Here is a 48,747-nt window from a genome sequence, read left to right on the forward strand (position 1 = left end):
CGCAGGACAGCAACGATAAGCAGCAAGTCGAGTCGATGTTGGACGAAATAGCCAAACCGGAAAACGATTCGGGCAAGCCCGATACCTTGCCGGCCGATAACGGTTACTTCAGCCAAAGCAACGTCAATGTCTGCGACGACCGCGACATCACGCCGCTGATCGCTCGGTCGTGAGGCCCACCATCGGTCTTTGGTAGTACGACTCGCGCCCGATGCGCCCGCGCCGCAAAGCGACGATCCGGTCGTACAAATGGCGCATACCTTGAAAACCAAACAGGGTCGTGGCCGCTACGGACAGCGTAAATGCACCGTAGAGCCGGTATCTGGCGTCATCAAACAGATCATGGGCTTTCGACAATTCTTGTTGCGTGGCCTGCAAGCGACTTCCGGCGAATGGAAACTGGTCGTCCTGACCTACAATCTGAAACGAATGCACGTGTTGGCGGCCGGATAGGCCGACATGAGCGTCAAAATATCCCCGGTTTATGTCGCATGGCGATCAGGCCGGACCGCTTTTTGCTGTGTGCAGCCCCGAAATATATTGTCTGAGCCGCGCCGCTAACTTCGTTTGCCTGCCGGCCCCACAAATTCAGCCGGGCATGTTTATTCTCCGACAGGCTCCTAGTGAGATTTGTGCAATCACGTGGTCGGTTTTTTGTTTGAGTTGTAGCTCAAAAACTACAGTGATTTATACTCCTTTACCTGTTGATGCTCGAATTCTCACGGATATCGAACAAAGAAACTAAGTCGGTTATGTTGATCTGCAATGATATTAAGTTAAGCCGAGCAGTTTGAATGACTGAGCGGTTGTTGTGTAAAGGCATTGGTCGCAGGTATTTGGAGCGATCAATGCCCGCAGTTTTGGGTTTAAAGTCCTGGAATGCCGGTCACCCCTTCAATTGACCAGTTTTCGATATTATTGATGCCCGAAATGTCGTCTCCGTTTTCATATTGAATACGACATACATATTGATAAATCGTGCTTGACGAGTCTTTTGAAGCTATATCAACCTCTGCATTAATAATGTATTCATAGTTTCCTATGCTCCATGCATTGGTTGGTTGGTTAGAAAAGGATAGAGTGTTTTCAGAGTCGATTTTGCTGCTGATGAAGCTGTTGCAATGGGAAAACGCAATCGCTGTCATGTCGTTTGAGATCGACATCGGATTGGCTTCGTCTTTGCTATCGACTAAAAATAAATCGGACGCGGCAATTTCATACATCCATGGCATGAAAATTTTAATTTGAAGCGCAAGCAAGCCGGCTAGGCAAACTGCGAACAGAATAATTTTTTTTTTGTTCATAAGCTCATTGTGTGGGGTGTTGTTGTAATCGTTAAAGCTAACTTGGTGAGAATTCTAACAAAAAAAAATCGGGTGCGTTATTTAGATAAATGGGGCTGATTGAGTCTTAAAATATGGTCGCCATGAAAATTCGAAATATTGTCTTGACAAGGGATGTCGAACTGGTAGACTGCCAAGCACTCATCAGGGATGAGAGGGGGTTATATGCCATTATGGCCCGTAGTAACAGGGATTAATAACGAACTCCCGGATTTCCGGGGATTTTGAAAATCTTTTAGGAGGTAGAAATGGCTGCTACAACTGAATCAGTTAAGGCTGATGCTGCGGAAGCACCGCTTTTAAACAAAAGAAACCTGACTTTGGGCATCTTGCTGTATCTGGTTTTCTATTCTTTCATTCGTTGGTATGAAGGTGTCTACGGCTGGTCAGCTGGTCTGGATTCTTTCGCTCCAGAGTTTGAAACATACTGGATGAACATGTTGTACATCGAGATTGTACTCGAAGTGTTACTGTTTGCTGGTATCAACGGTTACCTCTGGAAAACTCGTGATCGTAAAGTCATGTCAATCACTCCACGTGAAGAACTGCGTCGTCACTTCCATCACTGGGTTTGGTTGGTGTGCTACGGCTGGGCTATCTACTGGGGTGCTTCTTACTTCACAGAGCAAGACGGTACTTGGCATCAAACTATCGTTCGTGATACTGACTTTACTCCAAGTCACATCATCGAATTTTACCTGTCATACCCAATTTACATCATCACTGGTACAGCTGCATTTATGTACGCAAAAACCAGACTGCCAACCTATCATGAAGGTTTGCACCTGATGTATTTGGTTGCAGTTATCGGTCCATTCATGATTCTGCCAAACGTTGGTTTGAATGAATGGGGTCACACATTCTGGTTTATGGAAGAGTTGTTCGTTGCTCCATTGCACTACGGTTTCGTATTCTTTGGTTGGGCTGCTCTGGCCATCATGGGTGTTGTGAACACCGAAGTAATGGCAATTACCAAATTGCTGAAAAAAGACTTGGCATAATAGCTTAGGTCGATAAAAGTAAAATACTATCTCCTTTCTTGCCTCGCTTAGGTGGGGCAAGATAAGGGAAAGTGAAAAAAAATAATTTTAATTCTTTAGGAGGTAAGCTAATGAGCGCATCTCAATCAGCTGTACGTTCTCGTGCGGAAGCGGTTCAAGTTTCCCGTGCGTTCGACTGGATGATTCTTTTTACACTGTTTACAGCAGTTCTAGGCGGTTACCATATTCACTACATGTTGACTGGTGGCGACTGGGACTTCTGGACCGACTGGAAAGATAGACGCCTATGGGTAACCGTGGCACCTATTGTTTCTATTACATTCCCCGCGGCTGTTCAAGCCTGCTTGTGGTGGAGATACCGTCTGCCGATCGGTGCAACTATTTCTGTTGTTGCTCTGATGATCGGTGAGTGGATCAACCGTTATATGAACTTCTGGGGTTGGACTTACTTCCCAGTTAACATTTGCTTCCCATCTAACCTGCTTCCAGGTGCGATCGTTCTTGACGTCGTTCTGATGCTGGGTAACAGCATGACTCTGACAGCTGTTGTTGGTGGTTTGGCTTACGGTTTGTTGTTCTACCCAGGCAACTGGCCAATCATTGCTCCTCTGCACGTTCCTGTTGAATACAACGGCATGATGATGACATTGGCTGACTTGCAAGGTTACCACTATGTACGTACCGGTACACCTGAATACATCCGTATGGTTGAGAAAGGTACATTGAGAACTTTCGGTAAAGACGTTGCTCCTGTATCAGCGTTCTTCTCTGGATTCGTTTCTATCATCATTTACTTCTTGTGGCACTTCTTCGGCCGTTGGTTCGCAAAAACCGACTTCATCGCTGACGACGCTTCTTAATTCGAAGTTTTTGGTTGAATAATGACGACTGGCAATAAAAGCAGTAATAACACCTTGCCAGAAGATCTTAATTACAAGTTCTCTAGTAATAGAGGAGGAAACATGAAATTAATTAAAGACAAAGTTGCAAAACTGTCCTTTGTCGCACTGCTGGTTACTATGACAGCAGCGATGTTCTATGCTCCATCAGCATCTGCTCATGGTGAAAAGTCACAGGCTGCGTTCATGCGTATGCGTACTATTCACTGGTTTGACTTGAACTGGTCTAAAGAAGAAGTTCCTGTCAATGGAACTATGACCATTTCAGGCAAATTCCTGGTATTCGCAGGATGGCCGGAAACTGTTGACAAACCAGAAGTGTCTTTCTTGAACGTCGGTATCCCCGGTCCAGTATTTATTCGTGCTGGTTCTTGGATTGGTGGTCAATTGGTTCCTCGTTCGGTATCTTTGGAACTGGGCGAAACCTATGAGTTCAAAGTACTGTTGAAAGCACGTCGTCCTGGTGACTGGCATGTTCATTCTATGATGAACGTTGAAGGCGGTGGTCCTATCATCGGTCCAGGTAAATGGGTAACCATTACTGGTTCTATGAGCGAGTTTGTTAACCCAGTTACTACTTTGACTGGTCAAACAATCGACCTGGAAACCTACGCGTTGGATAACGTTTATTTCTGGCATGCGGTTTGGTTTGCGATTGCTTTCGCTTGGTTGCTGTTCTGGATCAAACGTCCAATTTTCGTTCCACGTCACATCGCTGTTAGCACCGGTAAAGCTGACACTCTGATCTCTGCTGGCGATAAAAAAGTTGCTATGATCTTCGGTGTTGGTACTTTAGTTATCGTTGCTGCTTCTATGGGCGCAACCAACGAAAAATACCCTGTAACCACTCCATTGCAAGCAGGTTTGTTGCGTGGTATGAAAACTTATCAAATGCCTGAACAAACAGTTTCAGTAAAAGTTGATGACGCTACATACCGTGTACCAGGTCGTGCGATGCAAATGACCTTGACCATCACCAACAACGGTGACTCTGCTGTACGTTTGGGCGAGTTCAACACCGCTGGCGTTCGCTTCTTGGATCCTGCTGTTCATGAAGATGATACCGCTTATCCAGATGACTTGTTGGCTGAAGAAGGTTTGACTGTTAGCGACAACAGCCCACTGGCTCCAGGTGAGACCCGTACTGTTGAAGTTACAGCTTCTGACGCTGCTTGGGAAGTATATCGTCTTGCTGACTTGATCTATGACCCAGATAGCCGTTTCGCTGGTCTGTTGTTCTTCTGGGACGAAAATGGCAACCGTCAATTGGTAACTGTTGACGCTCCATTAATCCCAACTTTCATCTAATGAGAGTATTCTAAGAATAACATCTTAGAGCAATAATAAAGCCCCCGTTACCGTAAGGTAACGGGGGTTTTTTACTTTATGTCAAGTGTAAGACTGTAACGTCACATACGGATTCCCTCATTAACGTTATTTGATTTGAATCAAAAGCAAAAGTAGCGAAATAACAATGAAAAAAGTTTTACTGATTTTGATCCCGACGCTATTCGTGGCTGGGTGTACCGAAAAAGCGGAATATGAAAAAGCCGTTCTTGAGCAGATGGAAAAGGATCAAGATATTAAGGATTACAATATTGAGCCAACGATCATGGTTAATTGCGTCGTTGAAACTTCATCAAAAAAAATGCCAGGGCTGGTGGCAATAGATCCAAGTCGTCGTGAAGCCTATAAAAACTACACAACGATGTTGAGGCTGTATGATACAAGTGACCCGAGAAAGACGTTAGACGAGTTGCGGGATTCTTTTGGTTCAGCCAAAGCACTAGCGGACGCGCATGCAAACTATGCTGAAAGCGTAGTAGAGTGTGTGTCGGGCTTGGTAACGAGTGAAGAAGAAACAATGAAATAAAATAATGTCTTTGGCTATATTGTGGCCAAGTTACGCCGGTGCAGAGTCACCCCTTAGCATAAAAGACGGCGTCCATTGACGGTTGCATCGTTCGATACGACGGATTGAGTGATCGTTTGATCTCCGGGTTGGAGAATTGCGAATCGTTTGGGAGTTCTCGCTTGAAAAAAGCAGATGCCGCGGATAAAAAAGTCGGTTGTTTCATGGTCGCCTTGCTCAGTCATGAGGCCCGTTTTGTGGCCCTCTTTGTGGATTGACTGAATCCAGCAAGGAAATATTTTGTTTAAAGTCAAAAAAAACGAGAGCTTAGCTCTCGTTCTTAATCTTGGTGGTGGAGGCGGCGGGAATTGAACCCGCGTCCGCAAGCACTCCGCCACAAGCTCTACATGCTTATCCCGCGCTTTTTATTTAACTGTTGACTACCCGTCGGGCCAAGAAGATCAACAGCGATTCCGATTGGATTTTGCGCTTTTGGCTCCGGACTAAGCCTTGGCGCGATCTTATGTAATATGATCCCTGAACGCCCCCGAAGGAGCTCCGGACGCATAAGCACATCCGGTCAGAGAAGTGGTGCAGGTTTTAAGCTGCTAAAGCCACTGAGTAGTTTTCGTCGTTTGCGAATACTTTTTTTCAGTAGGTTTTACGAGCTGTACTGTGCTCGGCATGCACCTGAGGTTTTGCTACCCACGTCGAAGCCAAGTCGCCCCCAAGTAAGGTCATTCTATCTAATTTCAGAAAAATTGTCAGAATTATTCATCCCGGTTTTGTCTGTTTTAACAACGGCTTGAGCGCGATCGAAAACTTTTGTCGCGCCATATCGCCCACGATTCCCGTATAGCTGGCTTGCAGGTACAAATCGACCCCGCAGACTCTAGCTATCATGGAACATCGCCCCGTCATCGCAAAATTTCGGCCTTGCAAACGATAGGTCAGCGGCACGCAGTCGTTGCGATGGATAGGGCCGGAAACGATGAAGTCTATCCGTTGATCGAACATCTCATAGACCAATGTATCCGCCAACAGTTCCAGTGTTGCTAGTAGAACCTTGTCGTCATCGCCGATGCAACCGTAAATTCGGCATTGGCAGGCCTGTAGGTCCTTCAAAAGCCAATCGGCCAGATCGGCGACTTTCAGTATTCCGGGTCGAGATGGGCGGAATTTTTCCAGGCCGTGGAATCGTTTCATTCAGCACGTTAGTAGATGAAGCGTTAATGCAGCCACTATACCAGAGTGATCCGCTTAGTCTTCCAATGAAAACACCGAGCCGAGGGATTTAGCGATGATATATGGCGTCAAACCGCGAAAACGATTAGAGGCTGGATTTAGGCTTTTTGCTTGAGCCAGTACAGTGTATAAACAGCGATGATCAATAAATTTACCAATAAGGTGGTTCCAATTTCATCCGCGCGAGCGATATTGGCGGCTTGTTCGGCAAAAACGGAAGATTGAATGAGTGACAATCCGGCGAGCGGTAGTATGGCCTTGATAAGCATAATAGTTCTCGGCAAATAAAAATCGAATCGATATAGTAGTGAATCGATTTTTAATTCGTCAAGTTTTTGTTCCTCAAAAAATATAAGATGCTTGGCCAAATCCACATGCCGCGGTGGTTTGAATAGGTGTTGCGTCGGCAAAATTAAGCGCTGTTGTTGGCAATGATGGCTTGGATGATCGCCTCCGCGCCGTCCATTTCGTGATCATAAATGTCCGTATGGTAGGCTTCGTGGTTTAATTCCAGTTTAGCCGCGAAGGTTTCAACGTCATCGTCGCCTATATGCACGCGGGTGAAGGTCGATAAACCCGGCTGCAGCGGATAGAGGCGTAACTCGTCCGCATCTAGCGCTATGCGAACTTGCAGGCGTTCGGCGATATGGATGAAATTGCCGGTGGTATTGTCGGTGGGAAGAAGCGCGAAACTGCTGCCGGTGGCGGGATTAATGCCTTGAACCCAGCCGTGGTAGCAGCGCTCTTCGGCGTATGCGTCGACGCGAATTTCCGCCGATTGGCCGAGCCGGATTTCGGCGACCTGGGTTTCGAGGAAATTGGCTTCCACCCAGACTTGATCCAGCGGCACGATCACCATTAATGGCGTACCCGCTGTCAGATTGTCGCCGATCTGAACCTTACGTTTGCCGACATAGCCGGACACCGGAGCCACAATATTACGGCGCTCATAATCCAGAAAAGCTTTTCGCAGCCGGCTTTTGGCTTTTTCCACCGATGGATGATTTTCGACGCTGGAATTACGTAACAAGGCGATAACGCCGCGTTGTTCGGACCTAGTCGCCCGTATCGAGGCTTCGAGTTCCGCGATTTTATCTTGGGCATTTTGTACCTGTTGCGCCGAAGCCGCGCCATCCATGGCCGCGATCGACAGTCGTTCGAGATCGTGACGTATTTGAGTGACAGCGGCCTGTTTGGCAAGCATGCGTTGTTTCAAGGTTTCGACTTTAGCTTGCAGACTAGCAACATTGCGCACGGACTCCGCCAATTCGGCCTTGGCCTGCTGAAAGGCAATCAAGGCATGTGCGCCGTCCAGCTTGACCAGTACGTCGCCTTTTTGGACATACTGGGTATTTTCCGCCAACACCTCTATCACGGTGCCGCCGGCTTGCGCCTTCAATGGAATCAGATGACCGGCGACAAAAGCGTCGTCGGTGCCGATCCAGTCTCTATGATTCAGCCACCAATGCAGCAAGGCTCCCAAACCGGCCAACACAAAGGCCATCGCCAGTAATTTTAAGCGACGGTTGCGTTGACGGATGATTTCTCGTGGGCGTATCTTGTGCGGCATAGACAATCTTATTGGGTTTGGCTGGCTATCATCGCATCATCGTATCCGCCTCCCAGCGACTTGATGATCGCGACCGAAGCCTTGCGCATTTCAGCGCTTAATGTCGCCAGTAGCAGGCGTTCGCGGTTCTCGTCGATGCGGGTTTGCAAAAGAGCGCTTTGGTCCGCTAGCCCGGTTTTGACTAAGCTGTTGCCAAGTCGGTGTTTGGATTGGGCCGCTGTCAAGATCTCGCGCTGTTCCGCTAGCCGAAGTTCAAATTCGCGCCAGCGGCTTAATGCGTCGGCCACTTCCCGTATCGCATGTACCAAGCTGGCGTTATAGCGTTCGACCGCCGCATCGTACGCCGCTTGGCTGTGACTGAGATTGGCGCGCAAGCGGCCGCCTTGAAATATCGGTAGTTCAATCGACGGGCCGACCGCATAGGCCAGGCTGGAGCCTTGTAAAAGGATGTCGGTTAGGCTGGCGCTATGCAGGCCGGTAAAGGCGATCAAATTAATGTCGGGGTAAAATTCGGCTTCCGCCACATCGATTTCTTCGGCTGCCGCCTCCGCTTGCAAACGCGCGGCGCTCAGGTCGGGGCGTCTGGACAACAGGTGTAAAGGCAGGTCCCCGGGCAAGGGCGGCGGAAACCGTAATTCTTGCGTTCCGACCGGAATGTCTTGTCCCCAATCGGCACCTTTGCCGGCCAATGCCGCCAGCCGATGTTTGAGCAATTCGATCCCGGATTCCAGGCTCACTTTCAATTGTTTCGCGGCATGTAGCGCCGATTCGGCTTGCAGCAGCGGCGCGTCGCCGCTGAGACCGGTCGTGAGCCGGGTGCGGTACAAGGCTTCCAGCGCGACTCGGTCGGCGACGATGCGTTCCGCCAGGGCCAATCTTTCGGTTGCGGCCTGCAAGTCGAAATAGGCGCCGGCTACCTCGGCCGCCAGCAACAATTGGGCATCCGCCAATTCAGCTGCGGCCGCCAGCGATCGGTTTACCGCGCCTTGCAAAGCCGCCTGGTCCCGCCCCCAAAAATCCAGGTGGTAACGCAATATGAATGGATTGATCAGCAGTTGCCGGAAATGCTGGCCGGCGAATTTGGCTTGCACGCTGTTGGCGGAATAGCGCTGCGCGCTGAAGCTGACATTGGCGTCTATCGTCGGATACAAGTCCGCCCCTTCGGCGTCGACCATGGCTTGAGATTGGCGCAACCTGGCTTCGGCCACCTTAATGTCAGGGTTGTCGGCGATGGCAGTGCTTATCAGCGTGTCTAACGCCGGGTCGGCAAATTGCGTCCACCAGTTTTGACTAGGCCATTGGTTGACTGTCGCCTGCGCCGAGGCCAAGGTTTTGTCGATTTTAGGCAAAGCCATCATTTCAGCGCGTTGGCTATCTTCGCCAAACCAAGCGCAAGCACTGGTGGTCAGCAAAATCGATGCGATGGCGAGTCGCTTGAGCGGACGTGTGATATCGCTCATCAAACCGTCTCCGCCATGGTTTCCCGCGCCTCGCGACCCAGTTCCTCTCGCGGTGTAATTTTGACCGGCGCGCGGGTCGGATGAGCGAACCAGACTAGGGCCGCCAGCGCAAGAAATGCGCAAGCGGCCATCCAATAGGCATCGTTCATACTGCGAATGATCTCGGCACGGCTGGTCAATTTGACGAACTTGGCAAGCGCGGCCGGTTGACTGAAGCCGACCTCGACCAGGTTTTGTACGACGGCCATTTCCGGCTCGACAACAGACGAATGGTTTTCGGCGAAACGGATGAAATGCAGCGGCGTGCGCCGATAAAGCACGATCGCTTGCAACGAGATGCCGATGGCGCCGGCGGCGATGCGCATCAGATTGGCCAATTCCAACGCGCGCCATTGCCGTTCCGGCGGCAGCCCATGCAACAGCAAGGCGGTCAGCGGTACGAAAAAACTGCCCAGACAAATGCCTTCGAATAATTTGACCCAGAACAATTGGGCATAGCTGTCCGGATCGTCGAAGCGGCTCAGCCAGAAATAAACCACGGAAAAACCCAGCAGATTGGCGCTGGCCAGCAGGCGGGCATCGCAGCGCTTGACGATTTCATGGAATACGCCGGCCATGGGTTTGGCGAAGATGGCCATAGGCAGAAAGATCAGGCCTGCCAGTAACGAGGAGTATCCCAGCGTGACCTGTACTTGTACGATCAGCATCGACAACAGGCCTTGAAACATAAGGAATCCGAAGAAAAGCGCAATCACGCCTATCGTGAAATTGCGGCCGGCGAAAAGACGAACGTCCAGAAACGGATGGCGCACGCCTAACTCCCAAATGATCCAGCTCAGCAGCGTGATAATGATGAATACGATCAGGCAACTGATATAAGCGGAGTTGGTCCAATCCCAATCGTTGCCTTGGTTGAGCAAGGCCTGAAAGCCAAACAAGCCCAGCCCGGCCAGCGTAAAGCCGACGCCATCGAAGCGATGCCGAATCGATAGACTACCGCGCGAATAAAGCAAGGCGCCGACGCAGCCCGCAACCGCCAGAGCGACCGGAATATTGAACCAGAATAACCAACGCCAGCCCAAGGTGTCGGCTATCCAGCCGCCCAGCGGCGGTCCCAATGTGAATGGGGTCAATGTAAAAATGCTCCAAACCCCGATACCGATCGATTTGCGTTTGTCCGGATATTCCTTGACTAAAAGGGATTGCCCCAAAGGCAGGCTCAAGCCCCCGGCAAACCCCAATAAAATACGGCCGGCCAAATACGGATAGAACGCGGTCGAACAGGCGCACAACAAGGATGCAAATGCGTATATCACAAATGCGGCGACGAAAGGCCGGTATTCGCCGACCCGGCGGGATAGCCAGCTGCCCACCGGAAAAGCCAATGCCAATCCGGTCATGTAGTCGGTTTGGCTCCATGCCGCGAAACTCAGCGGTATCCCTAGGCCGCCGGCGATGCGGGGCAGCATGGCGATATAGGCGCCCGCATTGAAAATCACCAGCGCATGGCTGGCGCCGAGGCAGAAATTGAACAACAAGAAACGCCAGCCGCGCAGACGCTTGGAGTAGATGAGGCTCATCGCCGGCTTAACGGATAAGTCATGGGTTCCAAGCGCCAGCCAAGCCGGTCGAACGCTTGGTTTAACAAGTTTTCGCCCAGGTCGGCGATGCGCTGTCTGAATATTTCGCCGTCCGTTGCCAAGGAGCGCAGCGCCCGGCCGTCGGTTTCGAAAGCGTCTACGCGAGTGCGGGCTATGAGCCGACCGGTGTTCGGGTTGATCAATTTCAACATCACTGCCAGCGATAACTGGCCTTCGAAGATCCGGTACTTGGCGACACCGACTTCCAATACCGCGTCGAAACCACGCAGTCCGGCATAATCCGCCGTAACGCCTTCGAGTGCGTACCAGTCTTGGATGGCAAATTGCCAGTGACTTAACTCGGCGTTGCGCTCGGCCTCGGTCAAGGGCAACGGACGGTAGTTTCGACTTAAGGCGCTATGAATCCAATGCCTCGAAAGAGTCTCATGGGCTATTTCGGCAAGGGCCCTTGTGGGCGTCCAGGCGGCGCCGATTGCGCCCGGTGACGGCGCTTGCAGGCTAGCGTCGAGGGTTCTGAGTTCGTCTCCGTCGACCAGCCCGGCGATCAGGATGCCGGACGGTTTTCGGTACAGACGCTTTTCCAGATCGACCGCTATGGCCATGTTTCGAAAATGTCCGTAGGCCGGAATCCTGCTTTCAACCGGATCGGGTGCGATTTCCAGAGGCGGCGCCTCCACGGCGACCACCAGCACCGATTCCAGTTTGTCCAACTCCGCGTTCGAGGCCTTGATCGCCGGCGCTCCGCAACTGCACAGCATGCCGGTAATCAAAACAATCCATACCGTTTTTTTTATGGCTTGAGTTACGGAAATAGAACAGTGGCGTAGATCGACCGGAGTTGGCGAGTATGCGATCTTGTTCATATCGGTTCTCCTATATTGGGGTGCTCAAAGGTGCGAAAACCTGATAGCGATTCACTATAGACACGACATTTATATAAGACAAACGATATTTATTGGACTTTAATATCGACATTACCGATACTAAAAGCATGGACATCGACCAAATCAAGACATTTCTCAGTGTCGCCGCCAACGGCAGCTTTCTAGAGGCCGCCAATCGTTTATACGTGACCCAATCGACGGTCAGCGTGCGCATACAGCGCTTGGAAGCCTATTTAGGCGTGCAGTTGTTCATCCGCAACCGCGCCGGCGCCAGTTTGACCTTGGCCGGCAAGCGTTTTTTGCGGCACGCGAAATCTTTGCTGCTGACCTTGGAACAAGCCCGGCACGAAATCGGTTTGCCGAGCCGGTTTCGTGCCAGCGTCACCATAGGAGCCAGGATCGCCTTATGGGAATCCTTGCTGCCGCGGTGGATAGGCGAAATTCGCAAAGACATGCCGGATATTTCGATTCGTAGCGATATCGGTTTCGAGGAGGATTTGATGCGCGGTTTGGTCGAAGGCAGCATCGATATCGGCATGATGTATACGCCGCAGCATAATCCCGGCTTACGGGTCGAGCATTTATTCGACGAGATTCTGGTGCTGTTGACCAGCGACCCGAGCCGGCCGTGGCCGAATGACGACTACATCTATGTGGACTGGGGACCTGGGTTCTATGCTCAGCACAGCAATAGCTACCCTAGCTTGGAACGGCCGGCACAACTGGTGAATATCGGCTGGCTGGCGGTGCAACTGGTGTTGTGCAACGGCGGTTCCTGCTATCTGCCGATCCGGCTGGCTGAGCCGTGGCTGGCCTCCGGCAAGTTGTTTTACGTGTCGGACAGCGCCCGCTTCGCGCTGCCTGCCTATATGGTTTCGCAGCGCGAAGGCGATCCCGCGGTATTGGAACCTCTTTTGGAACGCCTGCGGGCCCTGGCCGCGATCGAACGACAAAAAAGTTACGGGCTAGCGGCAGATCAATCCAGCGTGGACGAAGCGACATGAAAGGCATCGCTATAAATGTTCTGAAAGCTGGCGCCCTTTAGAAAAGCGTCGCGTTTGGTTTGTTGCACCATGCCGGGATGGCCGCAGAGATAAACTCGCCAATCCCGTAAATTGGATAATTCCGCCAGCGCGATCTTATTAGCCCGGCCGGGAGCAATCCCGCTCGGCGTTTCGCCGCTGGATACGCACGGAGTGTAATGAAAGTTGCTGTATTGTCGCTCAAGCTTTCGCATTTCGTCTATCCAGTACAAACCGTCCATTTCCCGGCTGCCATGGTAAAGGTGAATCTCGCCGCCGTGACCGTGATGCAAGGCTTCCTCGATTATGCCGGCCAGCGGCGCCAAACCGCTGCCCGTGCCGATCAACAGTATGTTCTGTTCCGGGTTGCTCGGCAGGTAATAGCAACTTCCTTGCGGATCGGAGACCTCGATGCGATCGCCGACTTCCAACTCTTGATGAGCCCACTCGCTAAATTGACCGCCCGCAAGGCGGCGGATGTGAAAGCTCAGCGTATGCGCATGAATCCGGTTATTGGCAATGGAATAACTGCGCGTCAATCCATCGGCGCGCCTCAGGTTGACGAACTGACCCGCGTAATAGTCCATGGGCTCGGCAAGCTCTATCGTAAGCATTAGGATTTCCGGGTTGAGTAATTCTTTACTGACCACGGTCGCGTCGGTAAAGCTGGACGCCGCCGAACCGATGCTGATCGTCATATCTTCGTGCGGCAGGCACAAGCAGGCCAGAAAGTAGTTTTGATGTTGAAGCACATCTTTTAAACCCTTCTGGGCCGCAACCGGAGGTGGCCCCTCTAGGCTACGAACCATACAGCTTTGACAAGCGCCCTCCCGGCAGGCATGGGGGATGTCGACCCGTTCTCGCAGTAAACTGTCCAACAACGATTCTCCCTGCCGGCTTTCGATTTGGCGTTCGCCGATAGTGATGGTTTTTGACGACATCCTCCCGGTCTCCTTCAGCGATTCAACACATCGTCCCGCGCGCCTTCGGCGATCGCGGCGGCTTGAGCGATAAGCTCTTGCGGTACGTTCAATTCCTGTAGGGTGGCGCCTAAATGTTCCATGACCGCGTCGAAATGGGAGTCGTCCAAGCCTAGTTTTTGCACCAAGTGAGCATGAGCCTGGCGCATATCCCGGCCCGTATAGTTATTAGGACCGCCGAATGCCATCGTGAAAAAAGCTTTTTGTTTGGCGAGTTGCTGCTCCATATCTTTGTTATCGAAAAACCGGTTGATTCGGTAATCTTCCAGAACCTTGCGATAAAAGATTTCGACCGCTGCGCTGACGGCCGGTTCTCCGCCCAGTTGTTCGTAAAGTGTGGTGTTGGTTTCGGTCATGATTAAATTCTCCGGTATGGTGTGACGATACGAATAAAAGCCTTAAGGCGAGAATAGAATAGGGGATAAAAATCACTTTTGCAATATAAATATGATAAAATTAATTTATGTTAAGCTTCCATGCTTTGTATGTGCTATACTTTAGCCGTTAGATTCAACGCCAACTCCCTATGATTACTGCGCTTTCGTCCGTCATGAATACTCAAGCCGGTTCACGCCAAGAACAAATATTGACTTTGTTATTGAACGCGCCGGAAGGGCTTAGTATTGATGAAATGGCGTTCAAACTGAATATCTCCAGAAATGCGGTTAAGCAGCATTTGGTGGTATTGGAAAAACAACAACTGGTAAGGGAAGCCGCCTTAAACAGTACCGGCGGCCGGCCGGCGCGCAGTTACAATCTAACCGAAAGTGGAATCAATCGCTTCCCCAAGCAATATGCCTGGTTCTGCAATTTGCTGTTAAACGAGTTGGCCGCGAACATGAGCGAGGATGCATTGGAAAAAATGATGTGGAATATGGGTGTGAAATTAGCTCAGTCTTTAGCACCGCAATTCCAGCATAAAACCCAACAGCAAAAGCTGACCGCGTTGGTCGATTTAATGCAAAAATTGGGTTATCACGCCGAACTCGAACAAGACGGAGACGCTAACGGCATCAAAGCGGTTAATTGTGTCTATCACGATCTGGCGCAAAAACATCCCGAACTTTGCAAGTTTGATCAGGCGCTGATTTCCACTTTGCTGGATAGTCCAATCGAACAAACTTCATGTATGGCAAAACACGACTGCAATTGCCGTTTTCGGACGGGGCGATAAGCTATTCCCCTGCTCCGGGCAAGCTATTGGAATAGCCGGACGTAATCAAATCGGGCGTTTCCGGTTTCAGCAGCAGAGCGGCGAAGGCGGGCAGTTTGTCGATTCGTAGCGAGAATTCCTGCCCATGCCAAGGGATATCTTCGATGGCGTAACGATTTCCAAGCCGGCTCCGGCTGAGTCCGCCGTACTCCGCGTCGTTGCTGTTGAATATTTCCGTGTGAGGTGCCGGGAATGGAACGCCGATACGGTAATTGAAGCGGGATATCGCCGAAAAATTGATGACGGCGATCAAAGCGATGCGTGGGTCCTTGGCTTTGCGCATGAATACGATGATACTTTGCCGGTCGTTGCTTGAATCGATCCAGGAAAAGCCCGCCGGCCGGCAGTCCATTTCGTACAAGACCGCTTCGCTACGATACAGCAGGTTCAAGGTCTTAAAATATGACTGTAGGCGCCGGTTCATGTCGTTTTCCAGCAATGGCCATTGCAGCTCGGAGGATTCGCTCCACTCCCGCTGTTGTCCGAATTCCGCGCCCATGAAATTCAGTTTTTTGCCGGGATGGGTAAACATAAAGAAGAACAACAAGCGCAGATTGGCGAATTTCTCCCATTCATTACCCGGCATCTTGGTATACAGCGATCCTTTCAAGTGCACGACTTCGTCATGCGACAATGACAAAATGAAATTTTCTTCGAAGGCGTAGTGAAAAATGAAACTCAAGCGATGGTGGTGATATTGCCGGAATTCGGGCGGAGTCTGCAGGTAGCAGAGAATGTCGTGCATCCAGCCCATGTTCCATTTAAAACCGAAACCGAGGCCGCCGGCGTCGGTCGGGCGCGATACGCCGGCCCACGCGGTCGATTCTTCCGCGATCATCATCACGCCGGGGAAACGGCCGTGCACGATAAAATTGGTATGTTTCAGGAATTCGATCGCTTCAAGGTTTTCGTTGCCGCCGTATATATTCGGTATCCATTCTCCATCCTTGCGCGAATAATTCAGATACAGCATCGAGGCGACCGCATCGACTCTGAGGCCGTCGAAATGATAATGCTCCAACCAGAACAAGGCGTTGGCGATCAGAAAGTTTTCGGCTTCGTGGCGGCCGTAATTGAAGATCAACGTACCCCAGTCTTTATGTTCGCCTTTCCGCGGATCTTCGTGCTCGTACAAATGACTGCCGTCGAACTTGGCCAGCGCATGCGCGTCCTTGGGAAAGTGTCCGGCGACCCAGTCCAGCAGCACGCCGATACCGTTTTGGTGGCATAGGTCGACCAACGACATCAATTCCTCGGGCTTGCCGAGACGCGAGGTCGGCGCATAAAAATTCGATACCTGATAGCCCCATGACGGTTCGTAAGGATGTTCGGCAATCGGTAGAATTTCGATGTGGGTGAAGCCCATCTGTTTAACGTACGGTATCAATTTTTCGCCGATCCGGACGTAATTCATCAGGCTGCCGTCCGCACCCCGCCGCCAAGAAGCTAAATGCACCTCATAGATCGTGATCGGTGTGCGCCAAACATTAGTACGGCGCCGTTGCCGTAGCCATTCATCGTCGTGCCATTGATAGGTATTGTCGATGGCATAAACCACGCTTTTAGTGGCCGGCGCGGTTTCCGCATAAAAAGCGTAGGGATCCGACTTAAAAAACGCAGCTCCGTGTCGCGGAAAAATCTCGAATTGATAATGCTCGCCTTCTCCGAGCTCCGGTACAAACAGTTCCCAGATGCCCGATCGGGCATGCAATTTCATCGGATGGCCTTCGCCGTTCCAAGCATTGAAGTCGCCGAGCACACTGATTGCCGCGGCGTTGGGCGCCCATACGGCGAAATTGACCCCGGTTATTTCCCGGTACGATCGCGGATGCGCGCCTAATATCCGGTAAATTTCATAGTGGTTGCCTTCTGCGAATAACTTCCTGTCCCGGTCGCTTATATAAGATACATCGATTGCATAAGTATCAATCAAATCGTCATGCCGTCCGTCGTTTTGCAAAAAATGCAGCCGATAGCTTTTATCGGCCATGGCATACGGTACGATGGCTTGCCACAGATTTTCTCCGCCCAGCCGTTCCATTTCATAGAACACGCTTGATTGTTCCGGAAAATAAACGTAGCCGCACGACGCCTTGGGACGTATGGCCCGTATGGACGCTCGCTTTTTTGCCGGATCCCGGTGCAGTCCCAGTATCGCATGGGGATTGCTGATATTGCGGCGTTGAAACAGGCAGTTTAGCGTTTCTTTATTTAAGCTAAGCGGCATTTCAGGCGTATGCACCAACCATAAAATTCCGGGGTTTTCGTTGCTGCAAGCCGTTATCAAGTCTCGATACAGTTCGAAATCGTCGTTTTTTATGCGGAAACCGTCGATATGATAAATTTCCAGCCAGAACAGAATGTAAGAAAGTAAATAATTTTTAACGCTCGATTGATCTGTCGCGAAATAAAAGCCCCGAGCCTCGGTGTCTTTTTCTTGCCGCTCGTACAAAGGGGCGCCATCAAAATAGACCAGGTTTTTCGGTACCTCCGGCAAGAACGGGGGTATGACGTCCAGAATAACGCCGAGTCCGTAGCGATGACAGCGGTCGATCAATGCTTGGAATTGTTGCGGTGATCCGGCACGAAGGCTTGGCGTAAAAAAGAAGGCCATGTCGCTTGCAGGATCAGTGAACATGGGGATCTGCAAGTGGCTATAGCCTTGCTTGCCCAAGTTCTTCAATACCGGTTCGGATAGATTAAACACATCTAGAGCGGTTTGTCGATTCGGGGGAGAAAGCCGAAAAACCGCAATGTCCTGTGAATGCCGAGCTTGTTGCGAGCCGCTATCGTGCCGGCAATGTGTTCGAGCGGGATTGCAAACGATGGCTGCTGCTTCGGGCGTGTTCTCGACGCGAAAAGCAAAAGGATCGGTCTTTAGAAAAACCTCGTCCGCCGCCGTTCTGATCTCGAATTTATAATAATCCCCTGGCTTGGCACCCGGAATAAACAACGCCCACAATCCGATAGGGCTGATTTTTTGCATGGTATGTTGGCGGCCGTCCCAAGCGTTGAAATTGCCCACGACCGAAACCCGCTGTGCATGGGGCGCCCAAACGCCAAAACGCACGCCGCTAACGGAATTTCTGGTTTCCACATGCGCGCCGCAACGTTCGAACAAACGGTGGTGCTTGCCGTTCCGAAAGCTTTTCTCTTCATCGGCATCGAGATCGGCGACCGCAAAATTATAAGGGTCGCAGACCGTCGCTTGACGTTCGTTGGCGTCGGCTATTCTTAAAACATAATCCAGTCCTTCGCAATTTTCGGTACCCGGCACTTGCGCGACGAAAAGGCCTTCCGGGTGAAGCTTATCCATTTTGACGCACTTTTTGACGGGGCGCTTGACGAAAATGCTGATTTCCGCCGCCCGAGGAATGAAGACGCGTATGATAAACGGTTCGCGACGATTGTTCGTACGCTGAGGACCGAGTACGTCAAACGGTCTTTCATGGCGCAATTCAACGATTTTTATCAAGTCATCGTTCATAAATATCGTGCCCGTTGGTGTGTTAAAACCGTCGATCAATGGTCATGGCGCCTTAACCATTGACGGACCGCGAAAGGCTTAACCACGTTCAGCCGATTTTAGTTGGCGTCAATTCTAACCGATTTTGTTCGCCGGTCTGCATGGAAGAAGATAGCCATTATCCAATCAACCGGTAATTAACTATTTACGGAATCGACGATGGCGAAAGAGTCCGCTCTCGAGCGTTTTCGAAAGGAGGTCTAACCCAGTGAAAAGGAGCTTTCACGGTCGATTTGCACATCTAAAGCCGTCCGTGCAAGCGAATTTGAAAATGGCTATAGATAAGTGCAATCCGTTTTTGTAGCCGGCAAAAAAATAACCATTCCGTTCTGATGGACTCGTCGAACGCGTTTCGAGGCGTTAGGGCGTATTGCCGATTCCGAACGCGGGCAATAACCCTGTCCGAATTAAGGTATAATCAGCCGCAGACCGGCAGACTGGAGAGCGGCGGCCAAACCAGGGCTGTATTCAATGTGGGGTATCGGTTGTCAAGGCTTTACCGGAAATGGGCCTCTTAGGATATCGTCCAAAATAACTTCCCGATATGGCAATAGTCACTGAGGAGGTACCGAGCGAGGATGTCGGCGGCAAGGACGCTGCCGTCAAGCCCCCATGGAAGGGTTCCCGACTCCGGTTAGATCACTAACAGCGAGCAGAGCATGAAGATAGACACGATAGATTTTTTCGTTGCGCAAGCGGCTGGTTTCGGCGAAACCTTGAGCAGTCGTAAAGGCCGAAGCGACATGATTGATGGCGTATTGTCGCAAGCGTTTAGCAGTTTCGACGGCAATGTCGAGATGGAGGCCGAGGGCTATCCCCGGATTGCCTGCGGTAAGGGCTGCGCCACTTGCTGCACCTTGCGAGTCACTGCGACCGCGCCCGAAGTGCTGTTAATCGATCGTTTCCTGCGCTGGAGCGAATTTCCGGACCGCAAACTCAATCTGGTCAAACGGCTGAAAAAAGCCAATCAGGTAACGTGCGGATTGAACGAAGAACAGCGGGTTCGGCTGCGGCGGCGCTGCCCTTTTATCGAGCAGGGCGCATGCATGATTTATCCGGTTCGTCCTTTGGCCTGTCGCGGTCACGCGTGTTACGACCGACAAGCCTGCGTCGATGCGGCGCGCGGCCGTATAAACAGTATTCCCATTTCCGAACCTCACCGGATATTTCGCGGCTTAATCCAAAATGCTTTACTATCCGCGCTACGCGATGCCGGTTATGCTTGGGGAATTTACGAATTGAATCAAGCGCTGGCTATTGCGCTGGATGACGAGAGTTGTCTGGCCGGTTGGATGGCCGGTCATGACGTGTTCATACAGGCGAGGATAGCCGACGTCAGCCAGACCGAAATGGCGCATCACTTCGATCAGATTAAGCTTATCGATTCGGCACATTATGACGCCGAACCAAGTAATTTAAATTAGTCGGCAATGGTCGGCCCCGTGACCTGCTTTTGCGCGCCGACTCGGTGCCTGACGCAAAAACTATGACTGCTCCCGGCTTTGGCCGGCCTGGTGGTTGATGTAACTACGGGCAATTTTTCGCAAGCCGTTGGCGGAGATTTCCAAGCCGAACGGTGAACCGATGGATTCGAGCTCGTACATCAAATCGGTGGCTGCGATCAAGGTCAGATAGCGCAAACCTTCCGCACCGGGCAGTTGTTGGGACACGGTGCGCAATAAGGGCGCTAGTTCGTCCCAGGATTGGTTGATAAAGGCTCGGACCGGATCGTCGTTTTCGTCGTATTCCCCGGTCAAACCCTTCTCAAACGCGATGCCGGCTTTTTCGAGTACGCCGTGCAAAGTATTGCGGCTTTGCGCCAATTCGCCGTCAAGCGTTGCTTGGTTAATGGCTTTGTCCAGCGAAGTTTGCCAGCTTTGCCAGATCGTATGCCACCGGTCTAACTCGCTGCTGCTGAAAGGTTCGGCAATTTTGTTATTCGGTTTTTTCAGATCGGCCGTAAAGCCCAAATTTAATAGGATAGCCTGGGCGTCGGCCTTAACCGAATTAAAACGCAGGCTGTCGACCGAATCGTGTAGTTGTTCGGTATTTTCCGCCGGCACATAGGGCAAAAGCGTTTTGACGATGTCGTCGCGCGATTTGTTTAGGTCGATTTTCAATTCGGCTAAACGGGGGGCGACTACCTTTTGCAACAAGTCTTGCAACTGCGCGATATTTAAAGCTTGCCCGTTGCGGTCGAAGGCATTGGTCTGGGTTACCGGAAAACTCAGCACATTGCCGGTCTTATCCAAGGTTGGTTTTTGCAGGGTTTCAAGAATGCCGTTCCATTTAATCAGCGCCATGCACTTGCCGCCCATTTTTGCGCCAAACTTCGCATGCACGGTGTTGTCGATTTTTACTTGCCCGTTCACGCCGCTGATTTTCGGGTCGGATAAGTCAAGATAGCTACAGCGTTTTCCGTCTTGCCATAATTGCGCAGTTTGCCCTTCGCCGGTAAATAGTTCGTTGACCAATACATTTTGAATGAGCCGGTAATCCAACGGCACCGGTACGGCGACTTCTCGCGCTAAGGCGCCGGCGGGCAATAGCGCGCTGATGGCAAAAATGAAGGGACGAAGTAGTTTCATAGTTTATTCCTCAACCAAGTTAGCGGTACCTCGATAAGCCGATGAAATCGGATAACGGCGGTCACGTCCGAAGGCTCTGGGGGTAATGCGGATGCCGGGAGGCGATTGCCGACGTTTGTACTCGTTACGGTCGACCAACGTGATCGCCCGTTTTACTGCTGCGATAGGATAGCCCAGGGCGACTATTTCTTCGGCGGATTTATCTTGTTCGATGTACATGGCCAGTATTGGATCCAGCAGTGCATAAGGTGGCAATGAATCTTCGTCTTTCTGATCGGGCGCAAGTTCCGCTGATGGTGGGCGGGTAATGACGCGCTCCGGAATCACCGGAGAAATAGTATTGCGGTACTCGGCCAGTTTATAGACCATTAGTTTAGCCACGTCCTTCAGCGGGGCAAAACCGCCGGCCATGTCGCCGTATAGGGTAGAGTAGCCTACGCTCATTTCGCTCTTATTGCCGGTGGTCAGCAACAGTTTGCCTTGTTTGTTGGACAGGGCCATCAACAAGATGCCGCGGCAGCGGGCCTGGATGTTTTCTTCGGTGGTGTCTCTCGTAGTGCCGGCAAATATGGGGGACAGCATCTCGGCAAAAGCATTCACTGCCGGTTCGATCGGAATGATGTGGTATTTGACCCCGAGTGCTTCAGCTTCCAATTTGGCGTCTTCGCTACTCATATCCTGGGTATAGCGCGACGGCATCATGACGGCTTCGACGTTGCCGGCACCCAGCGCATCCACCGCCAAGGCCAATACTAATGCCGAGTCGATGCCGCCGGATAAGCCCAGAATGGCGCCGGGGAAGCCGTTTTTGCGCACGTAATCCCTGATGCCGAGCACCAGCGCCTTGTACTCGCTGACCACCGCAGTATACGTGGGCGCGATCGTTCCCGTCTGCGGTTTAATGCCGTTGAACTCGACAATGCTGATTTGTTCCTCGAACTCAGGCGCTCGAAATACGATCTCGCCTTCGCTATCGGCAACGAAAGAAGCACCGTCGAAAACCAATTCGTCCTGACCGCCGATTTGATTGACATATACCAATGGAATTCCGGCTTCCTTGACTTGCTTGCAGATGATATGTTCGCGTTCACGCATCTTGCCGGCATGGAAGGGCGAGGCATTTAGCGCTAAGATGATATCGGCGCCCGCTTTGCGATTTTTTTTAATAATGCCGTCCACCCAGATATCTTCGCAAATGGTTAGGGCCAATTTGCGGCCGTTAATTTCGAATAAGCCGGTTTTGTGACCGATATTGAAATAGCGGTGCTCGTCAAATACACCGTAATTCGGCAAAGCATGTTTATGATATTCGGCGACCATTTCGCCGTCATGTAGGACCACTGCGGCGTTATAGCGCCATTTGCCGTGGACTTGCGGATAACCGATTACGAGTGCGATGCCATGAACTTGCCGCCGGATTTCATCGACGGCGTGTTGAGCTTGTTGAAGAAAATCCGCTCGCAGTAATAAATCTTCCGGCGGATAGGCGGTGACGCATAGTTCCGGAAATACGACGACATCGGCGCGTTGTCGCTTGGCTCCTTCTGCCGCGGCAATGATTTTCGCCGTGTTGGCCTTGATATCGGCCACCGCAAAGTTCAGTTGGGCGAGCGCTACTTTGATCGACATGGGCGGTTAAATTAAAAACAAGCTTTGATAGCAGCGCCGATATCGGATGGAGAGCTCACCATATGGACGCCGGCGGCCTCCAATGCGGCGATTTTGCCCTCTGCGGTGCCGGTGCCGCCGGTCACAATGGCGCCGGCATGACCCATGCGTTTGCCGGGAGGCGCGGTTTGGCCGGCAATGTAACCGACCACGGGTTTGGTGACGTTGGCCTTGATGAACTCTGCCGCTTGCTCTTCATCGCTGCCGCCGATTTCGCCGACCATGACGATGCCTTCGGTTTGCGTATCGTCTTGCAGGCGTTTAAGCACGTCGATGAAATTCATACCGTGGATAGGGTCGCCGCCGATGCCGACACAGGTGCTTTGGCCTAGGCCTTCCCGGGTGGTCTGATGCACGGCTTCGTAAGTTAAGGTGCCGGAGCGGGAGACGATGCCGATCTTACCGGGCATATGAATATGGCCTGGCATGATGCCTATCTTGCACTGGCCCGGCGTGATCACCCCTGGGCAGTTCGGGCCGACTAACAAGGAATTGCTGCCTTGCATGGCCGCTTTGACCCGCATCATCTGTAACACTGGTATACCTTCGGTGATGCAGACGATTAATTGGATGCCGGCGTCCACCGCTTCCAAGATGGCATCCGCAGCAAAAAACGGCGGAACGTAAATCATCGTCGCATTGGCGCCGGTGGCATTGACCGCTTGTTTTACCGTATCGAATACCGGTAAGTTCAAATGCGTTGAGCCGCCTCGTCCGGGCGTGACGCCGCCAACCATTTGCGTGCCGTAGGCCAAGGCTTGCTCGGAGTGGAACGTGCCCTGTTTGCCGGTGAAGCCCTGGCACAGAACTTTGGTGTTTTTATCGATCAAAATGCTCATTAGGCTGCGCCCTCCACCAGTTTCACCGCTTGTTCGGCGGCATCATTTAAATCTTCGGCTGCGAACAAGCCTAAGCCCGACTCATTTAACATTGCTCTACCTTTATCGGCATTGGTACCTTCCAGTCGCACCACCACCGGGACTTGCAAATTCATCTCGGCTACCGCCGCCAGAATACCGGACGCAATCACGTCGCACTGGACGATGCCGCCGAAAATGTTGACCAGTACGGCTTTGACCGTGCCGTCGGACAGTATCAGCTTGAAGGCTTCTTTGACTTTATCTTTGTTGGTACCGCCACCGACATCTAAAAAGTTGGCCGGCGCGCCGCCTTTCAATTTGACCATGTCCATGGTGGCCATCGCCAAGCCTGCGCCGTTGACCATGCAGCCTATGTTGCCGCCCAGGGTGATGTAATTCAGATCGAACTTTTTGGCTTCGGCTTCTTTGGCGTCTTCCTGCGAAGTGTCCCTCAACGCGGCAATATCGGGGTGTATAGCGACAGCGTTGTCGTCGAAATTGATTTTGGCATCCAATGCGATCAGCCGGCCATCTTCGGTTTCGATTAAAGGATTGATCTCGATCTGGCTGCAATCTTTTGCCAAAAACAGCTTGTACATGCCGGTCATGATGTCTTGTAACTGACTTTGCTGTTCTTTATTGAGCATTAAAGCCGCCGCGACTTGGCGGCATTGATAGGCTTGCAAACCCGCCGCCGGATGAACCGACACACGCACGATTCTGTCCGGCGTCTCCGCCGCAACGGTTTCGATATCCATTCCGCCGGCCGCGGATGCGATAAAGACGAGCTTTTCGCTATCTCGATCGATTAACAAGCTCAAATAAAATTCGTTCTTGATCGCGGAGGCTTCTTCGATCCAAACGCTATTAACCGGTAAACCTTTGCTGTCGGTCTGATGCGTTACCAACCAAGTACCGAGCATTGCGGCACTGTAATCGCTTACCTGGTCCGGATTGCCCGCGACTTTGACTCCTCCTGCTTTGCCGCGCGCGCCGGCGTGGATCTGCGCTTTGACGACCCAAGCCGTTCCGGGCAGCGTCTGAGCCGCAAGCTTGGCTTGTTCGGCAGTCTCGGCCATCGCGCCTTGCGGTACCGGAATCGCAAAATCACGAAACAGTTGTTTAGCCTGATATTCATGAATGTTCATTTATTAGCTCCGCTGTAATGGCGTTGTAATCGTTAAAATAGAGTTTGCTATTATCGTAGCTTTTTATTAATCAATTCCAAATCGCAGATAATGCCCAATCGACAAGCCGATACCATTTATCCTTGCCCGTTTTCTAAAGGCTACGGCATCCCAACCCGTCAAGCCTGGCTGCTATTAAAGATATTTTTTATTTACCGTTTCATAAGCGCCAGTTCGTTTGTGATGCTGTTTTATATGCGCTTTGCCCCTTCTTCTTTAGGCACGCACGATGCCCAATTGTATCAGTTCGCCAGCCTGGGGTATCTGATGATTTCTTTGTTAACCGGCTCTTTGATTTTTCGCCGTTTACTGACTTATTCAATATTGGCTCAACTCGTGATCTTTACCGATATCGTATTCATCACCGTGCTGATGCATGCAAGCGGTGGGGTCGGTAGCGGCGTCGGCGGTTTATTGGCCATTTCGATTGCGGCGGCGGGCATATTGATTGGCGGACGTTGTGCTTTGTTATTTGCCGCAATGGCGAGTTTGGCCGTATTGGCGGAAGAACTGTACGCCGTGCAAACGCATGTGTTCGATTCCGCTTCGTGGAATTATTCCGGTTTGTTGGGAATATCGTTCTTTGCGATCGCCCTGATATCGGTGATTTTGGCGGGGCGCGTCGAGCAATCGGCCGTTCTGGCCAGGCAGCACGCCCAGACCATTGTGCGGTTAGAAGAGCTGAACCGCTATATTATTCAGCACTTGCAATCAGGGATCATTATTGCCGATCGCAGGCAGTTTATTGTGCTCAATAACCAATCGGCTTTACGCTTGCTTGAATTGCGTGAATCGCCCTGCCATCTCAAGGATATATCGCCGCTGTTGCAGCATGCGTTTCAATTATGGCTCGACAATACCGAACAGGATTTCGCCATCATCGAGTTAAGCAACCGCGAAGAAGTTCAGGTTCGGTTTTCGTCGCTAACAGTCGATGACGAGCCCTTGTATTTATTGTTGTTTGAAGACGTCGCTCTGTACAATCAACGCTTACAACAAAGTAAACTGGCATCGCTAGGCCGACTCACGGCCAGCATAGCCCATGAAATACGCAATCCATTGAGCGCAATTAGCCATGCCGGGCAATTATTATCGGAAACGCCCGGATTGAAGCCCCAGGATCTGCGATTGACTGAAATCATTCAAAATCATTGCCGGAGAATGAATAATATCATTGAAGATATATTGCAATTATCGAGGCGCGATGCTTCGCGGAAGCAGAAGATCGCATTAAATGAATGGTTGCCGAATTATATTCAGGAACAAAATCTGCAGCATTCCGGACGGAATGTAGTCTTCGTCTTGGAAAGCAACAAACACGGCCTCAATGCATTGATTGATTCCGGACATCTCAAGCAAATTTTGGATAATCTTTGTTCCAACGCATATAAATACGGCAATCCGGAACAAGGCAACATCGTGGTCGAATTAGACCGGATCGGCGATCAGCCTTGCGTCCGTCTGATTGATAATGGCCCCGGAATCGATCAAGCAAATATTGAACGTTTGTTTGAACCGTTCTTTACGACTTCTCATCAAGGTACGGGTTTGGGGCTTTACATATCCAGAGAACTGGCCGAGCTCAACCAGGCCGAATTAAGCTATTCTAAATATCGTAATAAATCCTGTTTTACCTTAGCGATGACAGACGCCGACAAAGTGGTGATTGAAATATGACTAAGCCCGTCGCATTAGTGGTTGACGACGAACCTGATATCCGGGAATTGCTGGAAATTACCTTGGGACGGATGGATATCCAAGTGTGTAGTGCGGAAAGTCTCGGCGGTGCTCGACAGTTATTGCTCCACCAGCGCTTCGATTTGTGCTTAACCGATATGCGGCTTCCGGACGGAGATGGGCTGGAGTTGGTTGACTATATCCAAGAGAGCGGGTTGTTATTACCGGTGGCAGTGATTACCGCGCACGGCAGTATGGATATCGCGATCAAGGCCATGAAAAAAGGCGCTTTTGATTTTCTGACCAAGCCGGTCGATCTAGGCGCATTACGGCAATTGGTCAATAATGCCTTGCAAACATCTCCGAACAGACCAAAATCCAAAGACCGGCGAACTCGGGATATTTTGTTGGGTGAGTCGCAAGTGATGTGCGATATTCGGTCGAAAATTCAAAAGGTTGCCCGTAATCAAGCGCCTATCTATATTAGCGGGGAGTCGGGTTCGGGTAAGGAACTGGTTGCTAAGCTGATCCATCGGCAGAGCCCGCGTAGCGAAAAGCCTTTTATTGCGATTAACTGCGGTGCGATCCCGCCTGAATTGATGGAAAGCGAATTTTTCGGTCACAAAAAAGGCAGTTTTAGCGGTGCGATTGCCGATAAACAGGGCTTTTTCCAGGCGGCTGACGGTGGGACATTGTTTTTGGACGAAGTGGCCGACTTACCGCTGAGTTTGCAAGTCAAATTGCTCCGGGCCATACAGGAAAAGAAAATCCGACCGGTAGGGGAACAGCACGAAATACCCGTCGACGTTCGCTTATTGAGTGCCACGCATAAAGAATTAGCCAAAATGGTACAAGACGGGAGTTTTAGACAGGACTTATATTATCGTATTAATGTCATTGAACTTAATTTGCCGCCGTTAAGAGCTAGAGTCAGCGATATTCCGGAGATAGCTAGGCATTTGCTTGCACGCTTGGCCAAAGCTAACGGAATGCCTGTGCCGGATCTGACTGACGAGGCATTGAACGCACTGAAACAATACGCTTTTCCGGGAAACGTACGTGAACTGGAAAATATCCTAGAGCGGGCTTTAGCCTTGCACGAAGGACACGGCATCGATGTGTCGGATTTGAGTTTGCCGCTTACGAATGGCGGTCAGTCTGACTTAAGCGATCATTCCAAATTAGAAAACCTGTCTTTGGAACGTTATTTGGAAAGTGTGGAAAAAAAGGCAGTCACTTCTGCATTGGAGAAATACGGCTGGAACAAGGCCGCCACCGCCCAACACCTAGGCGTGACGATTCGTTCTTTATGTTACCGATTGAAAAAACTGGGGTTAGAGTAAGACGTACCCCAATTTTATTCGAGTTTCTTGATTCGATACGCCTTTTATTGATATTTTTCCATCGCTATTAATTGTTGCAAAGCATCGTTAATTTTCGCTTTTGCGTCGGTGTCGAGTTCGTTGTTTTTATAAACCTTATCTAATAGTCCTTCTTCTACTAAGGCTTCTTTTATCCAGCGCTTAGCAAACGCATAATTGTTGGGAATCTTTGCGACTTCACCCGTTTTGGGGTTTTTCAAACTGTCTGCTGTAGCGGCAGCGGATGCCGGGGACGATTTTTTAGGAGGCGTTTTTTTCGGTTTTGCTGCGGTGGTTTTAGCGGCAGGCTTTGCTTTAGCTGCTTCGGATTTTGCGACGGGTTTGGCTTTAACTGCTTCGGAAAGCACTTCGGATGGCGGCGCCGTTTTTTCGGCTACAGCTTCGGAGGTGAGGGGCGGTTTTTCGACTGGATCGACTGGCTGTTTGAGTTCGGGTTTGTCCGTTTTTTTGCTTACGACTTCATATAGAACATAGGCAACAAATACGGTCGTTGCGATAAAAAGTAGTTCTGCCATTACCTTTCCCCTTCTTAGTTTTAGTTATTAAGTTAAATAAAACCTATCGATGCTCAGTCACATCGAGTTTGACTATACCAGAGCTCGTTAAACCGGTAAACCGCCGGTCAAACATAAATGCAGTTTGGCGATTAATTCGGAACATAATTAGCGGCATTATTTCGAAATTTCGTTTTTATAAAAATTATCGTTGTCCTCTGGGGTTTTCTTAGAGTTAAGTAAAATCGCTAACGATACTTGATGGCCGTCCAACAAATTACGATCGGGTTTGCCGAATGCGTATCCTTGACCCAGGTTGACGCCGATTTCTTTGAGTTTTAGCGCAATAGACGGTGTTTCAACAAACTCGGCAATTGTCCGTTTGCCCAATTTGCCGGCAATTTCGACCATAGATTTGACCAAAATTTGATCGGTTTCATTTTTATCTAAGTTTCTGACGAATTGCCCATCGATTTTCACATAATCGACCGGAAATGTTTTTAGATAATTGAATGAACAAAAACCGGCACCAAAATCGTCCAAGGCGAATTTACAACCGAGTTGACGGATTTTGTTAATCATATCGCGCGTCCATTCAAAATTGTCGACAGCAGCGGTTTCAGTAATTTCAAACGTTAGACGGCTGGCGTCTACCCAAGTTAATTCCAATTTATCTCGAATGACCTGTAATAAGTCGGGATATTGAAACGCGGCCCCCGATAAATTGATCGCTAAGGAGATGCGGGACAAATAAGATGGTAGTGCGGCCAGAAAATCAATTGCGTTTTCGACAACCCATAAATCGACGGCATGGATTAATCCCATGCGCTCGGCAACCGGAATAAATTGGTCGGGGGAGATAACCTCTCCATTTTCACCCCGCATTCTCAGCAGCACTTCATAGTGAGAAATGTCGCCGTTATTGAGTTGTACGACCGGTTGAAACACTAAAAACAAATCGTTTTCGCGTAAAGCCTTGCGGATAATAGGGACCCAGTAAATATCGCGACGCCGTTCTTTAATTACAATATCTTCTTGGTTGTAAAGTCTGATTTTGTCGCGCCCGTTTACTTTGGCAAAATTACAGGCTTGGCGGCTGTGCAAAATCATTTCGCCGGGATGTTGAAGAGGCGTCGAGTTATCCAGCGTCGTGATGCCGATTGAGACGCTAGCGCTATAAGTGTTTTCGCCGGTGAAAAAACGGAAATTTTCGACCGTAGTCTTGATGGTTTCGGCAATGATTTGGGCTTGTTTCTTGGTTTTGTTTTCCAAAAACAAGCAAAACTCGTCGGCACCGATGCGGGCGAATAGACTGCTCGGCGGTACCAGTTTCCGAATCAGAATGGTTAATTCCACCAGTAGTCGGTCACCGACATCGAAACCTTCTAATTCATTAATCAAGCTGAAACGGTCGACATCGATGAACAGTAAAGCCCCTTCTTTTTTCAATTTGCTGCTCAGATTCATAATTAGCCGCAATTGTTTTTCGAAACTGTTGCGATTAAATAGACCGGTGAGTTCGTCGTGAGCGACCAAGAATTTTAATTTGGCTTCGATGACACTTTTCGATGCTAATTCGTTGATCAGTTGTTCTTCTTGTTGATGACGTAAGAAACGTTCCTGTTTTAACCGCATTAGGAAATTAATCGACAACAACAAGGTTTGAGGGTCGATAGGCGAGCTAATTTGATAAGTTAGCGCATAACCCGGTTCTGTTTGTATCGGTGTGTTATTGTTCGGCTCGCGAATAATCACGAAAGGGATGACCGAACCGTCCGGCGCACAGCACAAACTTTGAATCATTTCGGCCAATTGGCATTGCGGCAAATTTTCATTTAAAACGATTAAACCGATTCTTTCGGGTTGATCGTGAAAAGGTCGAAGAATTTCGTAGATAGTGTCGCCGTTCGCGGCATGACGAATATCCGAAAACCCATTTTCTTGCAACTTAGCGATGATCTGTTCTGCCGAATGTTTATCGTGTTCGGCAACAATGATGATTTTTTCGTTGATGGGTGCGCAAACCGTCATGTACTAATTAACTGTTATGATTTATAACGATAGAAAAACAATCTATAAAAACAAATGTAATCAAAAGCTTACATCGATCTTGTAATTCTGGTAAAACCGGTTAGTCTTAATTCTAGCTGTCACCCCAGACAATAAACGTAAAACCAGTATAGGTGCAAATTTTAAATTTGTAATTTTTAGATGATAACTTCCGTATCCGCATTGTCCGTGACCGATTTATTGCGAGGTGACATTCAGCTCGCGTCACCGCCTACAGTCTATTTGGAGTTGAATAAGGTCGTGGATGATCCGACTAAAACGGTTCATGATGCGGCTTTGGTGATCGAAAGTGACGCAGCCTTGGCGGCGAGATTGCTGAAGATCGTCAATAGCGCATTTTACGGTTTTTCGTCCAAAGTCGATTCGATCGCCAGAGCGGTTACGATGATAGGTCACCGGGAATTGCAAAACTTGGTCTTGGCCACCATCATAATCGAGCGATTTTCTGACTTACCCGGCCAGTCATTTTCGATCCACGATTTTTGGGCGAAGAATCTCCGCTGTGCATTAATCGCCAAAGAATTGGATGTGCAACTCGGAAAAAAATATAGCGATGCGGCCTTTTTGTGCGGCCTGCTGCATAACATCGGTCAGCTGGTATTGTATCGGCGTATTCCGGTCCTGGCCAGGGAGGTGGATTTATTGATGCAATCGCAAATCTCCGAAGGTGTCGGAGAAGCCGATATCGAACAGCAAGTCATCGGTTTTGATCATTTTCAGGTGGGGGCCGAATTGTGTAAGCTTTGGAAGCTTCCGGAAGTCGTGATTGAATCGATATTATTGCATCGTTACCCTGATGATACCGGACCGTTTGCTTATATCGGCAATGTCGTACGCACAGCTAATTATTTCAGCAAAATGGATGTAACCGCCGATGCGATCTTTGCGAGCGAATTTTTACTTCCTCCCGAACAAATCAGTTTGATTCTCGACAAGGCTTATGATGAATTTGAAGTCATATTTAATTTGTTTTATCCGGCCAAGTAAATTAAGGCGACTGAGTTTGGGTGATTGCTTGTATGTCGTCTCTTGCTGACAAAACTGGATATTTATAGCACTGTTTTGCCTAGTAATTAGAATAATTCATAACACGGTCTCGCCATAGCTCTCGAACGTAGCTGTGTCTGTCGCGATTAAGCGACATTTGGTTGCTTAATCGACGCTTGTCATAATGCTGTCATATTGACCCCATACAATCCGCCGCAATTGCGCAGTTGCGGTTCATTTTCCCCAATTTTAAATTAAATTGGTTTATTTCATGTACTTCAACTGTTGCAAATGACTCAATCTACAACCTTTGGAGACTTGACCATGAAATTCACTAAGCTGAGTCTGGCGATGGCATCAGTTATGGGTGCCGGCCTGGCATCAGAAGCGATGGCGCTGGATTTGTATGTCGATACTAAAACCCAGCAAATTTATGCAGAGCCCGGTAGAGGCCGCGTCCTGTTGGGCGAGTTTCAACGCGTGGGCGAACCGGGTGCGGCAGGCGGTGATGCGGCTTTGAAAGCCGAAGTCGAGCAAATCAAGCAAGACATGGCGTTGAAAGACAACGAGCTGAAAGCGCTGGACGAGCATATGAAAGAGGCCGAAAAGGTCAAAATCAAGATGGGTAGTAAAGGCGTTGAATTTGAATCGGAAGATAAAGAATTCAAATTCAGAATCGGCGGCCGTATCCATGCCGACGCGAACTATAGCACAGGCGATAGCAATTTGGTGGAAAGAGGCACTACCGATAAAGTCGAAGCCACCGACGGTACCGAAATCCGCCGGGCCCGGATGGAGATGGTCGGTACCTTCTGGAAAGACTGGGAGTTCAAAAGCCAATTTGATTTCGCCGATAACAAGGTCGGGGTCAAAGACTTGTTTGTTTCCTACCAGGGTATAAAGGATTGGGACATCACCGTCGGTCAACAAAAACAAGCCTTCAGCCGCGAATTGCAGGAAAGTTCGAACGATTTGGTCTGGATGGAGCGTTCATTGATGGATGCCTTGAACGCACCGGTTGTCGATCGTGCCATCGGTGTTAACGTCGGTACCTTCCGTAAAGACTGGACCGGGCAACTCGGCTTTTACGGCGATACGATTGCTGCCAATGGGGAACAAGGGGTTGAAGGCTGGGGTGTCAACTCGCGCTGGACTTTTGCGCCGATCAATGAAAAGACCAAGGTGGTGCATCTGGGTATCGCCGGTAACTACCGGGAACCGGGTGACTCCGGCAAAGTCAATGATAAAAGCGTGAAATTCGAAGCGGAAACCGATCATATGTCGAACTTGTATCTGGTCAATACCGGTACGCTTGCCGACGTGAATAACATCACTTCGCTTGGCTTGGAAGCAAACGGGGTTTACGGTCCGTTCTACGGCGGCGGCGAGTTCACCCAAATGTGGCTGAGCATGCAAAATGGTGAACCTGATCTCGACTTCAATGGCTGGTATGCCGAAGCGGCTTACACCATTACCGGCGAATCCCGTAAATACAAAAAAGGTAAGTTTTACAAGGTGTCGCCGAAGAACAGATTTAGTTTGAAAAACGGCGGTTGGGGGGCTTGGGAAGTAGCCAGCCGTATTTCCGGAGTGGACTTGAACAGCGCCAACGTTCAGGGTGGCGAAGAGACGCTGCTGACTCTCGCGCTAAACTGGTACTTGAACGACAATATTCGGTTCATGGCTGACTATAACTACGCTTTCAGTTTCGAGAACCCTGCGGTTACCACGACCTCCGGCGGCAATCCTGACGTGAGTACCTTCAGCTTCCGTACTCAGTTGGCATTCTAAAATCTCTGATCATTTCGCGGACATTAGCCGTGCCGGGTTATCCCGGCGCGGCTTTTTTCGTATGGGGCGTTTTGCGCTATGATTTGTCGTTTTATTGATTTTCGGAATATGAATTTGAAAAAGATCGCTCCCTTATTCGGAATGTGTTTGTTATCGGCGTGCGCCCATGGCCCGATCGAAGAATCGGTGGGTAGCGCGGATTGGAAGTTGATACCCGACTGCATGTACTTTTCCGGAATGGATAAAGGGACCGAAATTGTCAGCGTGCAGCAATCCTCATTGCGGGCGGTTCTGAGTAATTTCAATGCCGGTTCGGCGGATATTTTGGATCTGAGTCAAGCGGGTAAAATCTCGCGTCTTCAGCGCTTTTCGCTAGGGTTGAACAAAGGCGAAGAATTGACCTCGGTGGCTTTTCATCCAACGCTCGATGTTTTTGCCGCCGTTATCGACGCCGGCGAGGAGCGCGGACGATTGGAAATTCGTTCGGCCGGCAATGGGAATCTGCTGGATCATGTGGAAGTTGGTTACGGTCCTGATTCAGTCGTTTTTTCCAACGATGGCAGCCTTTTATTGGTGGCGAACGAAGGCGAAGAGTTTTCGTTCGACCGGCAAACAGGCGAATTTTTTTCCGCCGAAGGCAGCATCTCGATTGTTCATTTGGATAACAAAGGCCATATCAAAGCCAATGCCAACATCGAAATGGCCGATGTATCGCATCGGGAAGGTTTTATCGTCGCGGCTAAAGGCCATTTTCTGGAGCGGGCAATCGATTGGGACGGCGACGGTAAAATCAGCAAGAAAATCGACTTCGACCGCAACGGTAAGATCGACAACAAGCATGTCAAGCTCGGCCGATTCGAAGGCCACGATGTGTACGGCAATGAATTTAAAGGCGAAGCCAAGATTCTGATTCCGCTGGTCGCCGATGCCAAAACCTTGCTGGAGCCGGAGTATATTGCCTTATCGCCCGATGCCAAGCGCGCCTATGTGACCTTGCAGGAAACCGATGAAGTGGCCGAGGTTGATATCGAAAACGCTAAGGTACTGGGCTATTTCGATTTGGGCATAGCCGAGCATGAAGCCGACCGGCGATCCGACGGCTGGGTGGAATTCGTTCATTCCGTGACGGCCTTGCGCGAACCCGATGGGATTGCGTTGACGCCGGACGGCCGTTATTTTGTGACCGCCGACGAGGGCGATACCGATATCGACGATCAAAGCGGAGAGGAGCCGGTACAAAGCGGCGGTCGATCGGTCAGCGTGTTTGATGCGGCGACCGGCGATTTTGTGGCCGATACCGGTAATCAACTCGACGAAATAACTTTTGTGCACGGTGTTTATCCCGACCGGCGCAGCAATAAAAAAGGTGCGGAACCGGAAGGTATCATATCGTTTGAAATGGAAGGCCAGCCTTGGGCGGTTGTCGGCATGGAACGGGCCGATGCCTTGGTGTTAATTTCTTTGGCGAATCCGAAACAACCCAAAGTCGTAGCCTTAGGCAAAATTCCCGGCGACGAAGCGCGCTCACCGGAAGGCCTTGCTCATTTCGAACGCGACGGCGAGCATTATGTGTTGTCGGCCAACGAAATGAACGGTACGTTGGCTTGTTTTAAGGTGACGCAGGATCAGATCGAGCTGGAACATTGATTTTTTAAATAATGGCGCATATGGCTGTTGGCGAGCAGTTTAAAACTGCAAAAAAGTATCGTAATGGGCACGGCATAAGCGACTGCGACGCCGGTTGCGCCATAATGCCGGCTTAACAGTATGCTTGAAATCAGCATGCAAGCGGTTGTTATTCCGGTTAAGGTGACAACGAGTCGGGCGTGGCCCATGAACTGCAAATAATAAGGTGAATCGGAAAACAGCGTATTGCACGAAGCGCCCAGGGCGCAAATACAAAGGGTGAGATAGCCGTCGCTAAAACCGGGGCCGAATAGATCCAATATGTCAAGGCCGAAAGCGAATATGACGCCGATATAGAGCGTAATAAAGCCGGATATGGTTTGCATCCGTTTAAACAGTAGGCTCTTTGTTCCCTTGGCGTCGCCTCTTTCCACCAATACCATTAACATCGGCAAATAATAGCGATTGGTAGAGGTACTGACCAAAGCAATCACTGCGTTGGTTTGCATGACGATCGCGAACAGGCCCACCTGGAAACCGGAAGGGTGCATGGCGTGCAAGATAATAGGGCCGGCGCTGTTCATGAGGGTCATCATCAGGCTGTTGATCAGTAACGGTAAAGAGCGGCCGATCCATTTAAGTCTGTCTTGAGAGTTCGGAACCGATCGTCTTAGCGCCTTCGGGCTGGCCCGATAGGCGGCGATGCCGAGCAATCCGAGGGTTAGAAACCACGCAAAGCCAAGGCAGACAACGCTTGAGCTGGCGGACAATTCGAAGCTGGTATGTTGCAGGCTTATGACCGAAGCGATATACGACGCGGGTAAAAAAACGCGATACAAGGCCATGGCCAGGATTTGAGAGCCGAATACAGTCACGATTTCGACCAGAAACAGGCTAAGCGCAATGACCGGGAGAAAGGCCGCGTAAATTACGATGGCGATATGAAAATCGGCGTGTTTCCAGGCCAAAATAGATTCCAGCGTAACAGTCATCGTGATCAATAGGGCGAAACTGGTCAAAACGATAGTTTTGAGCGAAAAGCGCAGGAAATTACGTAAGCGTCCCCATTTTTCCCGTTCAATATTCAGCGCGACAAAGCGCAAGGCGTATTTTTCCAATCCCAGGGTGGCTAGACTGGACAATAGCGTGACGACGGAAATGGCAACGCTGTAATCGGCAAAGCCATCGGTGTTGAGGTGGTGGGCTAAGTAAATATTGGCCCAATACATCAGCCCGAAGTTGCATAGACTTAGGCCGAACAGCGTTAATGAACTGAAATTATTTGGATCGACCGAGAAGTTGGGATTCAATGTTCGGTTATATAAACAGTCGTTTGATTTTCGCGGGGGACGCTGGCCCGTCTCCCCGCCCGGACCGGTTATTTTACGCAGTTTGTGATGCGGAATTGTTACAACGATGTCATCTAGCCCGGTTTATCCCAGAAAAATCATTTCATCCACGAAACACACAAAAATCACGAAAAATTTGACATGGTGACGACATCCAACGACAGCACCCAAAAAGTAAACGCATGCACTCAATAAGTGATTGAATTATTTAGTGTATTTCGTGATTTTCGTGAAATGCTGCCGTTTTTGGGTTTATTCAGAACTTACATTTCAAGTGATATTTCTGTACCCGGTAACGCAGGGTTTCGCGGGTTGTGCCCAGCATGCGGGCCGCGGCTGTGACGTTGGAGTCGCAACGGTTTAGCGCCTCTTGAATGATGAACTTTTCCATTTCGTGCAGGCTCAGGCTGCCGTCCAATGGAATAAACACGCCTTCCTGATTGGCGATTGGTGCGTTGGCAAGCTGGTTGATTTGACTGCTTTGCAATTGTAGCCATTCGGTCGGCAGATTTTGGTCCGGAGCCAGTAACACGCAGCGTTCCAGCACATTACGCAGTTCGCGGATGTTCCCCGGCCAATCATAAGCTTTGATGAGTTGCCAGGCCTGTTCCGGGATGACGCTGACCGATTTGGCAGATTTGCGGTTACAGTCGGCGATGAACTGCGGCACCAATTGTTCCAAATCCTGTTTGCGTTCGCGTAAGGCCGGCACGCGGACGTTGATGACGTTTAAGCGATGGTAGAGGTCGCGCCTGAACAAACCCTCGCTGACCTTTTGGACCAAGTCCAGATTGGTTGCCGCGATGATTTGGACGTCTACGTTGATTTCGGTTTCGCTGCCCAGTCGGCGGATGCGTAAATCCTCCACCGCTTTTAACAGTTTGCTTTGCAATTCCAGATCCATTTCGCCGATTTCGTCCAGAAACAAAGTGCCGGTATGCGCTTGTTCGAATAGGCCGCGGTGGCGTTTTTTGGCGCCGGTAAACGAGCCGGCTTCGTAGCCGAACAATTCCGCTTCCAACAATTCGCGCGGCAGCGCAGCGCAGTTGATTTCCACCAGCGGAGCCTGAGAGCGTATGCCGGAATAATGCAAAATGCGGGCGATCATGCCCTTGCCGGTTCCGGTTTCTCCGCTGATGATCAGACTGGAAAACGGTACTTTGACGATCTGTTTCAACATGGCCCGTAACGAAGTCATGGCCGGGCTACCGCCTATCAAGCTTTCGATGGCATATTGATTATGTTGAGAGGCCGCTTGATGTTGCAAGCGCCTCTGTGCGCGGGCGCTCCGGGCCGCGCCTTCCACCAGAAGGTTCAATCTGTCCAGCGAACAGGGTTTTTCGATGAAGTCATAAGCGCCTAGGCGGACAGCGCGCACCGAATCGGCCACGCTGCCGTAGCCGGTCAAAAGCACCCATTCGCTGCTGTCGATTTCGGGTTGAAGTTTTTCGAGTAAATCCAGTGCGTTGCCGTCCGGCAGATTCATATCGGACAACACGACCAACGGATCGAAACTTTGTTCGCGCAAATAAGTTTCGGCTTCTTGTAGAGAATGCGCGATGTTTACTTCCCAGTCGGCTTTTTTAAAAAAACGGGCCAGCTCGGCGCCGAGCATGGCTTCATCTTCAATGATCAGCAAGGTGTTTGTCATCATGGGTGTACCTCTCTTTTCGCTGCTTCGACTCGTTTAAGCGGTAACGCTAACGAAACGCGTGCGTGGCCGGCCGGCGAGTTTTCCAGTTTCAGCGTTCCGTGTTGGTCACGAGTAAAACGCTGTACCATGACCAGCCCTAAACCGCTGCCTTTTTCCTTGAGGCTAACGAAAGGTCTTATGCCTTGTTGCAACAACTGCCGATTAAAGCCGCCTCCACTATCGGAGACGCTGATTAATAGTTGTTTATCGGCTTGGGCGATACTGATTTTAACTTCTCCGGGTTTGTTACCGATTGCCTGTACCGCGTTTTGCAGCAAATTGAGCAGTACTTGCCTGAATTCGGTTTCCGGTAATACCACTTCCAAGTGCGAAGGGCATTTAAGATCGAAATGAATCGTGTCGGCGATCTGGTAGCACAGCAGGGTTACCAGTTCGCGGGCGACGACGCTGACGTCGAAGGGTTGTGCCGCTTCGCTTTGTTGACGCGCCGTGCCTAGCAAGTCGTTTAAGTGAGTGGTTAATCGATTGGCTTCTTTGTGCAGCAGGCCGAGACGTTCGCGCAATTCGGGATCATTGGTTTCGCTTTGCATGTTTTCCAATGCCAGCTGGATGATGGTCAGCGGGTTGCGCAATTCGTGCGCCGTGCTGGCCGCCATTTCGGTCAAGGCCGCCAAGCGTTCGGCCCTGGCCAGTCTTTGACTCTGTTCCAATAGTTTTTGGCTGGTCTTGCGAACCTGACTCTCCAGTCGGCTGGTGTAGGTCTTATGCGCTTCCTCCAGTTCGATAAGATGAGCCACTAAGTCGTTATAGCGTTGGAATAGGTCGTTGATAATCGGATCGGAACTGTCGCGGTCTATCGGCTTTTTGACGCCGTCGGTTAAACCCGACAGCAGGTCGCGCAGTGCGTCCAATGGTTCCAGTACATTATTGCGAAAAAAGTAATGACCGATCCAAAACAACAGCAGAGGTAAAATGACGGCCAGTTGCAATTCCAATCGGCTATCGTCTTCGATGCCTATCAGTAATTTTTCCTCTTCGGCCGTTTGTTGATCCAATACGTCTTGAATCAGGTTCACCGTATCGATAAGGGCTGCGGAATCGCCATTGATCGCCTGGTCGAATTTATCCTGCAAGATGTGTAAATCGACCGGAACGGTAAAGTCACTACGGTTGTGGCCTTGTAGCAGATCCATTAGCTGGGCTTCCAGTTCATCGACTTGCTCGGACGTAACCGACGGATCGTTTTTATGCCGCGCCAATTGAGATTGTATTTGTAACAATTCGAAAATAGTTCCCTGCAAGCGGTGGCCTTTGCCAATGTCGTTTTGGATGGTATGTATGCGCTGTTTGTTGAGCCAGGACAAACGACCTAAAGCCAGTAACTCGCCGACGACCAAGACGCTCATGATCAGCGTGACAAAAATGATCGGTCTAAGCAAAAGTTGACGCATAAATCGCTATCCTGACGTTATGGAAAGAACGGTGGCGGAAACCGAGAAGCGTTTAGCCCGCCACTCTGCGGCGTGCGGCCAAATGATGGTCCGAGAAGCTGCGGTGATTGTCCAAGCCTACAATATCGCAATACCCGCCGGCGTGTGTGTATTCTTCTTTAAAATGGTGAATAAACTCCATGACGGTATGGTCGATCAAATCGGCGTCGCTCAAGTCGAAGAATACTTGTTTTTGTTCAGGGAAGTCTGCCATCAAGCTTTTTAAACCGACGAAGTTGGAAAATACCGCAGCCCCGCTGACGCTGATGTGGTAGGTGTCGGGAGCGGTCTGATTGATGTGGTATGCGATCGAAAATATATTGCCGAATTTCAGGCCGCGTATCAAATGAATGATCAACTCGGCCATGATTCCGATCGCGACGCCGACTAACAGGTCGGTAGCCAGAACGCCGATGATGGTGATTACAAACACCGCGAAATTATCGACGCCGACCTCCAATGTTTTGGCAAACTCTTTCGGCGATGCCAGACGAAAACCGGTGAAAACCAATAGGGCGGCTAAGGAGGTCATCGGAATTTCATGTATCAATTTCGGGAATAAAGCGACGAAGACCAGTAGGCAGATACCATGAAAAAAGTTGGCCCAACCGGTTTTAGCCCCGTTATTGACATTAGCCGAACTACGTACGATTTCCGCGATCATCGGTAAGCCGCCGATCATGCCGGAAATGATGTTGCCGGCGCCGACCGCCGCCAAGTCGCGGTTTAAGTCCGAATCGCGTTTGTAGGGGTCGAGCTTGTCGACTGCGGCGGCACTCAACAAGCTTTCCAAACTTCCGACCAGACAAATGGTCAGCACCGCAAACCAGAATTCGCCGGTTGCGATCTTGCCGAAGTCCGGAAAATAAAAGCCGGCCATAAAGTTTTCCGGTACCGAAACCAAAAATGCGGGGCCGATGCTGAATTCGTGGTGCGGCAAGAACTCGGTTTCCGGTAAAAACAGATATTTGTGTTCGTGGTCCAAATCGAAGAATTGGCCCAGCGCCAAGCCGAGCAATACCACTAGGATAGGTGCGGGGATCATTTTTAGGGTTTTGTTTTTAAGCAAAGTCCACGCGATCAAAAGCCCCAAACCCAGCAAACCGATCGCGGATACTTCCGGGTTCATCGTGATGATCGAGTGCGGGATTTCGCCGATAGCGCCGAACAGCGACTTGGCCTCCGGCTTCACACCCAACAAGGTATGTATTTGCTTGACCATGATAATAATGCCGATCGCCGCAAGCATGCCATGCACTACCGAGCTGGGGAAAAAAGCGCTTAACTTACCCGCCTTAAACACGCCCAATAACACTTGAAACACACTGGCAACCACGATGGCGGCCAAAGTGTAGCGATAGCCGGCCATCGCATCGCCTTGTCCAAGCGATTGCACCGCATCCAAGACGACTACGATCAAGCCGGCCGCCGGGCCGTTAATCGTCACGTTTGATCCGCTGATACGGGATACCAGCAAACCGCCAACGATAGCGCTAATGATGCCCGCCATCGGCGGGAAGCCGGAAGCCATCGCGATTCCAAGGCATAACGGCAGTGCGATCAGAAAAACCAGAAAACCGGACAACAAATCGCTACGCCAGTTTTCCGCTAAACCGGCAATGCCGGTTTTGGGTAGGAGAAGATGAGCTGAATTTGACATGGTTGATCTCAGTAGGAATGAAAACTACCTCACAGCGAGAACCGTGCCAGTCTGAAGATTGGGCGAAATCGACTTAAAACCGCCGGCTTGGCTTGGTGGTTCTTATTGATGGACACGGTCGCGCGGCTATTTAAACCAAAAGATTTGGTTTAAATAAACCATTTTATCTTTTTTTACATGGGTCAGAATTTTCGAGTAGGTCTAATCGAACTTTTCAAAAACCACTTCCGATAATTTTCCGGATCATCGGGCGGCAAGTTCGTCGTTTTGGTCGGCGGTGGCTAAAGCAACCGTTTTTTAAAACCGATGTCGGTGGATTTAAGCCGGTCGAAGATAAAAAATAGGTTTGCAGCCGGTTCCGGACCCCTTGCGGGCGGGCAAAATCGTAATTGGCACAGGCTATGCTCTCCTAGTCGTTAACTGTTTACGCGACCAGCGAGGTTTGACCAGCTTATGTCCCATTTTCGTCCTGATAACGTTTCAATAGCGCATTTTGATTTGAGCGCCGCTATTGATCATATCGGCCATTGGTTACCCAGCCAGGGTCCGCTGAAGGATTTCATTCATCACAACACACTGCATGCGGTGCAGCATATGCCGTTTCACGAGGGCGTAGCGGTCGCCGCCAAGGTCTTCGGCGCCAAGAGTTATTTGCCACTGGCCGATTACCAGCAACGCTATCGGCAAGGCCGGATCAGGCCGGAAGCGATCGAATGGGCTATCGACCAGCTGAGCCTATCGAGTGATGAATGCCAAGCTTTGCGCGACAGCTTGTTTGTCGAAGATCATCACGGACACTTGCCGCCGCTGTCCTTGGCCAACGACGGCATACGCAACGCTTGGACCAATTATTTGGAAGTCGACTTGAATGCATCCGTGCATCCGGTGATGTTCCGTCTGCTGTCCAATTTTTTGGATCAAGGCATCAGCCGTTGGGCGCTGCCAAAAGACGGCGAGACTTTTTGGGACTGTGTGCGGCGTTTAACGCTGAACAGTCTGATTCCGCTGTATCCGTTTCATGAAATCTCGGTACGCGGCTTACTGGATGGCGGTGAGGAACAGGCGATTATGTTTTGCTTGGAAAAAATCGTCGGCGATCAGTCTTTGTATACCCAGTATTTGTTGGAGGTTTTGCTCGGTCATCCCGGTTGGTCCGGCATGGTGAGGGTCATAGAAACCAATCCGCAGGCTTTGCTGGTGCCGCGTGATATCAGTCTGAAACAGATGTTGGCAGTGGAGTTGATTTGCGAGCTGGCTTTTGTTCACAAAAAGAAAGGCGACCGTTTTTTGAAGATCGCCCAATTGCCTGAATTGACCAACGTGCCTTTGTTCAACGAGCGGCATCTGAAGCCGGAAATACCGTTGAAACTAAGGGTTTGGCATGAGGCGATGGAGTGGTCGCTGCATGGCGAATTATTAGTAGCCATGCGCGATCAACCGTTGGAACAAACCCCGGCAACGGCGCCAACGGTACAGGCGGTTTTCTGTATCGACGATAGAGAATGCTCGCTGCGGCGTTACTTGGAGGAGGTGCATCCAAGTATAGAAACGTTTGGCGCGCCGGGGTTTTTCGGTATCGATTTTCTGTATCAAGGCTTGGAGGACGGCTATCCGGTGGCGCAATGTCCGGCGGTGATCAAGCCGAGGCATTTGGTGATGGAGTCGGTCAAAGGGCGCAGGCCGGAACCCAAAGATCCGAGGCAAGATATCAGCAAAATGCACTTTTCGGCGCATTCTTTGGGGCGCGGCTGGATTTATACCCAAACCCTCGGTTTGGCTTACGCCGTGCGTCTGGCTTTGGATGTGTTCAGGCCGGTGACAAAGCTGCCGAGGATCCGGCGCTTAAGCGAACTGGAGGTGCATAGCCACTTGCATTTGATGCGTGAAACCGACGCCCCAAATGAAGACGGTTATTTGCTGGGGTTTTCGCTGGCCGAAATGGCCGATAAAGTGGGTGGTCAATTAGGTAACATCGGTTTGACCACACATTTTGCGCCGTTGGTGGTCGCGGTGGCGCATGGTTCCAGCAGCGTGAATAACCCGCATTTCGCCGCTTATGATTGCGGCGCTTGTGCGGGCAAGCCGGGCGCGCCCAACGCCCGCGCCTTTGCTTGGATGGCCAATCATCCCGAAGTGCGGAGACTACTGCGCCAACGCGGTATAGACATTCCCGATTCGACGCATTTCGTCGCCGCGATGCATAACACCAGCCGGGACGAAGTCAGTTATTTCGATCAGCAAACGCTGGACAAAACCGCTCATAAAGCCTTGCAGGAGTTTCAACACAGCATGAACACAGCCTTGCGGCGCAACGCACGCGAGCGCTGCCGGTGGTTCGAGCTGGGACCGAACGCGCCGGACAACGCAACCAGCCATCGCCACGTAAAGGAGCGGGCTTCGTCGATTTTCGAACCGCGGCCGGAATACAACCACTCCAATAATCTTTATGCCGTGGTGGGCCGTCGCGCGCTGACTCGGCACTTATTCATGGACCGGCGGGCCTTTTTGCAGTCTTACGATCCGACCACGGACAACGACGGTGAAATTCTGGCTAAAATTCTGTCGGCGGTGATCCCGGTTTGCGGCGGTATTAACTTGGAATATTTGTTTTCGCGTATCGACAACTCGGTCTATGGCGCGGGCACCAAGTTGCCGCACAACGTCATCGGTTTGCTGGGTGTCGCCAACGGTGTCGAAGGCGATTTGCGTACCGGCCTGCCTTCGCAGATGATCGAGGTCCACGAGCCGGCACGTCTGTTGTTGGTTGTGGAGCAACGCTGCGACATCATTGATTTAGCCATTGCCAAGTTGGGCGAGCTGAAAGAATGGCTGGAAAATGAATGGGTGATTTTGGTCGCCTGCCAACCGCCTAGCCGAGATATGAAACTTTACCGTAGCGGCATTTGGCAAGGTGTCGATTTCCCGAAGGACGTCAAAGCGCCGGTCGCCGACCGTTCGGAAAAAATCATCGTCGGTCAAACGAAAACGATACCTGTGCATCAGTTTACCGGGAGGGTTGCGTGAATTTCTTGTTACTAGCGAGCGTGTTGTCACCTTTATTGGGTTTTTTATCGATCTTTTTCAGCGACGGTGACGAGCATAAGGTGGCTCGAATTTGCCTGTGGACCACCCGTTTGATGGCGGTCAGCGTGATCGGTCTATTGACGTCTTGGGCGGCGGGCGGGTTTAAAAACTACGAGTATCTGTGGTTCGTGCTGTACCGGCAAGGCGATTATCAATTTCCTGTCCTGTTTTATCTGGACCGGGTCGGCGCGGCGTATTTGTTCTGCGTCTGGGCGATATTTTCCATCATCATCAAATATTGCCGGGTGTATATGCACCGCGATGCCGGTTACAAACGCTTTTTTCAGACGATTTTCGGTTTCGCGTTCGGTTTGAATGTCATCGTATTGTCCGGCAGTATCGATATGCTGTTTGCCGGATGGGAAGTCGTCGGGATTTCCTCGTTCTTATTGATTGCGTTTTATCGGCACCGCTGGCAACCGGTGCGGAATGCCTTACGCGCTTATACGATTTATCGCTTTTGCGATGTCGGTTTGTTGATGGGCGCTTGGCTCAGTCATTTGCTGTTTCACGAGAGTCAGCATTTTAGTCAAATGAGTCGTTTGTTCGATCATCCGGCGGACGATCCGGCCGGTTTTGCGGCGCTGTCGCTGTTGTCATGGCTGATCATTCTGGCCGCATCGGGCAAATCGGCCCAGTTTCCGTTTTGCTTTTGGCTGCCGCGGGCAATGGAAGGGCCGACGCCGTCCAGCGCGATTTTCTACGGCGCGCTATCGATACATCTCGGCGTATTTTTGTTGCTTAGAACCATGCCGATTTGGACCTATCATTATCTGCCGCGCTTGACGGTTTTGGGCATCGGCGTCTTAACGGTGTTTATTGCCACCTTATCCGAGAAAACCCAGTCCAATATCAAAGGGCAGATCGCTTATGCGTCGATAGCCCAAGTGGGGCTGATGTTTGTCGAGCTGGCACTGGGATTGGAAACTTTGGTTTTGTTACATTTCACCGGTAATGCTTTCTTACGCTGCTATCAGTTGTTGGTGTCTCCATCGATCGTTGCGCATTTATTGCGTGTGGAAGGCGCAGTCAATAGCGACTTTTATATTAGCGATACGCAAAAATTGGAATACTTGCCGTTATCGATTCGCGCCGCGTTGCCCGAGGTTCTGCAAAACACGCTTTATGTATTTGCCTTGCAGGAAGGCCAGTTGGAGTTACTGGTGCGTAAGATATTGTGGGAACCGTTGAAGAATCTGGGCGCTGCTATGAATCGGCTTAGTGTTTGGGTCAAGGGTCCGGCTATTTTTGCGTTATTGGGCTGTGTCGTGATTGGTGCCAGTCACGCCGGTAGTGTGGCCGGTATTTATTTGTCGATGCCGGTTTCGCTCTTGATGGTGTTAGTGTCGGCTGGCGCCTTTAGCCAAAAGCACAGTCCGTTCAAGGTCTGGAACCATGTGGCCATGAGCACTTTTCTGGCGGCATTGGCTGTCTGGCTGATGGTGCCGGATGCTTTGTTGGATATCGTTTTGTTTCTGAGCGGCATCGTGCCGGCGTGGTTGTTGGGATTAGCGGTGATGGCGCGTTTACTAAAAGACGACGATTTCGCGCATACCTCGTTTCGTTTTCGGGCCTTTGCCGAAATTCGGCCCGGCTTATCGATGTTGCTGTTCCTGAGCTTTTTAGGCGTGGTCGGCTTCCCTATCACGCCGGCATTTTTGGGCGAGGATTTGTTGTTGTCGCATGCGAGTAGCCAGCATCCTTGGTTTGCGGTGCCGATTACGTTCACCTTTGTCGTGAATGGCATTGCCGCGGCGCGGGTGTTTATGCGCTTGTCTATGGGCCGTCCGGTGGAGGTACGGGAGTATCGCGTGTCGCATTGATATGACCCAAGGCAGGCTGAACTGTTAAACTAAGCCTATTTTCCAATGGTTTTTAGAAATGGCAGTTCAACAATCCTCGTTGGCAATTTACGGCTGGTTATCGATTGCCGCTGCTTTGGCGACCATTGCGCTAAAAAGCTATGCTTATTGGTTGACCGGTTCGGTCGGTCTGTTGTCTGACGCGCTTGAGTCCTTGATCAATCTGGTGGCCGCGGTCATCGTGTTGATTTCGCTTAGCATTGCTTCGCGGCCGCCCGACGCCAACCATGCCTATGGCCACGATAAAATCGAGTATTTTTCCAGCGGCGCCGAAGGCATCATGATTTTGCTGGCTGCGGCCAGTATCGCTTACGCGGCTTGGGAGCGCTTGTGGCACCCGGAACCCTTGCAGCGGCTGGATGTGGGCATCGCCATTTCGGTATTCGCATCGCTGATCAACTTACTCGTTGCCCGTATTTTGATCGGTGTCGGCCGTAGCCGGAAATCGATAACATTGGAAGCCGACGGCAAACATTTGATGACCGATGTCTGGACCACGATAGGCATTCTAATCGGGATCGGAATCATTGCTGTCGCTAATCATTTCGAGGCGACTTTGAATCTAGCTCGGCAATTAGGTATGGATGGTTGGGAAATTCTCGACCCTATTATCGCTATTCTGGTTGCCTTGCATATACTCTGGGCCGGAATGGAACTGATTCAACGCACCGTGGCGGGTTTGATGGACGCAGCCTTGCCGGATGACGAGCTGGCGGAAATCATTGAGGTGTTGGAGGAGTTTGCCGCGGCGGAGCATATCGCCTATCACGCCTTACGCACCCGTTACGCCGGCGCGCGCCGTTTTATGTCGGTGCATTTGCTGGTGCCGGGGCATTGGAGCGTGCAGCGAGGGCACGATTACGTGGAGCTGATCGAGCAAGCCATCACCGCCCGTTTCGATAGCATCGATATCGATACCCATTTAGAGCCGATCGAAGATTTGGCTTCCTGGGAGCATTAAGGATATCGTCCAAAATAACTTCCCGATATGGCAGTAGTCACCGGGGACGCATCGAGGAATCGGCAGTAAGGACGCTGTCGTCAAGCCCTCATGGGAGGGTTCACGGCGTTCCTCATTCGGTATGCCCCCAGGGTTCGCACCGGCAAAACGGGAAGTTGTTTTTGGCCAAATCCTAAGCGTTTTGCGGCTCAGGCCGTTTCGATTAGACGTAACGGCAATTCGCTAACGATTTTTTCTACGATTTTGAAGGCGCGCATTTCCAATATGCCTTTGGTGTTCAACGAAATAATCAAATGCACCGCATCCGGGTAACTGGCTTGTTCAATGTCCGTAGCGGATGGCTCAGCCGGTGCATCAGGATGGGAATGATAGATCGCGAACAGACTTTCATTTTTTTCTCGCATGTCCCTCATCGCGGCTATTTGTTGGCTGGGATTTAATAAGAAGCGCATTTTTGGATTTTCGGCTTGGTTGCCGACCGGATAACAGCTGGCCGGAATGCCGTCGGCACCGGCGCCGATCAAGCCGCAAATTTCGGCTTCCGGCGATATTTGCGCCAAATGCAGCAGCCGGTTGGTTAATTTGCGCGGTAAGCATATTTCATCTGTATTCATGTTGGGTTCCATAATCCTGAGGTGACGCGTGGATTGCCGGCCAAGTCGCTATAAGTCCTGACCTGCTTATAGTCTAACCGTTTGAATATTTCTCGAACTTCGGCTGGCTGATTGTAGCCGTGTTCAAGCAATAAATGACCGCCGGCGTTCAAATGTAGAAGGGCTTGTTCGGCGATCAGGCGTATGTCTCTTAGGCCTTTTTCATCGCTGACTAAGGCGGTTTTGGGTTCAAAGCGCACGTCGCCTTGCAATAAGTGCGGATCGTCGCTGGCGATATAGGGTGGGTTGCTGATGACCAGATCGAATTCTTTTTCGGTAATGCTATCGAACCAATGCGAGGCTAAGAATCGCACATTTTCGACCTTCAATCGCGCGGCGTTTTCACGCGCGAGATTGAGTGCCGTCAGGCTAATGTCGGTTGCGAGAACCTGGGCAAGCGGCCTCTCGGCGGCCAATGTGACGGCCAAAATGCCCGAACCGGTGCCGAGATCGACGATTTTGCACGGCTGATCCGCAGGCAATAAATCCAGCGATAATTCGATCAAGCGTTCGGTGTCCGGTCTGGGAATCAGTACGTCAGCGCCAACCCGGAATTCACGCGACCAGAATTCCCGCACGCCGGTCAAATAGGCCACCGGAACGCCTTGCCGGCGCTTTAATATCAGATCGTTGAAGCAGGCGATTTGCGCCTTGGCGGGGCGGTGTTCGGGCCAGGCCCTGAGAAAGGAGCGGTTTTTATTCAGGCAAAGACACAATAGAACTTCGGCGTCCAATTGAGGAGATTCGGATCCTGTTGCCAGTTGCTTCGCCGCATCGGCAAGTAGCGCTTGAACCGATTGCCGGAGCGGATCGGTTTCCGCACCAAGGTCCGGGCGGATCAACTTGCCGCTGCCAGTATCAGGCATTGCCCAACTGGGTCAGCAGTTCGGCCTGATGTTCATGAATCAGGGGTTGTATGACGTGCTCCAATCCGCCTTCCATGATCTCTTCCAGTTTATATAGGGTTAGATTGATGCGGTGATCGGTCAAGCGGCCTTGTGGATAATTGTAAGTGCGGATACGCTCGGAGCGATCGCCGCTGCCGACTTGCAGCTTACGGCTCGCCGACTGTTCGGCTTGCTGTTTTTCCTGTTCGGCGGCCAAAAGA

General features: G+C 50.7%; 38 protein-coding genes, 1 other RNA gene and 1 pseudogene. 16 read left to right on the forward strand and 24 right to left on the reverse strand.

Annotated features, from left to right (window positions below):
• Positions 1-189 precede the first annotated feature (189 nt).
• Positions 190-453 (forward strand): transposase, encoded by a 264-nt coding sequence (locus ACW73I_RS18145; protein WP_458030847.1) that lies wholly within the window; start codon positions 190-192, stop codon positions 451-453.
• A 413-nt stretch (positions 454-866) separates the two neighbouring features.
• Here ACW73I_RS18145 and ACW73I_RS18150 read toward each other — a convergent pair whose 3' ends face one another.
• Complete coding sequence (locus ACW73I_RS18150; RefSeq protein ID WP_458030848.1) at positions 867-1,304, reverse strand: hypothetical protein; 438 nt, start codon at positions 1,302-1,304, stop codon at positions 867-869.
• A gap of 287 nt (positions 1,305-1,591) precedes the next feature.
• Here ACW73I_RS18150 and amoC point away from each other — a divergent pair, with 287 nt between their 5' ends.
• From amoC to ACW73I_RS18170, 4 genes are all read left to right on the forward strand, one after another.
• Positions 1,592-2,344, forward strand: a complete 753-nt coding sequence (gene amoC, locus ACW73I_RS18155; protein ID WP_458030849.1) for a bacterial ammonia monooxygenase, subunit AmoC — start codon at positions 1,592-1,594, stop codon at positions 2,342-2,344.
• Positions 2,345-2,454: 110 nt separating this feature from the next.
• On the forward strand, positions 2,455-3,204 hold the full coding sequence (amoA, locus tag ACW73I_RS18160) for a bacterial ammonia monooxygenase, subunit AmoA (RefSeq protein ID WP_458030850.1): 750 nt from the start codon (positions 2,455-2,457) through the stop codon (positions 3,202-3,204).
• 102 nt (positions 3,205-3,306) lie between these two features.
• Positions 3,307-4,551, forward strand: a complete 1,245-nt coding sequence (gene amoB / locus ACW73I_RS18165; RefSeq protein ID WP_458030851.1) for a bacterial ammonia monooxygenase, subunit AmoB — start codon at positions 3,307-3,309, stop codon at positions 4,549-4,551.
• 166 nt (positions 4,552-4,717) lie between these two features.
• Positions 4,718-5,116, forward strand: a complete 399-nt coding sequence (locus ACW73I_RS18170) for a hypothetical protein (RefSeq protein WP_458030852.1) — start codon at positions 4,718-4,720, stop codon at positions 5,114-5,116.
• Between the two features lie 329 nt (positions 5,117-5,445).
• Here ACW73I_RS18170 and ssrA read toward each other — a convergent pair.
• From ssrA to ACW73I_RS18205, 7 genes are all read right to left on the reverse strand, one after another.
• Positions 5,446-5,824: a transfer-messenger RNA gene (ssrA, locus tag ACW73I_RS18175) on the reverse strand.
• A gap of 45 nt (positions 5,825-5,869) precedes the next feature.
• Positions 5,870-6,301 carry a hypothetical protein gene (locus ACW73I_RS18180; RefSeq protein ID WP_458030853.1) on the reverse strand — a complete coding sequence of 144 codons (432 nt, stop codon included), beginning with the start codon at positions 6,299-6,301 and terminating at the stop codon, positions 5,870-5,872.
• A 137-nt stretch (positions 6,302-6,438) separates the two neighbouring features.
• Positions 6,439-6,609 carry a hypothetical protein gene (locus tag ACW73I_RS18185; RefSeq protein WP_458030854.1) on the reverse strand — a complete coding sequence of 57 codons (171 nt, stop codon included), beginning with the start codon at positions 6,607-6,609 and terminating at the stop codon, positions 6,439-6,441.
• A 143-nt stretch (positions 6,610-6,752) separates the two neighbouring features.
• Positions 6,753-7,910, reverse strand: a complete 1,158-nt coding sequence (locus ACW73I_RS18190; RefSeq protein ID WP_458030855.1) for an efflux RND transporter periplasmic adaptor subunit — start codon at positions 7,908-7,910, stop codon at positions 6,753-6,755.
• Between the two features lie 8 nt (positions 7,911-7,918).
• On the reverse strand, positions 7,919-9,370 hold the full coding sequence (locus ACW73I_RS18195) for an efflux transporter outer membrane subunit (protein ID WP_458030856.1): 1,452 nt from the start codon (positions 9,368-9,370) through the stop codon (positions 7,919-7,921).
• A complete protein-coding gene (locus ACW73I_RS18200) occupies positions 9,370-10,950 on the reverse strand; it encodes a DHA2 family efflux MFS transporter permease subunit (protein WP_458030857.1) in 1,581 nt (526 codons plus the stop codon). The genes ACW73I_RS18195 and ACW73I_RS18200 overlap by 1 nt, the downstream gene beginning before the upstream one ends.
• Complete coding sequence (locus tag ACW73I_RS18205) at positions 10,947-11,834, reverse strand: hypothetical protein (RefSeq protein WP_458030858.1); 888 nt, start codon at positions 11,832-11,834, stop codon at positions 10,947-10,949. Before ACW73I_RS18205 ends, ACW73I_RS18200 begins: the two co-directional genes overlap by 4 nt.
• 92 nt (positions 11,835-11,926) lie before the next feature.
• Between ACW73I_RS18205 and ACW73I_RS18210 the strand changes: the two genes are divergently transcribed.
• Positions 11,927-12,859, forward strand: a complete 933-nt coding sequence (locus ACW73I_RS18210) for a LysR family transcriptional regulator (protein ID WP_458030859.1) — start codon at positions 11,927-11,929, stop codon at positions 12,857-12,859.
• On the opposite strand, the gene ACW73I_RS18215 is transcribed toward ACW73I_RS18210, so the two are convergent.
• The gene (locus ACW73I_RS18215; protein WP_458030860.1) at positions 12,832-13,818 is read right to left on the reverse strand and encodes a 2Fe-2S iron-sulfur cluster-binding protein; all 987 of its coding nucleotides are present in this window, start codon (positions 13,816-13,818) and stop codon (positions 12,832-12,834) included. The genes ACW73I_RS18210 and ACW73I_RS18215 overlap by 28 nt on opposite strands.
• A gap of 14 nt (positions 13,819-13,832) precedes the next feature.
• Complete coding sequence (locus ACW73I_RS18220; RefSeq protein ID WP_458030861.1) at positions 13,833-14,213, reverse strand: group I truncated hemoglobin; 381 nt, start codon at positions 14,211-14,213, stop codon at positions 13,833-13,835.
• Between the two features lie 170 nt (positions 14,214-14,383).
• Between ACW73I_RS18220 and ACW73I_RS18225 the strand changes: the two genes are divergently transcribed.
• Positions 14,384-15,031 carry a helix-turn-helix transcriptional regulator gene (locus ACW73I_RS18225; protein WP_458030862.1) on the forward strand — a complete coding sequence of 216 codons (648 nt, stop codon included), beginning with the start codon at positions 14,384-14,386 and terminating at the stop codon, positions 15,029-15,031.
• A 1-nt stretch (position 15,032) separates the two neighbouring features.
• Here the strand turns inward: ACW73I_RS18225 and glgB are convergent, their stop codons facing one another.
• Positions 15,033-18,557 carry a 1,4-alpha-glucan branching protein GlgB gene (gene glgB, locus ACW73I_RS18230; protein WP_458030863.1) on the reverse strand — a complete coding sequence of 1,175 codons (3,525 nt, stop codon included), beginning with the start codon at positions 18,555-18,557 and terminating at the stop codon, positions 15,033-15,035.
• 698 nt (positions 18,558-19,255) lie between these two features.
• Here glgB and ACW73I_RS18235 point away from each other — a divergent pair.
• On the forward strand, positions 19,256-20,020 hold the full coding sequence (locus ACW73I_RS18235; protein ID WP_458030864.1) for a YkgJ family cysteine cluster protein: 765 nt from the start codon (positions 19,256-19,258) through the stop codon (positions 20,018-20,020).
• 60 nt (positions 20,021-20,080) lie between these two features.
• On the opposite strand, the gene ACW73I_RS18240 is transcribed toward ACW73I_RS18235, so the two are convergent.
• Genes ACW73I_RS18240 through sucC form a run of 4 tightly spaced genes read right to left on the reverse strand, consistent with a single transcriptional unit; the run spans position 20,081 to position 24,860 of the window.
• Positions 20,081-21,184 (reverse strand): hypothetical protein, encoded by a 1,104-nt coding sequence (locus tag ACW73I_RS18240; protein WP_458030865.1) that lies wholly within the window; start codon positions 21,182-21,184, stop codon positions 20,081-20,083.
• A 3-nt stretch (positions 21,185-21,187) separates the two neighbouring features.
• Positions 21,188-22,813 (reverse strand): NAD+ synthase, encoded by a 1,626-nt coding sequence (locus ACW73I_RS18245; protein WP_458030866.1) that lies wholly within the window; start codon positions 22,811-22,813, stop codon positions 21,188-21,190.
• Between the two features lie 11 nt (positions 22,814-22,824).
• Positions 22,825-23,691 (reverse strand): succinate--CoA ligase subunit alpha, encoded by an 867-nt coding sequence (sucD, locus tag ACW73I_RS18250; protein ID WP_458030867.1) that lies wholly within the window; start codon positions 23,689-23,691, stop codon positions 22,825-22,827.
• Positions 23,691-24,860 (reverse strand): ADP-forming succinate--CoA ligase subunit beta, encoded by a 1,170-nt coding sequence (gene sucC, locus ACW73I_RS18255; protein WP_458030868.1) that lies wholly within the window; start codon positions 24,858-24,860, stop codon positions 23,691-23,693. Before sucC ends, sucD begins: the two co-directional genes overlap by 1 nt.
• Before the next feature lie 90 nt (positions 24,861-24,950).
• On the opposite strand from sucC, the gene ACW73I_RS18260 reads away from it, so the two are divergent.
• Complete coding sequence (locus tag ACW73I_RS18260) at positions 24,951-26,576, forward strand: sensor histidine kinase (RefSeq protein WP_458030869.1); 1,626 nt, start codon at positions 24,951-24,953, stop codon at positions 26,574-26,576.
• Entirely contained in the window at positions 26,573-27,919 is a 1,347-nt protein-coding gene (locus ACW73I_RS18265) for a sigma-54-dependent transcriptional regulator (RefSeq protein ID WP_458030870.1), read from the forward strand. The genes ACW73I_RS18260 and ACW73I_RS18265 overlap by 4 nt, the downstream gene beginning before the upstream one ends.
• A 44-nt stretch (positions 27,920-27,963) precedes the next feature.
• On the opposite strand, the gene ACW73I_RS18270 is transcribed toward ACW73I_RS18265, so the two are convergent.
• Positions 27,964-28,305: a hypothetical protein gene (locus tag ACW73I_RS18270; protein WP_458030871.1), complete on the reverse strand. Its 342-nt coding sequence runs from the start codon at positions 28,303-28,305 to the stop codon at positions 27,964-27,966.
• A 324-nt stretch (positions 28,306-28,629) separates the two neighbouring features.
• Positions 28,630-30,483: an EAL domain-containing protein gene (locus tag ACW73I_RS18275; RefSeq protein WP_458030872.1), complete on the reverse strand. Its 1,854-nt coding sequence runs from the start codon at positions 30,481-30,483 to the stop codon at positions 28,630-28,632.
• A gap of 180 nt (positions 30,484-30,663) precedes the next feature.
• On the opposite strand from ACW73I_RS18275, the gene ACW73I_RS18280 reads away from it, so the two are divergent.
• From ACW73I_RS18280 to ACW73I_RS18290, 3 genes are all read left to right on the forward strand, one after another.
• Positions 30,664-31,509 (forward strand): HDOD domain-containing protein, encoded by an 846-nt coding sequence (locus ACW73I_RS18280; RefSeq protein ID WP_458030873.1) that lies wholly within the window; start codon positions 30,664-30,666, stop codon positions 31,507-31,509.
• Positions 31,510-31,833: 324 nt separating this feature from the next.
• Positions 31,834-33,300 carry an OprO/OprP family phosphate-selective porin gene (locus ACW73I_RS18285; protein ID WP_458030874.1) on the forward strand — a complete coding sequence of 489 codons (1,467 nt, stop codon included), beginning with the start codon at positions 31,834-31,836 and terminating at the stop codon, positions 33,298-33,300.
• Between the two features lie 108 nt (positions 33,301-33,408).
• Positions 33,409-34,947 (forward strand): choice-of-anchor I domain-containing protein, encoded by a 1,539-nt coding sequence (locus ACW73I_RS18290; RefSeq protein ID WP_458030875.1) that lies wholly within the window; start codon positions 33,409-33,411, stop codon positions 34,945-34,947.
• Here ACW73I_RS18290 and ACW73I_RS18295 read toward each other — a convergent pair.
• The 4 genes from ACW73I_RS18295 to ACW73I_RS18310 form a co-directional block, all read right to left on the reverse strand.
• Positions 34,926-36,155 carry a lipopolysaccharide biosynthesis protein gene (locus ACW73I_RS18295; protein ID WP_458030876.1) on the reverse strand — a complete coding sequence of 410 codons (1,230 nt, stop codon included), beginning with the start codon at positions 36,153-36,155 and terminating at the stop codon, positions 34,926-34,928. The two genes, ACW73I_RS18290 and ACW73I_RS18295, sit on opposite strands and share 22 nt — an antisense overlap.
• A 376-nt stretch (positions 36,156-36,531) precedes the next feature.
• Entirely contained in the window at positions 36,532-37,926 is a 1,395-nt protein-coding gene (locus tag ACW73I_RS18300) for a sigma-54-dependent transcriptional regulator (protein ID WP_458030884.1), read from the reverse strand.
• The gene (locus ACW73I_RS18305) at positions 37,926-39,380 is read right to left on the reverse strand and encodes a sensor histidine kinase (RefSeq protein WP_458030877.1); all 1,455 of its coding nucleotides are present in this window, start codon (positions 39,378-39,380) and stop codon (positions 37,926-37,928) included. Before ACW73I_RS18305 ends, ACW73I_RS18300 begins: the two co-directional genes overlap by 1 nt.
• A gap of 52 nt (positions 39,381-39,432) precedes the next feature.
• Positions 39,433-41,079: a SulP family inorganic anion transporter gene (locus tag ACW73I_RS18310; RefSeq protein ID WP_458030878.1), complete on the reverse strand. Its 1,647-nt coding sequence runs from the start codon at positions 41,077-41,079 to the stop codon at positions 39,433-39,435.
• A gap of 498 nt (positions 41,080-41,577) precedes the next feature.
• Between ACW73I_RS18310 and ACW73I_RS18315 the strand changes: the two genes are divergently transcribed.
• Genes ACW73I_RS18315 through ACW73I_RS18325 form a run of 3 tightly spaced genes read left to right on the forward strand, consistent with a single transcriptional unit; the run spans position 41,578 to position 46,986 of the window.
• A complete protein-coding gene (locus ACW73I_RS18315; protein WP_458030879.1) occupies positions 41,578-44,103 on the forward strand; it encodes a YbcC family protein in 2,526 nt (841 codons plus the stop codon).
• Positions 44,100-45,986, forward strand: coding sequence for a proton-conducting transporter transmembrane domain-containing protein (locus tag ACW73I_RS18320; protein WP_458030880.1), 1,887 nt, complete (start codon positions 44,100-44,102; stop codon positions 45,984-45,986). Before ACW73I_RS18315 ends, ACW73I_RS18320 begins: the two co-directional genes overlap by 4 nt.
• 58 nt (positions 45,987-46,044) lie before the next feature.
• Positions 46,045-46,986, forward strand: a complete 942-nt coding sequence (locus ACW73I_RS18325) for a cation diffusion facilitator family transporter (protein WP_458030881.1) — start codon at positions 46,045-46,047, stop codon at positions 46,984-46,986.
• 188 nt (positions 46,987-47,174) lie between these two features.
• Here the strand turns inward: ACW73I_RS18325 and ACW73I_RS18330 are convergent, their stop codons facing one another.
• From ACW73I_RS18330 to prfA, 3 genes and pseudogenes are all read right to left on the reverse strand, one after another.
• Positions 47,175-47,600: a Mov34/MPN/PAD-1 family protein gene (locus ACW73I_RS18330; RefSeq protein WP_458030882.1), complete on the reverse strand. Its 426-nt coding sequence runs from the start codon at positions 47,598-47,600 to the stop codon at positions 47,175-47,177.
• Positions 47,597-48,505 (reverse strand): peptide chain release factor N(5)-glutamine methyltransferase, encoded by a 909-nt coding sequence (prmC, locus tag ACW73I_RS18335; protein ID WP_458030883.1) that lies wholly within the window; start codon positions 48,503-48,505, stop codon positions 47,597-47,599. The genes ACW73I_RS18330 and prmC overlap by 4 nt, the downstream gene beginning before the upstream one ends.
• Positions 48,498-48,747, reverse strand: a pseudogene (gene prfA, locus ACW73I_RS18340) (peptide chain release factor 1); the annotation flags it as partial. The gene prmC and the pseudogene prfA, both read right to left, overlap by 8 nt.

It is taken from the genome of Methylomonas sp. MgM2, from assembly GCF_054172045.1.

Bases quoted from the DNA above. Each gene is read 5' to 3' on its own strand.
- ACW73I_RS18200 (WP_458030857.1), bottom strand. From the start codon at position 10,950: ATGAGCCTCATCTACTCCAAGCGTCTGCGCGGCTGGCGTTTCTTGTTG.
- ACW73I_RS18310 (WP_458030878.1), bottom strand. From the start codon at position 41,079: ATGTCAAATTCAGCTCATCTTCTCCTACCCAAAACCGGCATTGCCGGT.
- ACW73I_RS18280 (WP_458030873.1), top strand. From the start codon at position 30,664: ATGATAACTTCCGTATCCGCATTGTCCGTGACCGATTTATTGCGAGGT.
- ACW73I_RS18225 (WP_458030862.1), top strand. From the start codon at position 14,384: ATGATTACTGCGCTTTCGTCCGTCATGAATACTCAAGCCGGTTCACGC.
- amoC (WP_458030849.1), top strand. From the start codon at position 1,592: ATGGCTGCTACAACTGAATCAGTTAAGGCTGATGCTGCGGAAGCACCG.
- ACW73I_RS18180 (WP_458030853.1), bottom strand. From the start codon at position 6,301: ATGAAACGATTCCACGGCCTGGAAAAATTCCGCCCATCTCGACCCGGA.
- ACW73I_RS18205 (WP_458030858.1), bottom strand. From the start codon at position 11,834: ATGAACAAGATCGCATACTCGCCAACTCCGGTCGATCTACGCCACTGT.
- ACW73I_RS18220 (WP_458030861.1), bottom strand. From the start codon at position 14,213: ATGACCGAAACCAACACCACACTTTACGAACAACTGGGCGGAGAACCG.
- ACW73I_RS18150 (WP_458030848.1), bottom strand. From the start codon at position 1,304: ATGAACAAAAAAAAAATTATTCTGTTCGCAGTTTGCCTAGCCGGCTTG.
- amoB (WP_458030851.1), top strand. From the start codon at position 3,307: ATGAAATTAATTAAAGACAAAGTTGCAAAACTGTCCTTTGTCGCACTG.
- ACW73I_RS18195 (WP_458030856.1), bottom strand. From the start codon at position 9,370: ATGAGCGATATCACACGTCCGCTCAAGCGACTCGCCATCGCATCGATT.
- ACW73I_RS18290 (WP_458030875.1), top strand. From the start codon at position 33,409: ATGAATTTGAAAAAGATCGCTCCCTTATTCGGAATGTGTTTGTTATCG.
- ACW73I_RS18215 (WP_458030860.1), bottom strand. From the start codon at position 13,818: ATGTCGTCAAAAACCATCACTATCGGCGAACGCCAAATCGAAAGCCGG.
- ACW73I_RS18325 (WP_458030881.1), top strand. From the start codon at position 46,045: ATGGCAGTTCAACAATCCTCGTTGGCAATTTACGGCTGGTTATCGATT.
- ACW73I_RS18300 (WP_458030884.1), bottom strand. From the start codon at position 37,926: ATGACAAACACCTTGCTGATCATTGAAGATGAAGCCATGCTCGGCGCC.
- amoA (WP_458030850.1), top strand. From the start codon at position 2,455: ATGAGCGCATCTCAATCAGCTGTACGTTCTCGTGCGGAAGCGGTTCAA.
- ACW73I_RS18330 (WP_458030882.1), bottom strand. From the start codon at position 47,600: ATGAATACAGATGAAATATGCTTACCGCGCAAATTAACCAACCGGCTG.
- sucC (WP_458030868.1), bottom strand. From the start codon at position 24,860: ATGAACATTCATGAATATCAGGCTAAACAACTGTTTCGTGATTTTGCG.
- ACW73I_RS18260 (WP_458030869.1), top strand. From the start codon at position 24,951: ATGCCCAATCGACAAGCCGATACCATTTATCCTTGCCCGTTTTCTAAA.
- ACW73I_RS18235 (WP_458030864.1), top strand. From the start codon at position 19,256: ATGAAGATAGACACGATAGATTTTTTCGTTGCGCAAGCGGCTGGTTTC.
- ACW73I_RS18185 (WP_458030854.1), bottom strand. From the start codon at position 6,609: ATGCTTATCAAGGCCATACTACCGCTCGCCGGATTGTCACTCATTCAA.
- ACW73I_RS18285 (WP_458030874.1), top strand. From the start codon at position 31,834: ATGAAATTCACTAAGCTGAGTCTGGCGATGGCATCAGTTATGGGTGCC.
- ACW73I_RS18170 (WP_458030852.1), top strand. From the start codon at position 4,718: ATGAAAAAAGTTTTACTGATTTTGATCCCGACGCTATTCGTGGCTGGG.
- ACW73I_RS18305 (WP_458030877.1), bottom strand. From the start codon at position 39,380: ATGCGTCAACTTTTGCTTAGACCGATCATTTTTGTCACGCTGATCATG.
- ACW73I_RS18190 (WP_458030855.1), bottom strand. From the start codon at position 7,910: ATGCCGCACAAGATACGCCCACGAGAAATCATCCGTCAACGCAACCGT.
- ACW73I_RS18295 (WP_458030876.1), bottom strand. From the start codon at position 36,155: ATGTATTGGGCCAATATTTACTTAGCCCACCACCTCAACACCGATGGC.
- ACW73I_RS18245 (WP_458030866.1), bottom strand. From the start codon at position 22,813: ATGTCGATCAAAGTAGCGCTCGCCCAACTGAACTTTGCGGTGGCCGAT.
- ACW73I_RS18275 (WP_458030872.1), bottom strand. From the start codon at position 30,483: ATGACGGTTTGCGCACCCATCAACGAAAAAATCATCATTGTTGCCGAA.
- glgB (WP_458030863.1), bottom strand. From the start codon at position 18,557: ATGAACGATGACTTGATAAAAATCGTTGAATTGCGCCATGAAAGACCG.
- ACW73I_RS18265 (WP_458030870.1), top strand. From the start codon at position 26,573: ATGACTAAGCCCGTCGCATTAGTGGTTGACGACGAACCTGATATCCGG.
- ACW73I_RS18240 (WP_458030865.1), bottom strand. From the start codon at position 21,184: ATGAAACTACTTCGTCCCTTCATTTTTGCCATCAGCGCGCTATTGCCC.
- prmC (WP_458030883.1), bottom strand. From the start codon at position 48,505: ATGCCTGATACTGGCAGCGGCAAGTTGATCCGCCCGGACCTTGGTGCG.
- sucD (WP_458030867.1), bottom strand. From the start codon at position 23,691: ATGAGCATTTTGATCGATAAAAACACCAAAGTTCTGTGCCAGGGCTTC.